This is a genomic window from Lactococcus formosensis (assembly GCF_018403745.1).
GTDB classification, from domain to species: domain Bacteria; phylum Bacillota; class Bacilli; order Lactobacillales; family Streptococcaceae; genus Lactococcus; species Lactococcus formosensis.
The window spans coordinates 288358-346028 of the sequence record NZ_BOVP01000003.1; the positions used below are offsets into that span (position 1 = coordinate 288358).

The 57671-nt window shown below is 38.0% G+C and carries 55 protein-coding genes and 1 pseudogene (2 of these 56 only partly in view); 45 read left to right on the plus strand and 11 right to left on the minus strand.

Annotated elements, in window-relative coordinates; genetic code table 11:
- Window positions 1-232, plus strand: partial view of an LCP family glycopolymer transferase gene (locus KJS37_RS04805; protein ID WP_017369160.1) — the end only. It extends 677 nt beyond the left edge of the window; the window shows 232 of its 909 coding nt (coding positions 678-909); its start codon lies beyond the left edge, outside the window; it ends in the stop codon at window positions 230-232.
- Between the two features lie 132 nt (window positions 233-364).
- Window positions 365-1072 carry a glucosamine-6-phosphate deaminase gene (nagB, locus tag KJS37_RS04810; RefSeq protein ID WP_004256319.1) on the plus strand — a complete coding sequence of 236 codons (708 nt, stop codon included), beginning with the start codon at window positions 365-367 and terminating at the stop codon, window positions 1070-1072.
- A 37-nt stretch (window positions 1073-1109) separates the two neighbouring features.
- On the opposite strand, the gene glpK is transcribed toward nagB, so the two are convergent.
- Both glpK and KJS37_RS04820 read right to left on the minus strand, forming a co-directional pair.
- On the minus strand, window positions 1110-2600 hold the full coding sequence (gene glpK, locus KJS37_RS04815; RefSeq protein WP_213496118.1) for a glycerol kinase GlpK: 1491 nt from the start codon (window positions 2598-2600) through the stop codon (window positions 1110-1112).
- A gap of 101 nt (window positions 2601-2701) precedes the next feature.
- Window positions 2702-3310, minus strand: coding sequence for a TetR/AcrR family transcriptional regulator (locus KJS37_RS04820; protein WP_096368109.1), 609 nt, complete (start codon window positions 3308-3310; stop codon window positions 2702-2704).
- Between the two features lie 253 nt (window positions 3311-3563).
- On the opposite strand from KJS37_RS04820, the gene KJS37_RS04825 reads away from it, so the two are divergent.
- From KJS37_RS04825 to KJS37_RS04845, 5 genes are all read left to right on the plus strand, one after another.
- Window positions 3564-7823, plus strand: a complete 4260-nt coding sequence (locus KJS37_RS04825) for a 2-hydroxyacyl-CoA dehydratase (protein WP_213496119.1) — start codon at window positions 3564-3566, stop codon at window positions 7821-7823.
- A gap of 159 nt (window positions 7824-7982) precedes the next feature.
- The gene (locus tag KJS37_RS04830) at window positions 7983-9032 is read left to right on the plus strand and encodes an oxidoreductase (RefSeq protein ID WP_213496120.1); all 1050 of its coding nucleotides are present in this window, start codon (window positions 7983-7985) and stop codon (window positions 9030-9032) included.
- Between the two features lie 12 nt (window positions 9033-9044).
- Window positions 9045-9899 (plus strand): DUF7916 family protein, encoded by an 855-nt coding sequence (locus tag KJS37_RS04835; RefSeq protein ID WP_213496122.1) that lies wholly within the window; start codon window positions 9045-9047, stop codon window positions 9897-9899.
- Between the two features lie 100 nt (window positions 9900-9999).
- Window positions 10000-10713: a GntR family transcriptional regulator gene (locus tag KJS37_RS04840; protein ID WP_213496124.1), complete on the plus strand. Its 714-nt coding sequence runs from the start codon at window positions 10000-10002 to the stop codon at window positions 10711-10713.
- 124 nt (window positions 10714-10837) lie between these two features.
- Complete coding sequence (locus tag KJS37_RS04845) at window positions 10838-11632, plus strand: SDR family NAD(P)-dependent oxidoreductase (protein ID WP_096368113.1); 795 nt, start codon at window positions 10838-10840, stop codon at window positions 11630-11632.
- A 35-nt stretch (window positions 11633-11667) separates the two neighbouring features.
- Here KJS37_RS04845 and KJS37_RS04850 read toward each other — a convergent pair whose 3' ends face one another.
- Window positions 11668-12819, minus strand: a complete 1152-nt coding sequence (locus KJS37_RS04850) for a hydroxymethylglutaryl-CoA synthase (protein WP_096368114.1) — start codon at window positions 12817-12819, stop codon at window positions 11668-11670.
- A 122-nt stretch (window positions 12820-12941) separates the two neighbouring features.
- Here KJS37_RS04850 and KJS37_RS04855 point away from each other — a divergent pair, with 122 nt between their 5' ends.
- The 7 genes from KJS37_RS04855 (at window position 12942) to KJS37_RS04885 (ending at window position 20010) form a co-directional block, all read left to right on the plus strand.
- Window positions 12942-14084 carry a thiolase family protein gene (locus tag KJS37_RS04855; RefSeq protein ID WP_165711494.1) on the plus strand — a complete coding sequence of 381 codons (1143 nt, stop codon included), beginning with the start codon at window positions 12942-12944 and terminating at the stop codon, window positions 14082-14084.
- A gap of 9 nt (window positions 14085-14093) precedes the next feature.
- Window positions 14094-15335 (plus strand): hydroxymethylglutaryl-CoA reductase, degradative, encoded by a 1242-nt coding sequence (locus tag KJS37_RS04860; protein ID WP_213496126.1) that lies wholly within the window; start codon window positions 14094-14096, stop codon window positions 15333-15335.
- 85 nt (window positions 15336-15420) lie between these two features.
- Window positions 15421-15693 (plus strand): 30S ribosomal protein S16, encoded by a 273-nt coding sequence (gene rpsP, locus KJS37_RS04865; RefSeq protein WP_004256337.1) that lies wholly within the window; start codon window positions 15421-15423, stop codon window positions 15691-15693.
- A gap of 76 nt (window positions 15694-15769) precedes the next feature.
- Window positions 15770-16009, plus strand: a complete 240-nt coding sequence (locus tag KJS37_RS04870; protein WP_004256341.1) for a KH domain-containing protein — start codon at window positions 15770-15772, stop codon at window positions 16007-16009.
- Window positions 16010-16207: 198 nt separating this feature from the next.
- On the plus strand, window positions 16208-16606 hold the full coding sequence (locus tag KJS37_RS04875; protein WP_017370110.1) for a Spx/MgsR family RNA polymerase-binding regulatory protein: 399 nt from the start codon (window positions 16208-16210) through the stop codon (window positions 16604-16606).
- Between the two features lie 420 nt (window positions 16607-17026).
- Complete coding sequence (locus KJS37_RS04880; protein ID WP_213496128.1) at window positions 17027-18331, plus strand: hemolysin family protein; 1305 nt, start codon at window positions 17027-17029, stop codon at window positions 18329-18331.
- Between the two features lie 176 nt (window positions 18332-18507).
- The gene (locus KJS37_RS04885; RefSeq protein WP_096368119.1) at window positions 18508-20010 is read left to right on the plus strand and encodes a flavocytochrome c; all 1503 of its coding nucleotides are present in this window, start codon (window positions 18508-18510) and stop codon (window positions 20008-20010) included.
- A gap of 53 nt (window positions 20011-20063) precedes the next feature.
- On the opposite strand, the gene KJS37_RS04890 is transcribed toward KJS37_RS04885, so the two are convergent.
- The 5 genes from KJS37_RS04890 to KJS37_RS04910 all read right to left on the minus strand — a co-directional run bounded on the left by KJS37_RS04890 (window position 20064) and on the right by KJS37_RS04910 (window position 22736).
- Window positions 20064-21011: a magnesium transporter CorA family protein gene (locus tag KJS37_RS04890; RefSeq protein WP_213496129.1), complete on the minus strand. Its 948-nt coding sequence runs from the start codon at window positions 21009-21011 to the stop codon at window positions 20064-20066.
- 114 nt (window positions 21012-21125) lie between these two features.
- Window positions 21126-21650 carry an Asp23/Gls24 family envelope stress response protein gene (locus KJS37_RS04895; RefSeq protein ID WP_240246768.1) on the minus strand — a complete coding sequence of 175 codons (525 nt, stop codon included), beginning with the start codon at window positions 21648-21650 and terminating at the stop codon, window positions 21126-21128.
- 54 nt (window positions 21651-21704) lie between these two features.
- A complete protein-coding gene (locus tag KJS37_RS04900; RefSeq protein WP_014024981.1) occupies window positions 21705-21893 on the minus strand; it encodes a DUF2273 domain-containing protein in 189 nt (62 codons plus the stop codon).
- A gap of 9 nt (window positions 21894-21902) precedes the next feature.
- The gene (gene amaP, locus KJS37_RS04905) at window positions 21903-22463 is read right to left on the minus strand and encodes an alkaline shock response membrane anchor protein AmaP (protein ID WP_213496130.1); all 561 of its coding nucleotides are present in this window, start codon (window positions 22461-22463) and stop codon (window positions 21903-21905) included.
- Window positions 22464-22496: 33 nt separating this feature from the next.
- A complete protein-coding gene (locus KJS37_RS04910) occupies window positions 22497-22736 on the minus strand; it encodes a GlsB/YeaQ/YmgE family stress response membrane protein (protein WP_017370116.1) in 240 nt (79 codons plus the stop codon).
- Window positions 22737-23013: 277 nt separating this feature from the next.
- On the opposite strand from KJS37_RS04910, the pseudogene KJS37_RS04915 reads away from it, so the two are divergent.
- The 3 genes and pseudogenes from KJS37_RS04915 to KJS37_RS04925 all read left to right on the plus strand — a co-directional run bounded on the left by KJS37_RS04915 (window position 23014) and on the right by KJS37_RS04925 (window position 25210).
- Window positions 23014-23951 (plus strand): annotated as a pseudogene (locus tag KJS37_RS04915) (N(5)-(carboxyethyl)ornithine synthase).
- A 143-nt stretch (window positions 23952-24094) separates the two neighbouring features.
- The gene (locus KJS37_RS04920; RefSeq protein ID WP_213496131.1) at window positions 24095-24334 is read left to right on the plus strand and encodes a GlsB/YeaQ/YmgE family stress response membrane protein; all 240 of its coding nucleotides are present in this window, start codon (window positions 24095-24097) and stop codon (window positions 24332-24334) included.
- A gap of 150 nt (window positions 24335-24484) precedes the next feature.
- Window positions 24485-25210: a methyltransferase domain-containing protein gene (locus tag KJS37_RS04925; protein ID WP_213496132.1), complete on the plus strand. Its 726-nt coding sequence runs from the start codon at window positions 24485-24487 to the stop codon at window positions 25208-25210.
- A 184-nt stretch (window positions 25211-25394) separates the two neighbouring features.
- Here KJS37_RS04925 and KJS37_RS04930 read toward each other — a convergent pair whose 3' ends face one another.
- Window positions 25395-26030, minus strand: coding sequence for a DUF421 domain-containing protein (locus KJS37_RS04930; protein WP_019292382.1), 636 nt, complete (start codon window positions 26028-26030; stop codon window positions 25395-25397).
- Window positions 26031-26045: 15 nt separating this feature from the next.
- Window positions 26046-26492 (minus strand): DUF3290 domain-containing protein, encoded by a 447-nt coding sequence (locus KJS37_RS04935; protein ID WP_096368126.1) that lies wholly within the window; start codon window positions 26490-26492, stop codon window positions 26046-26048.
- Between the two features lie 265 nt (window positions 26493-26757).
- On the opposite strand from KJS37_RS04935, the gene bcaP reads away from it, so the two are divergent.
- The 23 genes from bcaP (at window position 26758) to purH (ending at window position 51714) form a co-directional block, all read left to right on the plus strand.
- Window positions 26758-28155, plus strand: coding sequence for a branched-chain amino acid permease BcaP (gene bcaP / locus KJS37_RS04940; protein WP_213496133.1), 1398 nt, complete (start codon window positions 26758-26760; stop codon window positions 28153-28155).
- A gap of 144 nt (window positions 28156-28299) precedes the next feature.
- On the plus strand, window positions 28300-28815 hold the full coding sequence (gene rimM, locus KJS37_RS04945) for a ribosome maturation factor RimM (RefSeq protein WP_017370130.1): 516 nt from the start codon (window positions 28300-28302) through the stop codon (window positions 28813-28815).
- A 1-nt stretch (window position 28816) separates the two neighbouring features.
- On the plus strand, window positions 28817-29545 hold the full coding sequence (trmD, locus tag KJS37_RS04950; protein ID WP_096368128.1) for a tRNA (guanosine(37)-N1)-methyltransferase TrmD: 729 nt from the start codon (window positions 28817-28819) through the stop codon (window positions 29543-29545).
- Window positions 29545-30129 (plus strand): HAD-IA family hydrolase, encoded by a 585-nt coding sequence (locus KJS37_RS04955; protein WP_213496134.1) that lies wholly within the window; start codon window positions 29545-29547, stop codon window positions 30127-30129. Before trmD ends, KJS37_RS04955 begins: the two co-directional genes overlap by 1 nt.
- On the plus strand, window positions 30126-30524 hold the full coding sequence (locus tag KJS37_RS04960) for a DUF1149 family protein (protein ID WP_051008863.1): 399 nt from the start codon (window positions 30126-30128) through the stop codon (window positions 30522-30524). The genes KJS37_RS04955 and KJS37_RS04960 overlap by 4 nt, the downstream gene beginning before the upstream one ends.
- 23 nt (window positions 30525-30547) lie before the next feature.
- Window positions 30548-31390 (plus strand): DegV family protein, encoded by an 843-nt coding sequence (locus tag KJS37_RS04965; RefSeq protein WP_213496136.1) that lies wholly within the window; start codon window positions 30548-30550, stop codon window positions 31388-31390.
- Window positions 31391-31616: 226 nt separating this feature from the next.
- On the plus strand, window positions 31617-33143 hold the full coding sequence (locus tag KJS37_RS04970; protein WP_213496138.1) for a YfcC family protein: 1527 nt from the start codon (window positions 31617-31619) through the stop codon (window positions 33141-33143).
- A 48-nt stretch (window positions 33144-33191) separates the two neighbouring features.
- Window positions 33192-34535 carry a M20 family metallopeptidase gene (locus KJS37_RS04975; RefSeq protein ID WP_213496140.1) on the plus strand — a complete coding sequence of 448 codons (1344 nt, stop codon included), beginning with the start codon at window positions 33192-33194 and terminating at the stop codon, window positions 34533-34535.
- Between the two features lie 185 nt (window positions 34536-34720).
- Window positions 34721-35917 carry a CCA tRNA nucleotidyltransferase gene (locus KJS37_RS04980; protein ID WP_213496142.1) on the plus strand — a complete coding sequence of 399 codons (1197 nt, stop codon included), beginning with the start codon at window positions 34721-34723 and terminating at the stop codon, window positions 35915-35917.
- Complete coding sequence (locus KJS37_RS04985; RefSeq protein WP_213496144.1) at window positions 35914-37308, plus strand: C69 family dipeptidase; 1395 nt, start codon at window positions 35914-35916, stop codon at window positions 37306-37308. Before KJS37_RS04980 ends, KJS37_RS04985 begins: the two co-directional genes overlap by 4 nt.
- 172 nt (window positions 37309-37480) lie before the next feature.
- Window positions 37481-39325 (plus strand): glycerophosphoryl diester phosphodiesterase membrane domain-containing protein, encoded by a 1845-nt coding sequence (locus tag KJS37_RS04990; RefSeq protein WP_213496146.1) that lies wholly within the window; start codon window positions 37481-37483, stop codon window positions 39323-39325.
- 94 nt (window positions 39326-39419) lie between these two features.
- Window positions 39420-41270, plus strand: a complete 1851-nt coding sequence (locus KJS37_RS04995; RefSeq protein ID WP_213496148.1) for an ABC-F family ATP-binding cassette domain-containing protein — start codon at window positions 39420-39422, stop codon at window positions 41268-41270.
- A gap of 150 nt (window positions 41271-41420) precedes the next feature.
- A complete protein-coding gene (locus KJS37_RS05000) occupies window positions 41421-42260 on the plus strand; it encodes a thymidylate synthase (RefSeq protein WP_213432663.1) in 840 nt (279 codons plus the stop codon).
- 1 nt (window position 42261) lies between these two features.
- Window positions 42262-42723: a GNAT family N-acetyltransferase gene (locus KJS37_RS05005; RefSeq protein WP_213496150.1), complete on the plus strand. Its 462-nt coding sequence runs from the start codon at window positions 42262-42264 to the stop codon at window positions 42721-42723.
- Between the two features lie 16 nt (window positions 42724-42739).
- The gene (locus KJS37_RS05010; RefSeq protein ID WP_017370143.1) at window positions 42740-43165 is read left to right on the plus strand and encodes an ASCH domain-containing protein; all 426 of its coding nucleotides are present in this window, start codon (window positions 42740-42742) and stop codon (window positions 43163-43165) included.
- 104 nt (window positions 43166-43269) lie between these two features.
- Window positions 43270-43986, plus strand: a complete 717-nt coding sequence (gene purC, locus KJS37_RS05015; RefSeq protein ID WP_213496152.1) for a phosphoribosylaminoimidazolesuccinocarboxamide synthase — start codon at window positions 43270-43272, stop codon at window positions 43984-43986.
- A gap of 56 nt (window positions 43987-44042) precedes the next feature.
- Window positions 44043-44285: a phosphoribosylformylglycinamidine synthase subunit PurS gene (purS, locus tag KJS37_RS05020; RefSeq protein WP_096369356.1), complete on the plus strand. Its 243-nt coding sequence runs from the start codon at window positions 44043-44045 to the stop codon at window positions 44283-44285.
- The gene (purQ, locus tag KJS37_RS05025) at window positions 44285-44965 is read left to right on the plus strand and encodes a phosphoribosylformylglycinamidine synthase subunit PurQ (protein WP_213496154.1); all 681 of its coding nucleotides are present in this window, start codon (window positions 44285-44287) and stop codon (window positions 44963-44965) included. Before purS ends, purQ begins: the two co-directional genes overlap by 1 nt.
- A complete protein-coding gene (purL, locus tag KJS37_RS05030) occupies window positions 44962-47178 on the plus strand; it encodes a phosphoribosylformylglycinamidine synthase subunit PurL (RefSeq protein ID WP_213496156.1) in 2217 nt (738 codons plus the stop codon). Before purQ ends, purL begins: the two co-directional genes overlap by 4 nt.
- Window positions 47163-48578, plus strand: coding sequence for an amidophosphoribosyltransferase (gene purF, locus KJS37_RS05035; RefSeq protein ID WP_213496158.1), 1416 nt, complete (start codon window positions 47163-47165; stop codon window positions 48576-48578). The genes purL and purF overlap by 16 nt, the downstream gene beginning before the upstream one ends.
- The gene (purM, locus tag KJS37_RS05040) at window positions 48571-49584 is read left to right on the plus strand and encodes a phosphoribosylformylglycinamidine cyclo-ligase (protein WP_213481947.1); all 1014 of its coding nucleotides are present in this window, start codon (window positions 48571-48573) and stop codon (window positions 49582-49584) included. The genes purF and purM overlap by 8 nt, the downstream gene beginning before the upstream one ends.
- On the plus strand, window positions 49581-50123 hold the full coding sequence (purN, locus tag KJS37_RS05045) for a phosphoribosylglycinamide formyltransferase (RefSeq protein WP_165713876.1): 543 nt from the start codon (window positions 49581-49583) through the stop codon (window positions 50121-50123). Before purM ends, purN begins: the two co-directional genes overlap by 4 nt.
- Window positions 50124-50163: 40 nt before the next feature.
- Window positions 50164-51714, plus strand: a complete 1551-nt coding sequence (gene purH, locus KJS37_RS05050; protein WP_213496160.1) for a bifunctional phosphoribosylaminoimidazolecarboxamide formyltransferase/IMP cyclohydrolase — start codon at window positions 50164-50166, stop codon at window positions 51712-51714.
- Window positions 51715-51748: 34 nt separating this feature from the next.
- On the opposite strand, the gene treR is transcribed toward purH, so the two are convergent.
- Window positions 51749-52465, minus strand: a complete 717-nt coding sequence (gene treR / locus KJS37_RS05055; RefSeq protein ID WP_213496162.1) for a trehalose operon repressor — start codon at window positions 52463-52465, stop codon at window positions 51749-51751.
- A gap of 129 nt (window positions 52466-52594) precedes the next feature.
- Between treR and KJS37_RS05060 the strand changes: the two genes are divergently transcribed.
- The 5 genes from KJS37_RS05060 to purD all read left to right on the plus strand — a co-directional run.
- Window positions 52595-53080, plus strand: coding sequence for a PTS sugar transporter subunit IIA (locus KJS37_RS05060; RefSeq protein ID WP_165714596.1), 486 nt, complete (start codon window positions 52595-52597; stop codon window positions 53078-53080).
- A gap of 12 nt (window positions 53081-53092) precedes the next feature.
- Window positions 53093-54637, plus strand: a complete 1545-nt coding sequence (locus KJS37_RS05065; RefSeq protein ID WP_165711471.1) for a PTS transporter subunit EIIC — start codon at window positions 53093-53095, stop codon at window positions 54635-54637.
- A gap of 19 nt (window positions 54638-54656) precedes the next feature.
- The gene (treC, locus tag KJS37_RS05070) at window positions 54657-56267 is read left to right on the plus strand and encodes an alpha,alpha-phosphotrehalase (protein WP_213496164.1); all 1611 of its coding nucleotides are present in this window, start codon (window positions 54657-54659) and stop codon (window positions 56265-56267) included.
- An 86-nt stretch (window positions 56268-56353) separates the two neighbouring features.
- Window positions 56354-57046: a YjjG family noncanonical pyrimidine nucleotidase gene (locus KJS37_RS05075; protein ID WP_213496166.1), complete on the plus strand. Its 693-nt coding sequence runs from the start codon at window positions 56354-56356 to the stop codon at window positions 57044-57046.
- 103 nt (window positions 57047-57149) lie between these two features.
- A protein-coding gene (gene purD, locus KJS37_RS05080; RefSeq protein ID WP_213496167.1) for a phosphoribosylamine--glycine ligase crosses the window boundary here: on the plus strand, window positions 57150-57671 show its start. The gene runs 711 nt beyond the window's last position; 522 of the gene's 1233 nt are visible here — the first part of the coding sequence; the start codon lies at window positions 57150-57152; the stop codon falls past the right edge of the window.

Below are 57671 nucleotides of genomic sequence, written 5' to 3' on the forward strand. Positions count from 1 at the left end.
ACCTTCTGTTCTTGCGCGACACTCTTTAGCGATTCTGAAAAGCTTCCCTGAGGTTGTCAATACTAACATCAGTTTTCCAGATTTTATGAATATGGTTAAACACTATAATAAGGCGCTTAAGGTAAGTAAAATAAACGTTCATGCGACTAAAATTCCAGGAAATAAGACCCAACTTGTTACTCAAGAAACGCTAGATAAGGTCAAGAATAAATTTGAAAATACTTTAAAATAAAGACGGCATCAAGTCGTTTTTATTTATACTTTCATAAATAAAAAAATTGGTAAAAATTGAACTTTCCTATTGACAAGGAAATAAATTAGAGTTATAATGTGTATATACCAATTTGAAAAAGGAGACTCTCTCATGAAAGTTATCACAGTAAAAAACCAACTTGAAGGCGCAAAAATCGGCTTTGACTTACTCAAAGAAGCAATGGATAATGGAGCAAAAACACTTGGACTTGCTACAGGTTCAACTCCAGTAGAATTCTACAACCAAATCGTTAAATCAGATCTTGATTTTTCAGATATGACTTCAGTAAACTTGGACGAGTATGTTGGACTTGATGGTTCAGATGAACAATCTTACCGTTACTTTATGAGCAAACACCTTTTCAATGAAAAACCGTTCAAAGAAAACTTCTTGCCAAATGGTAAAGCAGCAGATTTGGAAGCAGAAACAAAAGCTTACGACCAAATCATCGCTGAACACCCAATTGATTTCCAAATCCTTGGAATTGGTCAAAATGGACATATCGGTTTCAACGAACCTGGAACTTCATTTGAAGAAACAACACACGTTGTCGATCTCCAAGAAAGCACAATTAAAGCAAATGCACGTTTCTTCGAAAATGAAGAGGATGTACCACGCCAAGCGATCTCTATGGGTATCGCTTCAATCATGGCAGCTAAATCAATCGTATTGATGGCTTATGGCGAATCAAAAGCAGAAGCAATTAAAGGAATGGTTGAAGGTGAAATCACTGAAGATATGCCAGCATCTATCTTGCAAAAACATGCTGATGTTGTTGTTATCGCAGATGAAGCGGCAGCAGCCTTGTTGAGCAAATAACATAAATAAAAAAGGTCCAGAATGCTGGATCTTTTTTTTATTTAAAGACGCGTGTTGCCTCAACAGCTTTTTTCCAGCCTTCATGAAGTGTTTGGCGTCGTTTTTCATCCATGTGGGGTTGAAAACTTTGCCCTTCTGTATAAGAGCTTTTTATTTCCTCTATGTCTTTCCAAAAACCGATAGCTAGACCAGCCAAGAAAGCAGCACCAAGAGCTGTAGTTTCAAGATCCTTGGCTTTTTGAACGGGAATATTAAGGATATCCGATTGGAACTGCATTAAATAGCTATTATTAGCTGCACCTCCGTCAACTTTCAATAATGGAATATCAATTCCGGAATCTTCTTGCATCGCATCAATAATATCCTTGACTTGATAAGCGATACCTTGCAAAGTAGCTTTGATAATATCGTTGTTACTGGTGCCTCGTGTAATACCAAAGATAGCCCCACGAGCATCCTGATCCCAGTACGGGGCTCCTAAACCAACAAAGGCAGGTACAACATAGATTTCGTCATTGTTGGTAGAGGCCAAAGCCGCTGCTTCAGATTCTTTACTGTTATCAATCATTTTCAGACTATCACGGAGCCATTGGACAGAAGAGCCAGCAACAAATACAGAACCTTCAAGGGCATAGGTAACTTGACCATTGATACTATAACCAATAGTGGTTAGAAGATTATTAGACAGTTGCGCTTCTTGGCCTGTATTCATAACTATGAAAGCCCCAGTACCATAAGTGCTTTTAATCATTCCGGGTTCAAAAGCCATTTGGCCAAATAAGGCCGCTTGTTGATCTCCAGCCATCCCTGCAATAGCTATTTCTGAGCCAAAGAAATGATAGGGTTTTGTCATGCCGTAACATTCAGAATTAGAGACGGGCTGGGGAAGCATTACTGATGGAATGTTCAAGAGGTCAAGGATATCTTGATCCCATTGAAGGTTATGTATGTTAAAAAGCATTGTCCTGCTTGCATTAGAATAGTCGGTTACATGTGCTTCACCATCGGTTAACTTCCAAACCAACCAACTATCAATAGTTCCAAAGAGCAGTTCGCCACGTTCAGCACGTTCCTGTGCACCCTCGACTTTATCTAAAATCCAGCGTATTTTAGTGGCTGAAAAGTAAGAGTCGATGACAAGTCCAGTTTTTTGGTGGATAAGTTCAGAATGACCTTCTTTTTTCAAAGCATCGGCTATGGCTGCCGATTGTCTAGACTGCCAGACGATTGCATTATAAATAGGCATACCTGTTTTTTTATCCCATACAACAGTTGTTTCACGCTGATTGGTAATACCAATCGCCCCGACTTCTGCAGGTTTAATCCCTGATTGGATAAGGGCTTCGGAGACAACAGATTGGACGGAATTCCAAATTTCGTTAGCATCATGCTCCACCCAGCCGGCTTGAGGAAAGTGCTGTTGCAACTCTTTTTGTGAACTGCCAACATGTTGTCCTTGCTTGTTAAAGATAATCGCGCGTGAACTTGTTGTCCCTTGGTCAATTGACATAATGTATTTTGCTTGCATGTAGAGCTCCTTGTATACTTCTCATTATCTTAATTATATCAGAAGTAGGAGAAGGGAGAAAGCTATATCTGCACTATAAAGAAAGTACCTACAATCGAATATTATGATTTTATATTTACACCTAAAACTGTCAAGTGACCATTGGAAATTAATTTAACGATAAGATGCGCAAAATCACTTGCTTTCATAGTACTTGGTGAAGAAACCCACCATTTGAGTGTGCCTGCCAAGATAGAAGTAATATAACTGATGACAAAATCACTCGGGACCAATACATCGTGCTCACGAATTTCCAACTTAGCAAAAAGCTCCGTATAACGTTCAGTTAATATCTCGATAAAACGATTGATAATCGTTTGGTCCTGTGATTTATCTATCACAATCTGTGCTACTTCTGGATTTTGACGTACAAAGTCGTAGAAGCGGGCTAACATCTTTTCAATATCATTGACATAAACATCAGTGCCGTCCACAGGATTTTGCTCGTCTAAAATTTTGATGAAATCCATAATAAAAGTGTCAATCAAACTGTCATAGAGATCTTGCTTGTCGGCATAATGGGCATAAAAAGTTGCACGATTAATCATTGCAGCATCAGCAATTTCTTGAATTGAAATTTTTTCAAATTTTTTATTTCTTAATAAAGAAAAGAAGGCTTGCGTAATCATTTTTCGTGTCCTTAAGACACGTAAATCATTTATTTTTGCCATATTAATACATTTCTCCTTTACTTGTAGGTTAAACAACAAAATGGTAGTATCTGTTGTTTATTATAGTCCTTTATGATAAAATCTACCGATTTAAGCTGTGTAAAAGACTTTTGACATAAACGACACACAACTTCTAAATGTTGCTTAAATGACATTATATTGTAACTTGACGGTTGAAAAATGAGGAATAAATGATAAAATAGACAATGAATAAGATAAGCAACAGCCTGTCAAATAGAGAAGGAAAAATAATATGAAAAGTTATAAGGCTGGAATTGATGTTGGTTCTACAACAGTAAAACTCGTTGTTTTTGATGAGGAATATCAGCTCCTCTTTAGTCGGTATGAGCGGCATTTTTCAGATGTAAAAATGGCCACGATAAAAGTATTAAAAGAATTATTGGCAGAACAAGGTGAGTGCACACTTACTCTGGCTATAACGGGTTCAGGCGGGATGGGACTTGCAGATGTTATTGATGTTCCTTTTATACAAGAAGTGATCGCAAGTTCGATTACAATCGAGAAATTTATCCCTGAAACAGATGTTATGATTGAACTTGGTGGTGAAGACGCCAAGATGACCTTTTTTGATGCAGGGACCCAAGAACTTCGCATGAATGGCACTTGTGCTGGTGGAACAGGAGCTTTTATTGACCAGATGGCGGCTTTACTTAAAGTAGATGCTGCGGGTGTCAATACATTAGCTAAAGACTATGAGAAAATATACCCCATTGCTAGCCGTTGTGGAGTTTTTGCCAAAACAGATGTTCAGCCCCTTCTCAATGAAGGAGTACGCAAAGAAGATATAGCCGCATCAATCTTTCAGGCCGTGGTGAATCAAACGATTGCTGGGTTAGCTTCGGGTCGTAAGATCACGGGGAAAATCGCTTTTCTCGGAGGGCCACTCTATTTCATGAGCGAATTGCGTAAGCGATTTATTGAAACATTGGACATATCAGAAGAGGATGTTATTTTTCCCGAAAATCCCCAACTTTTTGTGGCAATGGGTGCTGCTCTAGCTGAAGAAACCAGAACAAGTACGATTCGCACTTTAATAGACAACCTAGAAAATGATAAGAGTGACAGCTTGATTCCGCAGGATACTTTAGATCGTCTTTTTGAAAATGAACAAGAATTAACAGATTTTCGGGCACGTCATGCTAAGGCAAAAGCAAGCTATAAAAAGCTTTCTGAGCATCACGGCGCAGCCTTTTTAGGAATTGACGCAGGATCAACTACCACAAAAATTGTACTGATTGATGGTGAGGGGCATATTCTTTTTGACCACTATGGTTCAAATAATGGCGAACCTTTGGAGTCGGTCATTGCTGTCTTGAAAGAAGTCTATCGTTTACTGCCGGAAGATGTTTATATTGCTAAATCTACAGTGACAGGCTATGGTGAACACCTAATCAAAGCTGCACTCCGAGTTGATTACGGTGAAGTTGAGACGATGGCGCACTATAAGGCAGCGGATTATTTTAATCCTGGTGTCGACTTTATTTTAGATATTGGTGGCCAAGATATGAAAGCCATGCGGATCACTGACGGGGCTTTAAGCTCAATATCTTTAAACGAAGCGTGTTCTTCCGGATGTGGTTCTTTCATTGAGACCTTCGCTCATTCTTTGAAATATGATGTGCGTGATTTTGCCAAAATTGCTTTATTAGCAAAACACCCAGTAAATCTTGGTTCACGTTGTACAGTATTTATGAATTCAAAAGTGAAACAAGTGCAAAAAGAAGGGGCCACTGTAGGTGATATCTCTGCTGGTTTAAGTTATTCTGTAATCAAAAATGCTCTCTATAAAGTCATCAAAGTCAAACGTCCTGAAGAATTAGGAACAAAGATTGTTGTTCAAGGTGGGACTTTCTATAATGAAGCTGTACTTCGTGCTTTTGAAAAAATCTCCGAACGTGAAGTTGTTCGTCCTTCTATAGCAGGACTTATGGGCGCTTATGGCTGTGCTTTGATTTCTCTAGAACAGGAAGAGTTTGGGCAAAAATCAAGAATTCTGAACTTGCACGATTTGGAAGATTTCAGCACACAAAAAGAATTTATGGTTTGTGGCCTTTGCGAAAATCAGTGTAAAATGACGTTGACCGTCTTTAATGACGGCAGTAAGTTTGTTACAGGAAACCGCTGTGAGCGAGGCGCAGAAAAAGCAACACAAGTAAAAGTTGACAAACGTGATAAAAAGGTTAATCTTGTCGACTATAAATACAAGAAACTTTTCAAATACCGGAGCTTAACCAAGAAAAAACAGACCCGTGGAGAAATAGGGATTCCTCGTGTCCTAAACATGTATGAAAATTATCCGCTCTGGCATACCATGTTAACCGACTTAGGTTTCCGAGTAGTATTATCCCCTAAGTCTGATAAAGAACTTTTTGAGAAAGGAATTGAAACAATTCCTTCTGATACGGTTTGTTATCCTGCTAAACTCTCACATGGACACATTATGTCCTTGATTCAAAAGGATGTTCCAGCTATCTTTTATCCTTCTGTGCTTTATGAACAAAAAGAACAAGACCAAGCAGAAAATAATTATAACTGTCCGATTGTTCAGTCCTATCCCGAAGTGATTCGTAACAATATTGATGAAATTCGAGAAGGTAAAGTTAAATACCTTCATCCATTTATTAATCTAGCTAATCAGGAAGGTGTAGCTGTCAATATCCATAAAGCTTTGCTTGGACAGGGTTTCAAAGTGGATTTATCTGAAGTGAAAGCTGCGGTTTTCCACGGTTTTGAAGAGATGGAGAACTTCAAGCAAGATATTCGGGATAAGGCAGAAGAGTTGCTCATGCAGATTAATCTGAACAAGGAAAAAGCTATCGTTCTCTCAGGTCGTCCTTATCATTTAGATCCAGAGATTAATCATGGTATTGCTGATATTATTACGCAAGAAGGTTTTCATGTTTTAACAGAGGACAGTGTGGCGCATCTCGAAGAAGTTGCAGGGCTCCGTGTCGTCAATCAATGGGTTTACCACTCACGCCTATATGCCGCAGCGCAAGTAGTGTGTAAAAATAAAAATTTAGAATTAGTACAATTGAATTCATTTGGGTGTGGTTTGGATGCAGTGACAACGGACCAAGTGGAAGAGATTATGCGTAACCATAATAAACTCTATACAGTCCTTAAGATTGATGAAGGATCAAATATGGGAGCAGTGCGTATTCGTTTACGTTCTCTCAAGGCAGCAGTTGCAGAACGTAGTCGACATAACGTTGAAAAACATACCCCAATTAAAGAAATTGTCGAAACACATCCTGTATTTACAAAAGAGATGGCCAAAAAACATACATTGCTCATGCCAATGTTGTCGCCGATTCATCAAGAAGGATTACTTGAGAATGCTTTTGAAGCTTCAGGTTACAATGTGGTTGTGTTGCCAGAAACCCAAAGCTCAGTGAACAACGGGCTAAAATTTGTGAATAATGATTCTTGCTACCCTGCAATTATAACGATTGGTCAACTTATCGAAGCTCTCCAATCTGGAGAATATGATGTGGACAATACATCTGTTATGATGACACAAACAGGTGGAGGCTGTCGTGCAACCAACTATATTCCTTTACTCCGTAAGGCGCTTATCGATGCAGGTTTCCCACAAGTCCCAGTGGTGAGTTTATCTATGGGCAATCAAGGGACAGAAAAAGGCTTCAAGTTTACTGTGCCACTTTTGACTCGATTCATGATTGCTGTGCTTTATGGTGACTTGTTTGAGCGCGTAGTTTATCGAACACGTCCTTACGAAGCTGAAAAAGGTTCAGTCAATGCACTTCATGCTAAATGGTTAGAAAAAGCACAACATAATGTCAAATCTGCTTCGATTTTTGAATTCAACAAGAACATGAAACAGATAATCAAGGACTTTGATAATATTGAACTCCTTGATATTCAAAAACCTCGTGTGGGCGTTGTCGGTGAAATTCTGGTTAAATACAGCAAAACTGCTAATAATGATATTGTAAGCATTATTGAAGAAGAAGGTGCTGAAGCAGTAGTTCTCGATTTGATTGGCTTTATGAACTATTCTTTATACAACCAAATTTGGAAAACAGATGAGATTGGTTTTGCTAAGAAAAATAAATTGATGGCAAAAACGCTACTTTCTATTATTAATATGTTGGAAAAACCGATGGATAAAGCTTTACGTGCTTCTGACCGATTTGACGGTATTGAGTCCATTTATGAAATTGCGGCCAATACTGAAGGCATCGTTTCAGTGGGTAATCATACAGGTGAAGGGTGGTTCTTGACAGGGGAAATGATTGAGCTCTTGCAAAACGGGGTTCAAAATATCGTCTGCCTCCAACCTTTTGGTTGTCTTCCCAACCATATCGTGGGTAAGGGTATGTTGAAAGAGTTACGTCGCCAATACCCAGGAGCAAATATTAGCCCGATTGATTATGATCCAGGAGTTTCCGCGGTCAACCAGCTTAATCGTATTCGTTTGATGATGGCAACAGCTAAAAAAGCAATGAAAGAAAAAGTATCAGTTTAAAATAAATCTAAAAAAGAGCATCTTTACAAATGCTTTTTTTTGTACTTGATTTTAGTTGGAAATTTATATTCTTGACAATCCTATTTAAAAAAAGTATAATTCAATTTATATAAAAGTATAGTCTTTTATAATACAACATATATAATTAAGGGGAATCTTATGCTTACAATGGGATTTATCGGATTTGGAAAATCAGCTAATCGTTACCACCTTCCTTATGTTATTCTACGCGAAAACATCAAGGTTAAAACAATTTTTGATTTACACATTAATGAGGAACTAGCAGCACCATATATGGAAAAGGGTGTGCATTTCACAACAGATTTAGAAGAAATGCTGAAGGATGACGACATACAGCTTATTACAATTTGTACACCAGCTCACACGCATTATGAGCTTGCTAAAAAAGTAATTGAAGCTGGAAAATCAGTAATCGTAGAAAAACCTTTTGTCGATACATTAGAACACGCCAAAGAATTACTCGCGCTAGGTAAAGAAAAAGGCGTTATGGTGGCGCCATATCAAAATAGACGTTTTGATGGGGACTATTTGGCAGTCAAACAAGTTATTGAGTATGGCTTGCTTGGAGACATTCTTGAAGTGGAGGCTCATATTGATTACTACCGTCCAGGATCAATGACAGAGGGGGGACCAAAAGAAGCAGGTGCGTTTTATGGTTTAGGTATCCACTCTATTGATAGACTCGTGGCACTTTTTGGGCGTCCTGAAGCAGTAACTTATGATATTAGAAACAATGAAGTTGCAGAAGCAGTAGATAATTATTTTGATGTTGATTTGCACTATGGCAACCAATTAAAAGTTAAAGTAAAAACAAATCATCTTGTGGCACAAGATTATCCAAGATTTATTGTTCATGGAACAAAAGGTTCCTTTATTAAATACGGAGAAGACCAGCAGGAAAATGATTTGAAAGCTGGAATTATGCCAGAAGTTCAAGATTTTGGGGAAGATAGTCCTATGAATTATGGTCTCGTTAAATACCAAAATGCAAATGGCGATTGGATTGAAAAACAAATAAAAACTCCTGTTGGCGATTATGGTCGTTATTATGATGCTGCCTATGAAACCATTATTAATGGTGCTGAAAAACTAGTAAAAGATGAGGAAGTCATCACGAATATTGAAATTTTGGAAAACGGTTTTAGTCAATCTTCTCCTTCAGTTTACCGTTTAAACATGTTGAATTAGGAGATAAACATTATGAAGAGAATTTTAGGATATGAAGCTTCTGATTTTACACGAGAGAGTACATCAAAAGAACTTAAAGAAGCTATTTTAAAAGCAGAAGGACGCACACTACTCGTGGATCTAGCTGCAGAAAATGTACCACTCTATCCAGAGGTTACAAATGGTGAAATGGCGGCAGCTTTCGGTGCAGATTTATTACTTTTGAAAGATATTGATGTGCAAAAGATGGATATTCCTGGTTTAGGAGAAATTAAGAATGTTTCAGAGTTACGGAAGTTAACAGGAACAGCTGTTGGTGTTAATTTAATTATCAAAGATACCGGACCTGAATATAAGAGAGTGACAGAAACATCGATAAAGGAAGTTCTTCGCAAAGGAATAAATTTCTTATCGTTAACAGCATATGTTACGCCTGAAGCAAGCCCAGAGCGTATCGTAGCGGATATTAAGCTGGTACGTCGTTTCTATAATGGTTTCTTAATGCTGAATCCCGTTGTCTCACATGGCTTAGATTTGGTTTGGGAAAACTTAAAAGCCTATATTGATGCTGGAATTGATATGATTGATTTACCTGCTCCTGGGGCTGTACCAGGTACCACAGAAGAACAGATCGCACGATTAGCCTTTGCGATTAGAAAAACAGGAACTTTGGTGGACTGTGTGGTTGGAACTTCACAAGAAGGCGCGGATAAAAATACGATTCAAAGTTTAGCTTTGGCGGCTAAACGTGTGGGTGCAGATGTCTTTGAACTGGGAGATGCTGGTGTAGCTGGGATACCTGCTCCCGAAAACATTTTTCACGCTTCTATGAGTATTCGAGGAAAACGTCACACTTATGTGAGGATGGCGCGCTCAGCCAATCGCTGATAAAGTAAAAATCATAAGTGACTGTCACTTATGATTTTTACTTTATTTTCCTAAGATATTGTGTAATAATAATGAGAATGTCAGTTTATGAGGTCGGTATATGAAAAAGAAACAGCCAAAATATTTAGTAATTTATGAAGACGTTAAGGAAAAGATTTTGTCTGGTCACTATCCTATCAATTCTAGGATTGCGGATGGTAATACCTTAGTGCAAGAATATGACGCAAGTTTAATGACCGTGAAAAAGGCACTCGATATCCTTGTGTCGGAGGGCTTTTTGATTCGTCGTCGAGGTTATGGCACGATCGTCAAAGATTGGACCAAGGGCAAAAAAGCACACCTCTATGCAGTTGAAGGCTCTTCTAAACGTCATTCGGGTCAGATGGAATCAAAAGTTTTAACTTTTGAAGTCGAGCATCCAGATGTAGATATCGCTAATAAATTATCCATAGATGTGGACGATTTCATATATCGTATCGAGCGGATAAGGTATATCAAAAAGGTACCAACGATTATTGAATACACTTATATGCCAATTTCTATTATTCCGCAATTAAAATATTCCCATCTTACGGGTTCCATTTATAAATATATTTTGGAAGAACTTGGTCTTGTTATACAGAGTTCCTTTCTTAATGTTAAAGGTGTACGTCCTAATGCTTTAGAAAAACAGACTATGCATCTTACTGATACAGATTTCTTGATGCAAGTCGAGCAAGTGGCTAATCTCGAGGATGGGCGTATTTTTGAATATTCGATTGCTCGTCATTTGCCTGAGTCATTTAACTTTGAGACAGTGATTTTTAACAACTAAATACAGGACAAAACTTACTTTTAGGTTCCTATATTACTCAAAAGTAGGTACTATACAAATAGGAAAATCTCCTATATAATGAAGGTAGTACAGATGTGAAGCTAATGAAGGAGAGATTAATCAGATGGATTTAAAATTAACAAATAAACTCGCTTTAGTAACTGGCTCGACCAAAGGCATTGGACGAGCGATTGCTGAAAGTCTTGCGGCAGAAGGTACGGATGTTATTATTAATGGTAGATCTTTAGACGTTGTAGAAAAAGTAATTGAAGAACTTGGCCAAAAATACCCGAATAGAAGGTTTTATCCAGCAGCTCATGATTTATCAATGGAAAATGAACGCCAAGCTCTTTTTCAAGCTTTTCCAGAAGTTGATATTTTAGTCAATAATATGGCGATATTTAATGATGCGAAATTTGAAGATATCGAATTAGACGAATGGCGTCGTTACTTTGAGGTTAATTCAATCTCAGGGATTGCTTTAGCTCAATTTTACCTTCCTCAAATGAAGACAAAAAATGCTAATGGGCGTGTCATTTTTATCGCATCAGAAGCAGCAATTATGCCAAGTCCAGAAATGCCGCATTATTCTATGACCAAAACGATGAATCTGTCTTTGGCAAAATCCTTAAGTCGCGAAACAGCAGGTACTACAGTAACGATAAATACAGTAATGCCAGGATCAACATTAACTGAAGGTGTTGAGAGTTTATTGGCTTCACTTTACCCAGAGATAGAGTCTGTTGAAGAGAGAAGTCGCGCCTTTATGTTGAACAATCGTCCAACATCAACGATTCAACGTTTGATTCATCCTGAAGAAATTGGTAATTTTGTCGCTTATGTGGCAAGTCCTCTTGCAGGCGCTTTTTCTGGCGAAGCCCTTCGAATGGACGGTGGACTTGTTCCGACGATTTTTTAAACAAAGAAAAAACATTGGCCTTGACCAATGTTTTTTTATTTACGATAAAGTCGTGTTGAATTTTTTAATTCTGCCAGACTATAACGCATAGGGTCAGAGAAAGTTTGATCAATATGTGCGTCAAGACTTTTTGAGAACATTTCTTCATATTCTGGAATAGTGAGTTTTTTGCGCTTATCTAAAAGGGCTTGATGCTCTGACTTGCGGAGATGTTGCTCAAAGCCTTCAACCAACTGGCCAGAGAAAAATTCGGCAACCGTTCCAGAGCCATAGCTGAAGAGCCCAATCTTATCATCTGCTTTTAAATTTTCAGCATTTTCTAGTAAGGAAATTAAACTGAGATAAAGCGAACCTGTATAAAGATTTCCTACACGACGATTATATGTGATTCCTTTCTCATATTGCGCGAGAAGATGTTCCTGAACTTCAGAACTTTCACCTTCAAGTTGAGGAAGAAGTGCTTTTTTCCCCATCTTGGTATAAGGGGTATGGAAAGCCAGGGCAGAAAAATCAGAGAAACCTAGTCCAGTACGACGTGCATACTCTTGCCAAACTTTAGCAAAGGCCTCAATATAAGTGGCATTTGAAAACTGTCCATCAACAGTTGGATAAATATCACCAAAAGGACGCCAGAAGTCATAAATATCTTGCGTCAAGCTGACAGAGTCATCATTGAGTGCTAAAATCTTAGGGTCAGCTGTGATTAACATGGCTACGGCACCAGCACCTTGTGTGGGTTCACCACCTGTATTTAAGCCATATTTAGCTATATCAGTCGCAATAACGAGAACTTTACGGTCTGGATGACGATAAACATGGTCTTTTGCCATTTGCAAGCCAGCAGTTGTCGCATAGCAGGCTTCTTTAAGTTCGATAGAACGCGCAAAAGGCTGAATATCAAGTAAACCGTGAACAACAACAGCAGAGGCTTTTGACTCATCAACGGAAGACTCTGTTCCCACAATGACCATATCAATTGCTTGCTTGTCTTCTTCAGTCAGAATTTCAGCAGCTGCATTGGTCGCAAAGGTGATGAGATCTTGGCTGATCGGATTGACGGCCATTTGGTCTTGTCCAATACCGATATGAAATTTAGCAGGATCGATATCACGCGCAAGCGCTAAATCAGTCATATCTACATAAGTTTCAGGAACAAAAAAGGCAAGTTTGTCAATACCAATATTCATATATATCCTCCAGTTTATATGCTTTATAAATTTGTATGTTTAAGCTCCAATTTTAACATAAAAGATTAAAAATTGGAAAAAACTTTTGACTATTTGGACGAGAAATGTGCTATACTTGGCTTATGAAAGAAATAGTAATTATCGATGCGCTTCGTACGCCTGTCGGAAAATATGATGGTGCTCTGTCAGATAAGACAGCTGCAGAACTGGGTGTTCATGTAGTTAAAAATCTACTTGAACGTCACGAAGATATTAAAGATGACGTTAAACAAGTGATTTTTGGCAATGTACTTCAGGCTGGTACAGGGCAAAATATTGCACGTCAAATCTCAATCAATAGTGGTCTATCTCACCATGTCCCAGCTTCAACTGTGAATGAAGTCTGTGGTTCTGGTATGAAGGCAGTGATTCTCGCTAAACAACTTTTACAACTTGAGGAAGCAGATGTCGTGATCGCTGGGGGAACAGAATCAATGTCTCAATCTCCAATCATCCGCCACCGTAAATCTGGTGAAGAAATTCTTACGATGATGTCTGAAGGTTTGACAGATGCCTTTAACGGTGAATCTATGGGCTTGATTGGTGAAACAATCGCCGAGCAATTTGAAGTTAGTCGTGAAGAACAAGATCGTTTTGCTCAACGTTCACAAGAAAAAGCCTTAGCTGCACGTACAGCAGGCGCATTTGAAAAAGAAATAGTGCCGTTTTCAGACTTAGCAGAAGATGAGACGATTCGTGCGAACTCATCACTAGAAAAACTATCTTCTCTTCGTACTGCCTTCAGCGAGAATGGTAGTGTAACTGCAGGTAATTCATCACCAGTAAATGATGGTGCGTCCGCTTTAATTTTAGCAAGCAATGATTATGCTGAAGATAAAGAGCTTCCAGTTTTGGCAAAATTATTGGCCAGTGAAGAAGTGGGAATTGATCCTGAAATTATGGGAGTTTCACCGATTAAAGCTATTCGTCAGTTGCTTGAACGTACAAAGTTGGATATTGAGGATATTGATGTATTTGAAATCAATGAAGCCTTTGCCGCTTCTAGTGTAGCTGTAAATCAAGAGCTTAATATTCCAGAAGAAAAAGTGAATATTTACGGGGGCGCTATTGCTCTAGGACATGCCATTGGTTCATCAGGAGCCCGTATTTTGACAACTTTAGCTTATGCGCTTCAACGTGAAAATAAGCGTTATGGTATTGCTAGCCTTTGTATCGGTGGTGGCCTTGGTTTAGCTGTCCTCTTGGAAAACCCTAATTTAGTTTAATCAATGAATATGAAGAAAAAATTTTACCAAATGAGTCCAGCAGAGCGTCTGGATTTTCTTGACTTAAAATCAGAAACACAACAAATTTTAGAAGAAACAGTGCTTGATGCGAACTTAGCAGACAACCTTATTGAAAACCAAATCAGTGAATTTGAGTTACCAATGGGTTTAGCACAAAATTTTGTCATTAATGGCAAAAGGTATCTTGTCCCAATGGTTACCGAAGAACCTTCTGTGATTGCAGCTGCAAGTAATGGTGCAAAGATAGCTGGAGAATTTCAAACAGTACTTGCAGAGCGGTTAATGCGGGGGCAGATTGTTTTTTATGATGTCGAGCAGGCAGACCAATTAATGCAGACTATTGAAGAAAATCAAGCGGGGATTTTTCATGCTGCAAAAGAAGCTTATCCCTCCATTGTTAAACGGGGCGGTGGTTTACGACACGTGAGCAGCAGGGCTTTCGAAGCAGAAGGTTTTGTATCCGTTGATTTTAAAGTGGATGTGAAAGATGCAATGGGAGCAAACATTGTTAATGCTATTTTGGAAGGTGTTGCTAACCTTTTTCGCACATGGTTTCCAGAGCAAAAAATCTTGTTCAGTATCTTGAGCAATTATGCTACAGAGTCCTTGGTTAAAGTCAGTTGTGAAATTCCCGTTAAGCGACTGAGTAAGGGAGATAATGGACAAGAAGTTGCTGAAAAAATTCAGGCAGCTTCACGTTTTTCTAAAATAGACCCTTATCGTGCAGCCACACATAATAAAGGAATTATGAATGGAATCAATGCAGTTGTTCTCGCCACAGGAAATGACACACGCGCTGTAGCCTCAGGAATTCACGCTTATGCAAGTAAGGAGGGGAGCTACCAAGGTCTGGCGGAGTGGTATGCAAAAGATGGGATACTATTTGGAAGTCTTGAGCTACCATTGCCAGTGGCCACAGTTGGTGGCGCAGTAAAAGTTTTACCCAAGGCTCAAGCAGCTTTAGAACTCTTAGAAATTACAGAGGCAAAAGACTTAGCACAGGTCATTGCTGCAGTGGGCTTATCGCAAAACTTGGCGGCCTTACGTGCCTTAGTTTCTGAAGGGATACAGCAAGGACATATGAGTTTACAAGTCCGTGCTTTAGCAATGACAGTGGGTGCTAAAGACGAAGAAATCACTATTTTAAGTGAAAAACTCCGCCAAGAAAAGGTAATGAATCAAGCGATAGCCGAAAAACTTTTGCTGAAAATCCGTCAAAATAATAAATAACAGTGCTGTCAAGTTTTTTTCTTGACAGGATGGAATTTTATGCTATAATAGTGAAGTAATAAAAAATAGAAATAGGAAATATAACATGTCTGTAAAAATTCGTTTAACTCGCATGGGTTCAAAGAAAAAACCTTACTACCGTATCAACGTTGCTGATTCACGTTCACCACGTGATGGTCGTTTCATCGAAACAGTTGGAACTTACAACCCACTTGTAGCTGAAAACCAAGTAACTTTGAAAGAAGAACGCGTTATGGAATGGCTTAACAATGGTGCACAACCATCTGATACAGTTCGTAACATCCTTTCAAAAGCTGGCGTTATGAAAAAATTCCACGAACAAAAATTCAGCAAATAATATTAAAAGCGGCTTAAGCCGCTTTTTGTCAATTTCACAATAATTTGGACGATTTTAGTCAGAGTAGAGGTAAGAAATGCAAAAAGATGTGAAAGAACTTGTAATGACAATTGTAAAACCTTTGGTCACAGAACCCGATGCTGTTTCATTGGAAATTATCGAAGGTGAAGAATTTATGGAGTACCATTTGGAAGTAGCGGAAGCTGATATTGGTCGTATCATTGGCCGTCAAGGACGTATCATTCAAGCAATTCGCACAGTCGTTTACTTTGTACCCGTTGAGGGTAAAAAAGTTCGCCTTTTGGTGGATCAATAAGATATTAAATAAAAGAGCGCAGGTCATAAATCTGTGCTTTTTTATTTAATATCTTGGATTTTTGGAAAAAAACTAGACAATTTTAAATTTGGTTTAAGGAACAGTTAACTCACAAATAAGAAAAGAATAGTATATTAAAGATACAACTTTGAAAAATTGCTAAAAGGTTCTGAAAATGGGAATAAGAGGGATAACACTATGATTAAGCTATATACCGCGGCGGCCAACTCATCATCACAAAAGGTAAGAAAATGGCTTATGGATCATCACCTAGAGTTCCAAGAAATCAATCTCACTAAAGATACACTTACAAAGGAGGAAGTTCTTGCAATCTTTTCCTTAACAGAGGAAGGCTCTGATGATGTGATCACCCGTCGAGGTAAAGCCATTCAAAATTTAAAAGAAGACTTCTATTCTTTGACGATTCAAGAACTGATTCAAGCAATCGTTGATAATCCCCTTCTACTTCGTCAGCCATTAATCATAGACAATAGCCATTTGCAAGTCGGCTACCACGAAGAAGATATCCGCAAATTTTTGCCTCGAGAAGTACGGAAAGTTATGATTGAAGACTTTGCTAAAAAAAGAAAATTATAAATAAATCAGTTATATTCTTCTGATTTTTTTGAGACGTTCCCTTTCACAGGAGTGGCTTAACGAAGAATTTTGAAAGCAAAGCGGATGAAGATTGTAAGCAAATATAGACAGCAAGTTTGCCCCCTCTTAAGGAAAATTCCTAGGTGTTAAATAGGAAATAGGAATATGTAAGATAAAATTTACAGCTTACTTGGCTCTAAAAAATTAAAAGAAGTTAAAATAAGTGAGAGTGTCCAGGAAAAGTGTTGCAAAGTATAGTAAATAAAAGCATCTAGATTTCTAGTGCTTTTTTCGTTAAAAATAAGTGCTAAAGCTTGTTAGCTTAAAGAAGAAGTGGAGTAGGTAGGACCAGTAAATTTTTTGCTATAATAGACAATAGAGAATTTTTAAGAAAGATTAAAATATAAAGGGGACAATCTATTGACGGTAAATCTTATAATAATAGTATTAATGATTGCTTTTACAGCTTTCTTTGTTGCATCTGAATTTTCTTTAGTCAAAATACGTAAAAGTCGTTTAGAAACATTGGCAGCTGAAGGAAACAAACAAGCAAAACTAGCTATTGTTGTTGTAGAGCATTTGGACTCTTACCTGAGTGCCTGTCAGCTTGGGATTACACTGACTTCTTTGGCTATTGGTTGGGTTGGTGAAAGCACGATTCATGCCTTGCTTGCGCCTGTGATTCTCTATCTACCACTGCCTAATACGATTGCAGAAAGCTTTTCAATTGTTCTAGCTTTCTTACTGATTACTTTTGTTCACGTCGTAATTGGTGAATTGATTCCGAAATCACTTAGTATTTCTAAGACAGAATCTGTCGTTTTAGCAGTTGTAAGACCTTTGCACTATTTCTACAAGGTGACATATCCCTTTGTTTGGCTGCTGAATGTTTCCGCAAGTTCTATTGGGAAACTCTTTAATCTTAGCCTAGCTTCAGAAGGAGAAGAAACACATTCGGAAGAAGAACTTCTTTTGATAGCTAACCAGAGTTTTGCTAAAGGTGAAATTAACGAAAAAGAATATGAGTATCTCAATAAAGTTTTTGAATTTGATGATTTATTAGCCAAAGAGATCATGGTCCCTCGTCTCGACATGGAAACAATTGCTTCTAGCACAACGATTAAAGAAGCACTTGAGTTTGCTATCGAAAAGGGACATACGCGTTTCCCAGTAATTGGAAAATCTAAGGACAATATCTTAGGTTATGTGACTCTTCAAGCTCTTATTAAAGAGTATCTTGTGTCACCAATGCAGAAAGTGCATATGATAGCTCAAGAACCGATTGTCTTTATTGATACTATTCCAGTAAAAGTTTTACTCTCACAAATGCAAAGTGAACACAAACATTTCGCAATTTTGTCTGATGAATATGGTGGAACCAGCGGTTTAGTAACGATTGAAGATATTCTGGAAGAACTCGTCGGTGATATTCAAGACGAGCAGGACCATGAAGAAGAAAATATTGTCGAAGTTGAATCCGGAATTTATCATGTCAAAGGCAAGACACCTTTATCTGAAATTGAAGATAAGTTTGATATAGATTTTGATAATCCTTCGTCAAGCAATACTATCAGTGGTTATATCATTAATGCTTATCTGGAAAATAGAGAGGAGCTTAACGTGGGGAGTATTAAAGTTTTGAATGCTCTTCAAATAAAGATTCTTGAAATGGATAGAGTGACTCCAAGTGAGTTAGAAATAACCAAAGTAGACAAACTCACCTAGATTTTGATGAATTGAAAGATAATAAAGAGCTCACATCAAAAATGTGAGTTTTTTTGATAAAAACTTAAAAAAGGGTGTTTATTATATTTTGTGTACTTTTTAATATTTTCTTGACAAAATATATGAGACGTGATAGAATTTTATTGTTCATGTGAAAACAAACACAAGGAGAGATTATGAAAATTTGGACAAAATTAGGATTGTTAGCCATTCTTGGCCTTTCATTGACGGCATGTGGGGGAAATGCTCAAAATAAAAGTACTTCTTCAAGTTCATCAGAAAAAGCTGATACTAAGGCGGGTGCCAGCAAAACTATGACTTATGCAGAGCCATCAAGCTTGAAAAAAAGCTATGATGTCATCATCGTTGGTTCTGGTGGTGCAGGGATGACTGCAGCTATCGAGGCGAAGGATGCAGGGATGAATCCTGTCATTCTTGAGAAAATGCCCATAGCTGGAGGGAATACTTCTAAAGCCTCTGCTGGATTGAACGCTTCAGAAACATCTGTTGAAAAAGCACAAGGTGTTACAGACTCAAATGATAAATTTTATGAAGAAACGCTTAAAGGTGGTGGAGGAACAAATGATAAAGAACTCCTTCGTTACTTTGTCGATCATTCTGCAGCAGCAGTAGATTGGTTAGCACAGAATGATATAGTCCTTGATAATTTAACGACTACCGGTGGGATGAGTGTTTCTAGAACGCACCGTCCACATGATGGTTCAGCTGTCGGAGCTTATCTTGTTAAAGGATTAGAAGAAAATATATCTAAACGTGATATTCCAGTTTTTGTTAATAGTGATGTGACAAAAATAAATGAAAAAGACGGAAAAGTCTCAGGTGTCGAAGTTAAAATCGAAGGTGAAACAAAACAAGTTGACTCAAAAGCTGTCGTTGTAACAACAGGTGGATTTGGTGCCAATCAGAAAATGATTGCTAAATACCGTCCTGACTTGAAAGATTATGTCACAACTAATGCCGCTGGCTCTACTGGAGATGGGATTGAGATGATTTCCGCTCTTGGAGGTGCTTTGGTTGATATGGATAAAATTCAGATTCACCCTACTGTTTTCCAAAAAACAGGATATCTTGTATCTGAATCAATTCGTGGTGAGGGAGCGATTCTTGTAAACAAAGAAGGTAAACGTTTCTACAATGAAATGGATACACGTGATAAAGTTTCAGCAGCTGAACTTAAACAAGATGGCAAGTATGCTTATGCTGTTTTTGGCGAAGGAACCAAGGATAAGGTTAAGGCGGTAGATCAATATATCTCTAAAGATATGGTTGTTGAGGCAGATAATGTTGAGGAACTTGCGAAAAAACTTGAGATAAAACCAGAAGAGCTCAATGCAACAGTGACCAAATGGAACAAAGCAGTGGCCGATAAAAAGGATTCAGAATTTGGGCGTACAACAGGGATGACTAATGATATTTCTGGCAAAGTTTATGCGATTAAAGTTGCACCAGGAATTCATCACACTATGGCTGGCGTAAAAATTAATACACAAACACAAGTTCTAAAAGAAGATGGTCAACCAATAAAAGGTTTATATGCCGCTGGAGAAGTTACAGGTGGCTTGCACGGAGGTAATCGTATCGGAGGAAATGCAGTAGCCGATATCATTATCTTTGGACGTCAAGCTGGCCAAGAATCTGCAAAATATGCAAAAGCTTAACATATATTTTCACTTGAAATAAAAAACATCCTAAAAGTTGGATGTTTTTCTTTTTATAAAAGCTTTATTTTTCTCAACCAATACCAGACACCACCACTAAGGGCGAGCGAAATCGCCAAAACTAATAGGAAACCAAAGGAAAATTCTTCAAAGGGAAGTTTAAGATTTATACCCCAAAAGCCATAAATCATGGTTGGTATAGTCAAAACGATAGAAATTTCGGTGAGAGTTTTCATTATGGTATTGAGACGGAAGGAACTTAGATTGTTGACCATTGTATCTAAGCTAGCAAGATATTTATTATAGGCTTGAGTAAGCTTTTTTAAACTGTCTAAATTTTCCTCAAGTTTTATAATGCCGCTATGTTCATTTTCGTCTAAATTCAAAGTATTTTTTTCACGCTTAAAAAATTCTATTATTTTGTCATCACTATCATAGGTTAGAGATAAACTGATTAAATATTTTTTGAGTTGAAGTAATTGACTGAAGAGTGAACGTGTAGGACCATTCTCATTAATTGAGGTTTCTAATTTTACAATTTTATCCCTAATTTTTTGCGCATCTTCTGTCATTTTAGCAAGAGCTGCGTTAATCAAGCTAATCAAAATTTCTTCGGTTTTTAATTCCTTCTGGCAGTCTTTAAGGAATTCTAAGATGAAGTCTTCTTTCTCTTCAGTAATGATTATTACTGAATGTTCACGCTTTAAAATAAGTAGAGAGTCAACCATATGCTCAAATTCAGCCTCCTTCCTCTCTCTTGGATAGAGAAGAAGTAAAGTGATGTATCCATTTCCATTTTCTCCCTTATTAAAGAAATAGTTAGCCTCCTTTTTATCATAAAACAAAGAAGAGAGATCCTGATGATATTGATTATTTAGATGTTTGAAAAATTGACGGTCAGATTGATAAAAGTAAAATAAGGTATTATCCTCTTCACTTTCAAGGGGAGCTATTTTAGAAGCATCAACTTCTAAAGCTTTAAGGATTTTATATTTAAACATTGACTTTCCTCCAAAAAGAGTCACTTCCAAAAGTAAAACAAGATATGATAACCAAAAGGCCCCTATCATAGAGGCCAACTTAGAAGTTAGATTTTAAGAAAGATGCGGAAATGCTTACTCTACTCTCCCATTTTCAGGCGTCATGTCGTCAACTTTATCTTTTACTTTATCGACTTGTTTTGAGGTAAATTTTCCTGTCGTTTGCGCGGCATCAACCACACGATCTTGGACGGTTACTTCGTCATCTTTTTGTTGCTCTTTTGTCTTAATGTCTGTAACTGTTACATTAACTTCTACAACATCTAGGTCCGTCATGTTTGCAACTTCTTTACGGATAACATCCTTAATTTGGTTATAAATTTCTGGAACATTTTTACGGTATTCTGTGATAACTTTCAAATCTACTGCAACTTGTGTTTTGCCCACTTCAACATCAACTCCAGAAGTTACGTCATCCGTATTTACAAGTTTTCCAGTTAAGTTAGAGAAGAAACCACCTTCGACAGCCAGTAAGCCATCCACGGTTTCTAAAGCTAATCCTACAATTTTTTGGACCACTTTGTCTTCGTAAGTTAATTCTCCTTTGATATCCTGAGTATTTTCGTGGTTATTAGAAGCAGTATGCTCAGTTTCGGCCATTGTTCCAAAGGGTTTCATGTTTTCTTGTACCATTTAATTCTCCTTATTTATAAGTTATTTCCGATTTTTTAAGTGTTCAATGATTCCGGTCTTTTGTAGAAATAAGCCCGCTATTACACCAAAGCCAATTAATATCAAAAGTAGAACCATTTTCCAAAAACCAATAGTGAAGATGGCAATGGCAGCTATACCACCGATAATGCCACCAATAATTGGATATCGATATCTTTCCAGATAATCCATTGACACCTCCTATACAACGCGAGAGCGTTTATTGTTTGTTTCTTTATTTAATGCATTTACTTCAACTTTTATTTTTACAGGTTGATCTACACCAAAGAAAAGTTTTAAACTATCAATAATCTCTTGTTCGAGCAAACGTGATTTTTCAGCAATTTCGACCCGAGGAATGATTTCCCCCTTCACATCAATGTTTATTTTCTTTTTATAGAGTGTAACATTAATGCGTGGAGATTTGAGAAAGTCATTTTCGAGGACTTTCTCACGGACAAGTCCTTCGATAGCTGAACGTTTTAAAGTGAGTTTTCCACCATGAGTAGGTAGTTCAATATCAATATAGGTACGAGGATAAAATGCGATGATGAGCAAAGCAATTATTAAAATAACAGCCAAGATAGCATTTCCCCAGAATAGATAGACAGGTATGTATTCACCGATATAGACGAGTTGACTTGAAGCGCTTGTCATATCGCCATACTCCACTAAATTGTAGTAATCCCAAGCTGAAGGAACTACAAGAGAAAGTAGGAGGAGATCAAATACGATGAGAATAAATTTCTTTCCAGATGACACAAGGCCTCCTTTCTAAATGCTTTAACGAAAAAATTAATGACTCATTTTTGATAAAACAAAGGATACAACGGCTACGACAATGACGGCACCGATGATTGAGGGAATCAAAGCCATGCCGGCCAATGAAGGGCCCCAGCTTCCGAGAAGGGCTTGACCCACAGCAGAACCGACTAAACCGGCTAAGATGTTGGCAATCCAGCCCATGGAGCCTCCTTTAGTGATGACTCCTGCAAGTAAACCAATGATGGCTCCAACAATAAGTGACCAAATCATAAAATACCTCTTTTCTAGTATGTGCTGACATACATTTCTATTCTTAAACTAACACATATGGAAAGCGGATTCAAATGATTGGTTTATTATTTTTTCATTATTCCCAAAAAATAAATGCTCGAATTACCGATGTATCTAACTTTCAAGGTAATATTCCGAAAATTCAGAAAGATATTGATAGGATTTGAAAAATAAAAGTGATAGAATAATGAAAGGGGATACAATATCAGTAAATAATACAAATGGTATCTCAAAAAATAGAATGAAGGAGAACATTATGATTTTAGGTTTTATTAAGGCAAATTTCCCAGGTGAACGTCGTGTTCCGCTATTACCACAAGACATTACAGACTTTGATAATCAATTGCTGATTGAAACTGGATTTGGAGAGTTTTTAGATATTGAAGATGTTGAATATGAAAAAGCCGGGTGTAAAATCCTTTCAAGAGAAGAAGTGTTCAAACAGTCTGAAGCGATCTTTTCATTGAAACTTATCCAGCCAAGTGACTATGACCATATTAAAAAGGGACAAATCATCATCGGTTGGACCCATCCTTATGGCTCTGGTAAGTCTTTCATGAAAGAACAAGCCATTCCCAAAGAACTTATTGTTGTTGACCTAGATAATAATTTCCCTGCTATTTATTATAAGGATAAAGTCATCGAAACAAAGATACCAACAGGTATTATGGAACGTAATAGTTTTTTTGCTGGTTATGCTGGTACATTAGATGCTCTGCTGAAGTTTGGAATTTTACCAGATGAAAGCACTAAAATTGCAGTTCTTGGCTCAGGAAATGTCTCGCAAGGTGCATTTCATGCAGTTTCAAAATTTTCTTCAAATGTAAAAATGTTCTACCGCCGGACACTTCCGGTTTTTAAGGAAACTTTTAGCACTTACGATATTATCGTCAATGGTATCGAAGTTGGAGCGGGTAATAACCCATTTTATCCTTAGAAGATCAAAAACAACTGCGGAGAGGAAGTTTCATCATAGATACGGCAGCTGATGCGGGGAATACGATTGAAGGGAACCATTTCACAACAATGATGGACTCAATCTATAAAGAAAAAGGCATTTATTACTATTGTGTCCCTAATACACCATCTATGGCTTATCGTAATGTTAGTCCAATGCTAAGTAAACAATTGAGTAAATACATTTTTAAAGAAAATGTTGAAATCTTTAAAGAAGCACTGAAACAGAGTAAATAATTAGTGACATGATATAACAATGTAACCTCTAGCTTAAACTTACCTAAAAATAATAAACAAGTTGTTTGCTTGAATATTATGATTTTGTTAGAATGAAACTGTTATGAAATTATAATATTATTTTAAAGGAAAGAGGTATTTTTATGATTTGGTCACTTATTGTTGGTGCAATTATTGGGGTGATAGCAGGAGTCATCACTAAAGGAGGCTCCATGGGCTGGATTGCCAACATCTTAGCCGGTTTAGTCGGTTCTGCTGTGGGTCAAGCCCTCCTCGGAAGCTGGGGTCCTTCATTGGCCGGTATGGCTTTGATTCCCTCAATCATCGGTGCCGTTATTGTCGTAGCCGTTGTATCATTCTTCTTGGGTAAAACAAAAGATTAATACAATTCTTATAAAAAATCACTCTTTGGGTGGTTTTTTTGTATGGTTAAGCAAGCAGATATAGTACAATAAGTTTAAAATATTTTAGAATTAATAAAGAATATCAAGAACAACTTGTATAAGCGAGAAATATCAGGAGGAAGAAGGAAATTGACTGAAGAAGAACAAAATCTCGTCTATTTTTGGGATGGTTTTGCTGAAGAATATGAAGAAATACAACAGGAATCGCCTTTCCCGATTGCTCAAGAGCTAGTGAAGTTCCTTGTACAAGAGAAAATTTTACCTTGTCCAACACTTTTAGATATTGCAGGAGGAAGTGGTCGCTATTTGTCTGTATTTCAGGACCATGTGAAGAGATATACTTTAGCGGATATCTCACCAAAGATGCTAGAACTGGCAAGAGAGAAAAGAAAATCAGAGCATGTTGATTTCCTTAGGATTAGTCAAGAGGCGCTGATTCAAACAAATAAAAAATTTCAAGTTGTTTTTTCCGCAATGAATCCTGCTTTGAACCATCCTGAAAAGATAAAAGAATTGTGCCAACTCAGTCAAAAGTGGTGCCTTATCTTCCGATTGGTTAAGGATGAGGACAGCTTATTTTCTCCTTATGATCAGGAAGTGAACCCAGAGTTAAAATGGATGGAAGACTACAAAAACTTTCTTCAAAAAGAGAAGCAAGAATTTTTTGTGCAACAATTTACTTTTGAAAAAACAGAAATGATTTCAAAAGGCTTTTTCCACGCGTATTTTGAGGACGAATGCAGTAAACGGGAGTTGGAACGCCGTATAAACGAGCATTTTGGAGTGCAAGAATCATGCAAAAATTACCAGAAAGCTGTCTACGAACTGATTTACATTCCATGTAACAAAAAGTGACGAGAAAAGTAGAATGCTTTGTACTATATTTATGATTTATACCAGAGTCGAAAGAAAAACTACAAGAGCTTCAAAAAACATAAGTAAAAACCCAAGAAAATTATAATTTTCTTGGGTTTTTGTTTTATATTATTGGAAAGGAAAAATAAACTAATTCAGTATCCTTTTTTAATATGAGTGGAGTTTAATCATGATAGCCGTAGAGTTTTAATTCGCCCGAAATATATTCTCCTAGATAGACTTCAGTAATTTTATGAAAGCCGTTTTCAACGATTTTAGTTTCGAGCCACTCTTCGTTTTTATTTATAATGTCTAAAACATCATAGTTGGCTTGTCCGTCTACAATGATCGGGTATTTAATGTTTTCTCCTCCAAATTCGATAATTGTTAATTGACCATTTTGCTCTAAAATTGCGCGCTTTACATTTTGAACTTCATAAATTCCATTGGATCGTAGCTTAAACATAAGTTCATTTGCCGATATCCCATTTTTCAAACATTCCGTAACTTTTATTTTTCCATCTTGAATTAAAGTAAGTGGCTTTCCGTCTACAATCACTTTAATATAACGATTATGTTCTTTAGCAAATTTCAGAAGGAGGACAAGAAGAGTCCAAATGATTAGGACAAGGACAAATTGTAAGACCGTTATCGAATCATTATAAATGACACCTCCAATTATTCCGCCTAATACATAATTTTGAACTTGATCCATTGCTGATGAAGGTGCAAGATTACCTTTTCCCATGATGTTGATTTGGATAATTAAACAAACAATTCCGAGGGCAAATTTGATTATTATTGGACTATATAATTGCATAGCTAACCTTTCTTATTATTTAGAAATAATGTTGATTTTATTATTGAGCAGATGGGTTTCGGTGATAGTATAGGATTGCTGATCGGCATTGAGATTGACCGTGTAAAAATCATCTTTTACTTTTACAATGATTCCATCAGTAAGTTGAGTTGAACTTACCAGGATGTCTTTTTGCTCAACCTTCATATTATCTGCAAATTGCTCGACAAAATTGACCATTTGAGAGGATTGAGAATGCCGTGACTGATTAACCTGATAATTTGAATACTGTATCCCAAGAGAAAGGATGAGGAACAAGAAAAAAATGAGACTAAGATCTCGATATTTCGTCTTGATTCGATGTTTTAAATATAACGAAAAAACAACGATAAGTAGTATGAGTGAACCAAAAATGAAAATATACCATAGGTAATCTGTTAGTCCAGCTTGTGTTTTCAAGAAACTAATATCATAAAAATTCATAAAACCTCCAATAAATTAACTGTAATTTTTTCTTAATAACCGATATATTATTAAAAAATTCCACAATTATATACTATCATAAACAAACTAATATATATAAAGAATATTTTTCATTCATCTGCTTAAAATAAAAAATACAATAATTGTTTGTATAATTTTAAATAAAATGGTACAATTTTGTCTACTTGAAATTTTAATATTTTAAATCATAGTTTGTCTTCGATTGAAGTATGAGCTATAAGTAGAAGAAAGGAAAAGAAAAAATTTGGGATTTTCAACAAAAGCAAAATTTGACACCTACAGTAAAAAGGACAGTAGATTAGAAAAAACATTGGGGGTTAAAGACTTTTTGGCTTTGGGAGTGGGAACGATTATTTCTACTTCAATCTTTACTCTACCAGGAATTGTTGCTGCGCAATTTGCAGGACCAGCTGTTGTATTTTCTTTTTTGATTGCTGCAGTTGTTGCTGGAATGGTCGCATTAGCCTATGCTGAAATGGCCAGTGTTATGCCCTTTGCCGGCTCAGCCTACTCATGGATTTCGGTCCTGTTTGGAGAGGGATTTGGCTGGATTGCGGGTTGGGCCTTACTTGCAGAATATTTTATTGCCGTAGCCTTTGTGGGCTCAGGTTTCTCGGCTACATTTCAGCATATTCTAGCAACCTCAAATATACATTTACCGGCAGCTTTGGCTAATCCACTTGGAACTAATGGTGGTATCGTTGATATTATTTCTTTAATTGTTATTTTAATTGCCGCCCTTCTTGTATGGCGAGGCTCGAATGATGCTGGAATAATTGCGCAAATCTTAGTTGTGTTAAAAATTATTGCGATTATCACATTTATTGTTGTAGGTTTAACAGTGATTAAACCTCAAAACTATACACCATTTATACCTAAACACAATCCTACGACAGGTTTTGGGGGGATATCGGGGATTTTATCAGGCGTCTCGATGATTTTTCTGGCTTATATTGGCTTTGATTCGATTGCGGCAAATTCAGCTGAAGCTAAAAACCCAAAACGTACAATGCCTTTAGGAATTGTAGGCTCGCTCGTCATTGCCGTAGTTCTGTTTTCAGCAGTAACGCTAGTTCTTGTCGGCATGCATCCTTATACTGAGTATGCAAATAATGCAGCTCCTGTATCATGGGCTTTGTCAGAAGCAGGATTTCCTTTGGTTTCACAAGTAATTTCAATAGTTGCTGATGCTGGGATGTTTATTGCTTTACTGGGCATGATTTTAGCGGGTTCTCGACTGATCTATGCTTTTGGTCGTGACGGAATGCTTCCTAAAATTTTAGGAGAAGTAGACAAGCGTGAAAATCCAACCAATGCTTTAATTGTTTTAACTACAGTTGCAATAATTATTGGGGCATTTTTCCCATTTACCTTCCTGGCACAATTGATTTCCGCAGGTACATTGATTGCTTTTGTCTTTGTTTCAATCGGGATGTTTGCTTTACGTCCCCGTGAGGGCAAAGATTTACCACAAGCAAGTTACAAAATGCCATTTTACCCGATTTTACCGGCTCTAGGCGCGATAGGATCAATTATTGTATTTGAAAATCTTGATTCACTTGCGAAATTATACTGTTTCATCTGGATTTTGTTAGGTATTGTGATTTATTCATTGTATGGGGCGAAGCGCGAAAAAAATTAAAAATTTTATACCGATTTGAGGATTTATCAAATCGGTTTTTACTTTAATTAAAAGTTAATTACCTCAAAACTAACTTTTTTAAAGAAAAAAACACTTACAGAAGCATATAGGGAAATAATACGTGAATTATGGTAAAATATCTGTATGACAAAATTTTACAATGTAGGAACAATAGTGAACACACAAGGGCTTCAAGGAGAAGTTCGTGTGATTTCAGTTACCGATTTTGCTGAAGAACGTTTTGCAAAAAACACAATTTTGGCTCTTTTTGACAAAAAAGGAAATTATGTCCAAGATTTGAAAGTTAAATCATCAAGAAAACAAAAGAATTTTTATATCGTCAAATTTGATGGATTCTATCATATTAATGATGTTGAAGGCTTTAAGGAATTCACTTTAAAAATAGCTGAAGACAAGTTGAAGGATTTGGACGAAGGCGAATTTTATTATCATGAAATTATTGGTTTAGATGTATATGAAAATGATCAATTAATTGGACAGGTTAGCGAAATTCTTCAACCAGGAGCAAATGATGTGTGGGTCGTCAAACGTAAAGGTAAGCGTGACTTGCTTCTTCCTTATATTCCTCCTGTTGTATTGAATGTTGATCTTCAAGCTAAAAGAGTGGATGTGGAAATTATGGAAGGCTTGGACGATTAGGATGAAAGTTGATATTTTAACAATTTTTCCAAACATGTTTGACTCGCTCAACCAATCGATAGTTGGGAAAGCACAAGAAAAGGGACTGCTTGAACTTCATACCCATGATTTTCGCGAAAATGCGAGCAACAAGCAAAGACATGTGGATGATATGCCTTATGGCGGTGGTCAAGGCATGTTGCTGATGCCGCAACCTATCTATGATACAATGGATAAGATTCCGCATGAAAAGGCGCGTGTGATTCTCCTTGATCCTGCAGGCAAACGCTACAATCAAAAAATGGCTGAAGAGCTTGCCCAAGAAGAACATCTAATTTTTATTTGTGGACATTATGAAGGTTATGATGAACGAATTAAAGATCTAGTGACGGATGAGATTTCACTTGGCGACTTTGTCTTAACAGGCGGAGAAGTAGCAGCTACTGTTATTGTTGATTCTGTAGTACGCTTGCTGCCTGGAGCTTTAGGTAAAGCAGCCAGTCATGAGGATGATTCTTTTTCTTCAGGATTACTGGAGTATCCACAATATACACGCCCGGAAGAGTTTCGTGGGAAGAAGGTCCCAAGCGTTCTGATGTCCGGTCATCACGAAAATATTCGTAAATGGCGCTTGACGGAGAGTTTGAAAAAAACTTTAGCACGACGTCCGGATTTGTTGGAGCAGTACGAAACAAATGCAGAAGAAGAAGAAATTTTGAAACAGCTAAAGATAGAAAGTGAAAAATCTTGATGGCTTGGAAAAATTATATTTGGGATTTTGACGGAACACTCTTCAATACCTATCCTGTAATGTTAGAGGCCTTGCGTGAAGCAATGAAGCAATCCTCAGTAGAATTTCCGGGTGATATAGAAGCTTATATCAAACGTTTCTCTATTCGTAAATTCGCTTTTGAGTTTGCAGACGATGACTTTCTTGACTTGTATCATAAAATAGAAGCAGAGATGCAAGTCAATCCTCAGGTTTACCCTGAGATCCCACAAATTTTGTCAGAAATTGTAGAAAATGGTGGACAGAATTTTGTCCTCAGTCATCGTGATGATGCCACCTTTGAATATCTGGGTGAACTTAAGAAATACTTCACAGAAGTCATTACCAGTCAGCAAAATTTTGCACGGAAACCAAGTCCAGAAGCTTTGGAATATTTGATTCACAAATATAAGTTGGTACCAGAAGAAACAGTCATGATTGGTGATCGTCCTCTTGATATTGAAGCAGGTATAAACGCAGGTGTAGCCACTTTGCTTTTAGATGAGAAAGCATATTTTGGAGACATCGCCGACAAGAAAATAAAAAATTGGAGTGAATGGAAATGACATTAACATTAGAACGTGATAAAGAATTTGTAAATCAATTTCATTATGACGCACGTAATTACGAATGGGAAAAAGAAAACGGAACACCTGAAACAAATATCAATGTACAATTTCAGTTAGTTCCCCATGATCAAGTACCTGACGGAAAAGTTGCTGCAGAAGATACAGCAATTTATGCTATCTTGACATATATGATTCCTTTGGAGAATATTGTCTTATCAGGTATGCTCAGCCAACTTAACTACGTGCGTGGTCGCCAAGTGAAAGAGCAATCTGAATTAGAGCAAGAAGAAATGGCACAAATTGCGGATCCACTTTTTGATCTTTTGAAACGCTTGGTGTATGAAACAACAGAGGTTGCCCTTGACCAACCGGGCATCAACCTTCAATTTTAAGGATTTTTTCAAGTTTATTTATTATGAAATTAGCTATTATTACAGATACTTCGGCAGATTTTGCCGAACAATATAAAAATCGAGACGATTTATTTGTCTTGGAAATTCCCATATCTATTGAGGGAAAAGAATATAAACCAAGTGAAATGACACATCAAGAGTGGTATAAGTTGATGGCTGCAACTTCAGAGGCACCTAAAACATCACAACCAAGTATTCTTGAATTAGAAGAATTACTGCGAACACTAAGACAAGAGGGCTATACTCATGTTTTAGGTGCTTTTTTGAGTTCAGGAATTTCAGGTTTTTATCAAAATGCATTTTATCTACAAAGTGAATTTGAAGATATGGTGGTTAAGTTTCCTGAAACCTTTATTACTTCTAGCCCACTCGGCTATATGATTGAGACAGTGTTGGATGCGGCGGATGCTGGGAAGTCATTTGACGAGATTGTTGCGCGGTTTGAATATCAAAGAGAAAATGACAATGCCTTTATGCTTGTGGATGATCTTCACTGGTTGGCTAAAGGCGGGCGCCTTTCAAGAGGAGGAGAACTTTTAGGGACACTCCTCAATATAAAACCTATTTTACAGTTTTCAGAAGATGGTAAGGTTGTCGTATATGACAAGGTGCGTACAAGCAAGAAAGCTGTGTCAGAGCTGAAGAAACTTATGCTTGCGAACAGTGATCCAAAGTCGCATAAGGTGTATGTCCTCCATGCTGATGCGGAAGATCGCGCAAAAGACCTTTATGATTTTGCCAAGACTCATGGCTATGACGATGTCGAAATTGTAACATTTGGACCTGTTATTGCTACCCACCTTGGTTTAGGTGCTATTGCTTACGGATTTTCACCTAAGAAATAATTTATTGTATAAAAATTAATTTTGAAAAGAGAAGGAAATATTTTAGTCATTTCTTCTCTTTTTTTGTATTTTATTAAATTGTTATTTTTAAAGAAGTGTAAACGCAACCATATAAACGTTGAGAAGTAATTGTCCAATTTTTTTCAAGTTTTGTTTGACTTTAAGTTAAAAAAATATTAAACTAAAGTTGTAATTATACGCATAAATATACATTAGGAGGTATATAATGGAAGCAAAAACTGAAAAGAAAAAATTCCAAATGCCATCGGCATACACGATTCTTTTCATCATCATTGTTCTTATTGCAATCTTGACATGGTTTATTCCAGCAGGGCATTACAAAGTAGATGATGCAGGTAACATTATTGCTGGTTCATTTACGCAAGTAGCATCAAACCCTCAAGGCATTTGGGACATGCTTATGGCTCCCGTCAATGGGATGTTAGGTATTGAAGCAAATGGAAATGTACCTGCTACGCCAGCAGCAATTCCCATCTCATTCTTTATTTTAATGGTAGGTGGCTTTTTAGGTGTAGTGAATAAAACTGGTGCACTTGAAGCAGGTATTGCTTCGATCGTTAAGCGTTTCAAGGGCAAGGAGAAGATGCTGATTCCAGTCTTAATGATTCTCTTTGCACTGGGTGGATCAACCTATGGGATGGCGGAAGAAACATTGGCTTTCTATGCTTTGATCATTCCTGTCATGATTGCGGTTGGTTTCGATACGGTCGTGGCTGTTGCTATCGTTTTAGTGGGCTCACAAGTCGGCTGTTTGGCATCTACAGTGAATCCATTTGCTACAGGTGTAGCTTCTCAAGCAGTTGGTATTTCCATGGGACAAGGTATGGGACTTCGTTTCTTCATGCTAGTTGTACTCACAGGTATTTCAATTCTCTATGTTTATCGTTATGCTTCAAAGATTGAAAAAGATCCCACAAAGTCTTTGGTATATAAAAATCGAGAAGCTGATATCCAACATTTCGACATTGCTTCTATTGAAAAACAGGAAAATATTACGCAACGTCAAAAATGGGTGAATGTTGTCTTCTTCGGAAGTTTTGTCATTATGATTATGTCACTTGTTCCATGGGACATGTTGAACGAACATTTTACTTTCTTTAACGACTTTACCACTTGGTTAACTTCAATCCCAGGTCTCGGAGTTGTTCTTGGTAAGAGTATGGTACCTTTTGGTGCATGGTACTTCCCAGAAATTACAATGCTCTTCATCGTCATGGCCGTTGTGGTTGCTTTCGTTTACCGTATGAAAGAGTCAGAATTTATCTCTGCATTCCTTGAGGGGGCATCAGACATGATCGGTGTTGCTATCGTCGTAGCTGTAGCACGTGGGATTCAGGTTGTGATGAACAACGGAATGATTACAGACACAATCTTGCATTGGGGTGAACAAGGACTTCAAGGTCTTTCCTCAAGTCTATTTATTATCTTAACGTTTATCTTTTATCTGCCAATGAGTTTCTTAATTCCATCAACATCAGGTTTAGCTGCCGCTACGATGGGAATTATGGGCCCAATGGGCGAATTTGCCAATGTTTCAAAAGATTTGGTCATTACAGCTTATCAATCTGCATCAGGTATTTTGAACCTGATTACACCAACATCTGCCGTTGTTATGGGTGCACTTGCTATTGCACGTTTCAACATTGGGACATGGTGGAAATTTATGGCGAAGTTGATCGTGATTCAGTTGGTTGTGATTATGGTTATTCTTGGTGTTGCCGCAGTATTATAAAAAATGAATAAAAAGCTTTCCATCGGGGGAGCTTTTGTTGGAGGTCATATGAAAACTTTTATTACAGACAAATATCAAACAGCAGCTGTGCAATCAATTGGACGTTTAGTCAAACATGCATCTGTATTAGACGAGAGTGATTCTGGGGTAGGTCATCCTTTTGGTAAAAAAGTTTTAGCTGCCTTAGAAGAGGTCTTAGAACTTTGTCAAGAATTAGGTTTTAAAACCTTCCAAGATCCTGAAGGTTATTATGGCTATGCTGAGATTGGCGAAGGCGAAAAACTTTTTGGCTTACTTTGTCACATGGACGTCGTACCTGCAGTAGATCAAGCAGGTTGGGAAACTGATCCTTTTGAAATGGTCGAACGTGATGGCCTTTTAATTGGTCGGGGAACACAAGATGATAAAGGTCCAAGTATGGCTGCACTATATGCAGTAAAAGCTTTGATAGATGCAGGTGTAACATTTGACGGACGAATTCGTTTTATCTTTGGAACAGATGAAGAAACACTTTGGCGTTGTTTGGATAAATATAATGAAAAAGAGGAAGCAATCACTATGGGCTTTGCTCCTGATTCTCATTTCCCACTTAACTATGCCGAAAAAGGCTTACTTCAAGCTTATCTTACTGGACCTGGAACAAATGATTTCGAATTGCATGCGCCTGGCGCATTGAATGTTGTACCCGACCGTGCGTCTTGCACTTCGGACAAAATAACAGAAGTAAAAGCTGCCCTGACAGCACATGGTTTTGATTATGAAGAAACAGAAAAAGGGATTTCGGTAAAGGGAAAAAGCGTACACGCGATGGCTGCACCAGAAGGAGCAAACGCAATCCTACGGTTGTCCATTGCCTTGTCTGAAGTATTTGACTTCAAACCCCTTGATTTCTTGGGTAAACTTGTTCAGGAAAATGCCACAGGTGAAAATGTTGTGGGTAAAGTTATGGACGAGCAGTCCGGCGAATTAACCATGAATTTCACAGATGTTGAAATCACTCCTGAACATACAAAAATCGGTGTGGATATGCGTATCCCTGTAACTGTTGATAAAGATGAACTGGCTGGAAAACTTGCTGCTCAAGCAGCGAATTATCAACTTGAATATAAGCAATATGATTGGTTAAATCCTCTCTATGTGCCGGTAGAAAGTGAACTTATCCAAACGCTTCTTGCTACTTATCGTGAAATTACAGGAGATATGACGGAGCCGATGGTTTCTGGAGGAGCAACCTTCGCTCGGACGATGCAAAATTGTGTGGCCTTCGGAGCTATGTTCCCTGATACGCCAGATTATATGCACCAAGCAAATGAACAATGGGCAATTACGGACTTGCGTAAAACGATGGAGATATATGCTGAAGCTATCTACCGCTTATGTGGAGTGAAGTAATCAACTTTCATAAGAAAAAATGATTCACGAAAGAATCATTTTTTTTACAAGAAGAGCTTGAATAAGCAAATGCTTTTTAGTTTTTAAGCTTTGCATTTTCATTGCTAAGCTGCACTAAATTTTTTTATCTTTAAAAAAATCTACTCAGCGACTCTTTTTTATCCGAAAAGTGCTAAAATAGAAGTATGAAACTAGAGAATTTGCCGTCAGAATTTGTAAAAGCTTTGCCGGTTTTGGAAAAAATACAGGCACATGGTTTTGAGGCTTATTTTGTAGGAGGAAGCGTTCGTGATGCGCTTTTGCAAAGGTCAATCCATGATGTGGATATTGCAACCAGTGCTTATCCAGCTGAAACCAAAGCCATATTCCCGCATACTATTGATGTGGGAATTGATCACGGTACTGTGTTGGTCTTAGCTGGTCAATCTGAAGCTGAACATTATGAAATTACAACTTTCCGTACAGAGAGCACCTATACAGATTATCGCCGTCCAGATTCTGTAGATTTTGTCCGAGAACTTTCGGAAGATTTAAAACGGCGAGACTTTACGATTAATGCCTTTGCTATGGATACTGAAGGAGAGATTATAGATTTATTTGATGGCCTTTCCGATTTAGCTGGGTCACGCTTACGGGCTGTTGGAATTGCAACGGAACGCTTCAATGAAGATGCGCTTCGGATTATGCGTGCAATGCGTTTTGCTGCAACTTTAAATTTTAATGTTGAAGAAGAAACATTTAAAGCCATGCAGGCACGAGCCCATCTTCTAAGCAAAATTTCTATTGAACGTATCTTCATTGAACTCGACAAGTTGCTTCTGGCTAAAGATTGGAAAAAAGGCTTGGAAATATTGCTTGAATCGGAAGCTTATACTTTCTTGCCTGATTTGCAAGAAAAAGCAATCCACGCTTTGATTCAAACCCTAAATCCGGACTTTACTTTTGCAACTTCAGCTCAGGCTTGGGCTGCGCTCTTAGTCCATAGTGATCAAATAAATGTTAAAACTTTCTTGAAAAAATGGAAGGTGTCTAATGACTTTATCAAATATGTGCATGATTTGACAGAAGCCTATAAGCTTGAAAGTTGGAGTTTAGAGAGCATTTATCGCTATGGGTTAGAAAAAGCCCTGCTGGTTGATCAGCTAAAAGTTGCCGCAGGGCAAGATGTTGATTGTGAGCAGGCTTATATCTATGATGCTAAGCTCCAGATACATAGCAAGTCAGAGCTCGCAGTAACTGGTAATGACATTATTCAAACATTTAATATCAAGCCAGGTCCGATTTTAGGGAAGCTGCTACATCAGATTGAAGAACAAGTCGTTAACAACCAATTAAAAAATGATAGAAACAAAATTTTAATATATATTAAGGAGATTCTATGATTACTCGTAAACAAGGTTCATGTACTACTATTTTGGTGGGGAAAAAAGCCTCAATTGATGGCTCAACCCTTATTGCTCGTAATGACGACGGACATGAAGCACTAGATCCACAACGCTTTGTTGTTGTTCAACCAGACGAACAACCGCGTCATTATAAAGCTGTATTAAGTGCTTTGGAGTTGGACCTTCCAGAAAATCCAATGCGTTATACAGCAACACCAAATGCTGTTTTAACAAGCGGGACTTGGGCTGCTGCAGGGATTAATGCTGCAAATGTTGCAATGTCAGCAACAGAAACAATTACAACCAACCCACGTATCTTAGGACTTGACCCTTACAATGAAGAAAGTGGTATGGGGGAAGAAGACTATGTTACTCTAGTCTTACCATATATCCACAGTGCGCGTGAAGGTGTTGAGCGTTTAGGTGCTCTCCTTGATCAATACGGAACATATGAACCTAACGGTATTGCTTTTGCTGACAAAGAAGAAGTGTGGTGGTTGGAAACGATTGGTGGTCATCATTGGGCAGCAGTCCGTATTCCAGATGATTCATACGTGGTTGCACCTAATCGTATGAACATTGATCATTTTGATTTTGAAAGTGAAGATACACTTTGTTCAAAAGATTTGAAAGCATTGATTGATGAGAACCATCTTAATCCAGATTTTGAAGGATACAATTTACGCCATATCTTTGGCTCTAGCACAGTAAAAGATAGTGTATATAATAACCCACGTACTTGGTATGGTCAAAATGCTTTGGGAACTCCAAGTGATGATCCTCAAAATCCAGAATTACCATTCATCTGTAAAGCTACACGTAAAATTTCAGTAGAAGACATGAAATTTGTACTTTCAAGCCACTTTGAAAATACTGAATTTGATACTTACGGTACAACAAATACACCAGAGCAAGCACAACTTTTCCGCCCCATTGGAATCAACCGTAATCACAGTGTTCACATTTTACAAATCCGTAATCATGTTGATGAAAAAATTGCGGGTATTCAATGGTTGGCATTTGGGGCAAATACCTTCAACCACGTCGTACCTTTCTACACAAATGTTGAGGATACACCAGCTTGCTATCGTGATGCAACAGCGACATTTGACTTGAATAATATGTACTGGCTCAGTTGTACAGCAGCACTTCTTGGTGATACAGATTACAGTAAGTACGTTGATTTACGTGATACCTATGAATTGGCAACTGTAGGTAAATTCCGTGAAATCCAAAATAAAACGGATAAAGCGGGAGCTGCAGCAGACCTACAAGCAGCAAATGAAGAATTAGCAGCGTTTGCATTAAAATCAATGACGGAAATGCTGGGACGTATGGTAATTTCAGGTTCAAATCGCATGAAACTACGTTATGATTTCAACGATTAATTCTGATAAAAAGCACTTATGTGCTTTTTTTTATGCTCTATACAAAATACTAAAAACTGTCTATCCCACAAACGAGCGTAAAGTAGGTGCTTAGTTTTCAAAACATATTGTGCTAAAATAAAAAGAAGAAATTTATCTTACATTTTAATTTATTAAAAAGAAAGCAAGGAAAATGCGTAAAACATTCCAATCAACAAAAGACTTTTTTAAAAATACGTTTCATTATTTTGGTCCCGTCATCTTTTTTCACCTCTTACTTTTACTCGTTGTAGTTCCGACATTAACAGCGACCACTAATTTTTTACTTCATCGTAAGGAGATTGATTATCTGGCTTATGATAATGTGCTCTCGATTTTCAGTCAACATCCACTCACAGCGTTTGCTCTGATTGGAATTTTAGTACTGATTGTAGTTTCGGTATTCTTAGAATTCACTTTTCTAACGATACTGGTTCACTTTGTGAAGCAAAAAGAAAAAGTTACAATTCCTGAGTTACTTTATGCAACATTTTCACGGTTGCGACATCTCAGACCTTCTCTTATCTTATTTTTCTTGTTTTATTTTATGTTAGTTTTGCCTTTAAGTGGTTTTGCCAGCGGTATAGACATTATTTCCGCTATTCAAGTGCCTAACTTCATCTTGGAGTTTATTGCAACTAACAATTGGTGGCTGTTGACAGCCTACATTTTACTGACTTTATTATCCATGTTTATTGGATACCGTCTAATTTTTGTTCTGCCGCTCATGATTTTGCAGCAGAAAAAACTTAGGACCTCATTGAGTGTCAGCTGGCAGATGAGCAAAGGAAAATTTAAAGTTTTCTTTTTCCGCTTTATAGCAATTTTCATCAGTTTACTGGCTTCTTTCTGGGTAATCAGTCAACTCTTGATTCTGTTACAATCTACAATAGATCATCACATGCCCCAATTGGCTCTAGCATCAGCGACAGTGATTATGTTTATAATCCAAGTTTCGGCTTTATTACACATGCTTTTGTCACTGATTTTGATTTTCTATGTGGTTATTAATTTGTTAGAGGAATTAACACCAGAAGAAATCTATGTAGAGCTAAAAGCTTTTCAACTATTGCCTAAAGGTTGGCGTTGGGTGAGCCGAAGTTTATTGGGGTTTTTCACAGTCCTATTTATTGCGCTTATTGGTGTTTTTAACGTTTATTACCTCAGCCAGGATACCTTGTCAAACCCACTTATTATTTCACATCGTGGTGTGTCAGAGAAAAATGGTGTCCAAAATACAATCCCCGCCTTGATTGAAACTAGCCAAACCTATCATCCAGATTATGTTGAGATGGATGTACGTGAAACAAAGGACAAGCAATTTGTTGTCATGCATGATGAAAATTTACGTCATTTAGCTGGAGTGAACAAGAAAGTAAATGAATTGACTTTAGCTGAACTCACCAAACTCACTGTCCGAGAAAACGGTAAATCTGCCCCTTTACCAAGCTTTGATGAATACTTGAAAGAAGCAGATAGGCTTGGTCAAAAATTACTGATTGAAATTAAAATCCCGCTTAAGGAAGATGTCAATGCAGTAAGTGAAAATTTCTTGCAACGTTATAAAAAGGATATCGAAGCAAAAAATCATCAGGTGCAATCTTTAAGCTTTGATTTGTCACGGAGCTTAAAAAGACATGATTCATCTACTTTTGTCTCTTACATTATGACCTACAACCTTATCGGAGTACCGAAAAGTAACGTCGACGCTTTTTCTGTTGAAATATCAACATTGGATTCGGAATTTGTAGAAAAAGCACATGATTATGGGAAAAAAGTATACGCTTGGGATGTCAATGATGCCAATACCGTACAGCGTATGCGTCTGTATGATGTCGACGGCTTAATCACGGATGATATACCGGTAGTCAAGAAAACTATCGAAAATACGCAAAGCGGTATGAGCTTTGCACAGAAAATTCGCATTTACTTATTAGACTTAGGAAATGCAGATTTAACAGATTTAAGTTCAGATAGTTTTTCTAGTTTTAATGTTTGATAAGAAAGGCAAAGGGCTAAGGCTCTTTGCCTTTCTTAACTTGTGCTATAATAAATAAGAGTATTCAGAGAAAAAGATAGGATTTAGATAAAACATGGCAGATTTTTTAGTATCAGAATTAACAAAAAGCGTGGGAGATAAAACACTTTTTGATAAAATTTCATTTATTATACATAACCTCGATCGCATAGGGCTATTGGGCACAAATGGTACCGGTAAAACAACCTTGCTTAATACGATTGCGGGCGTTCAAGGTTTTGATGGAGATGTTTCTCCATTTACTCACCCTCAAGATTATAAAATTACCTATTTGACTCAAGAGCCAGATTTTGATGATGAAGCAAGTATCATGGATACTGTTCTGGATGATTCACTCCCCCAAATGAAGGCCATAAAAAGATATGAAGCTGCACTTTTAAATATTGAAGATTTAAGCAAATTTGAACGTGCCCAATCTGACATGGATGCTTTAAATGCTTGGCAAGTAGAAGCAGATGTGAAAACAGTTTTAACAAAACTCAAATTGCCAGATTTTTCTTCAAAGATAGGATCGCTTTCAGGAGGACAAAAGCGCCGTGTGCAATTAGCCCAAGCTCTTGTGAATCCATCTGATTTACTTTTGCTGGATGAACCGACCAACCACCTTGATGTGGATACTATTGCTTGGTTGCAAAACTATCTCAAAAATAGTAAGAGAACAGTGCTTTTTGTGACACATGATCGTTATTTTTTGGACAATGTGGCGACGCGTATATTTGAGCTAGACAAGTCAAAACTCAAAGAATATCAAGGGAATTATCAAGATTATTTGGCGCAACGTGCTGAAGCAGAGGAACGTGAAGCTGCAAGCTTGCATAAAAACCAACAGCTTTACAAATCAGAATTAGCTTGGATACGTAAGTCTCCGCAAGCACGAGCAACTAAACAACAGGCACGTATTGACCGTTTTGAAAGCTTAAAAGAAGATGTACGTACAGACAAAGACTTGGGTGATGTAGACATCAGCTTGGCGACGACACGTTTGGGAAAAAAAGTCATAAACTTTGAAAATGCAGCATTTGCATTTCCTGATCGTCCCATCTTTTCTGACTTGAACTGGATTGTACAGAATAAAAGTCGTGTTGGTATCGTAGGTGATAATGGTGTAGGTAAATCAACCTTGCTCAATATTATCGCCGGAGAACTTGAGTTGACGTCAGGAACGATGGATATCGGTGAGACTGTTAAAATTGGATACTTCAGTCAAGAAATACGCGGACTTGAAGAGGATAAACGCATCATTAATTTCTTGGAAGAAGTAGCTTCAGCTAGCCAAAATACAAGCGGTGAGACAATTTCGATTGTTAATCTTTTGGAACAATTCCTCTTTCCAAGAAGCACACACGGGACTTTGATTCGTAAACTTTCTGGTGGTGAGAAGAAGCGCCTTTACCTCTTGAAAATATTATTAACACAACCTAATGTTCTGCTCTTGGACGAGCCAACCAATGATTTGGATATTGCAACTTTGACAGTTTTAGAAGATTTTCTTGCAAAATTCCCTGGCGCTGTAATAACTGTAAGTCACGACCGTTATTTCCAAGACAAGGTTTCCAATGAGCTTTTGGCTTTTGAGGATGGAAATATTAACCATCTATTTGGTGCTTACAGTGATTACTTAGCGACAAAGGTAGCTGCTCCTGTGGAAGTGGCAACACCGAAAGCTGATACACGTGTACGTGAAGATGCGAAACCAAAGATGACTTGGGCCGAGAAGCAAGAATGGGCAACGATCGAAGATGACATTGCAAAATTAGAAGAACGAATAGAAGAAATCGACACTGAGATGAATGAAAATGGTTCAGATGCTGGGATGCTTTCTACTCTTCAAAAAGAATTAGATCAAGTAACGACAGAACTTGAGACGAAATACGAGCGCTGGGAAATGCTCAGCGAAAAAGTATAAAAGTAAGCGAAAAGCTTGCTTTTTTTGTTACTTTATCTTTCTTTTTTTAGTGATAAAATTTCTTGAAGAGGGCGGAACTAACCTTTAAAAGTTTGTTTATTAATATGGTATAATGTTAGTCATAATAAAGTGAAATTAAGAGAGGGAAATATGACCTACGCAGACCAAATCTTCAAAGAAAATATCAGTAATATCCTCGAAAATGGTGTGTTCTCAGAAAACGCACGTCCAAAATATAAAAATGGCCAAACAGCCAATAGTAAATATATCACAGGATCTTTCGTCACTTATGATCTTGAAAAAGGCCAATTTCCTATTACAACTCTTCGTCGTATTCCTATCAAGACAGCAATTAAAGAACTCATGTGGATTTACCAAGATCAGACAAGTGCACTTGATGTTCTAGAAGAAAAATATGGTGTAAAATATTGGGCTGAATGGGGTATCGGTGACGGTACCATTGGACAACGTTATGGTGCAACAGTCAAAAAATATAACATTATCGGTAAGCTCATTGAGGGCTTAGAAAAAAATCCATGGAATCGCCGTAATATTATTAATCTTTGGCAATATGAAGATTTTGAAGAAACGGAAGGACTTTTGCCTTGTGCATTTCAAACGATGTTTGACGTAAGACGTGAAGCAGATGGACAGATTTATCTTGATGCAACCTTAATTCAACGTTCAAATGATATGCTTGTGGCTCATCATATTAACGCAATGCAATATGTGGCTTTGCAAATGATGTTGGCTAAACACTTCAGCTGGAAAGTTGGCAAGTTTTTCTACTTTGTCAACAACTTACATATTTACGATAATCAATTTGAACAAGCGAATGAGTTAATGTCACGTACGGGTTCAGAAAAAGAACCACGCTTGATTTTAAATGTACCAGATGGGACGAATTTCTTTGATATTAAACCAGAAGATTTTGAACTGGTGGATTATGAACCTGTTACTCCACAACTCAAATTTGATTTGGCGATTTAAGATGAACTGTCGACATTATCACTCAAAAGATTACGCTGAGATTGTTGATTTGTTTTATACGACAGTACATACAATCAATGTTGCTGATTATTCTAGAGAAGAGTTAGAAGCGTGGGCGCCATCGGATAAGTCTGATTTTTGTATGGAAAAACAGCTGGCAGAGAGTTATTGTTTAGTTGTCGAAGAAAGCGGAAAAATTTTAGGCTTTGCCAATGCAACAAGCAGAGACACATTCGATTGTCTGTATGTTGATAAGGATTATCAGAAACGGGGTGTCGGACATCTCCTTGCCAATAAGATTGAACAGTATTGTAAGGAGCAGGGGGCAGAAATAATAAATGTTGATGTTTCCTTAACTGCTCTATCTTTCTTTGAACAACGTGGTTATGTGATTTTAAACCAACAAGTCGTTGTACGACGTAACCAATATTTAAACAATTATAAAATGCAATTAAAGTTATAAAAGACTGGAAGGAAAAATGTACGAAAAATTTATCGCAGAGGCTAATCTAAATCCCGACAACTTCGGTGGTGCCTGGGCTTTTGGGAATAATCCTCAAATGGCTGATGAGTTATTAGAACTTGTGCTTGAAGGGAAAAAACGAGCAACAGCAAGTGCATTGTCTCAGTATGGGCCAGATGATTTTTTACCTGCTGTTGACGGAAGGTATGAGATTTTACTCGATGGTAAAGGGAATCCACGTGCCGCGATCCAAACAAGCAAGGTCTACATCACTAAGTTTAATAAGGTAACGGTAGATCATGCTTTTAATGAAGGAGAGGGAGATAGAAGCTTATCTTATTGGCGGCAAGTACATGAATCCTTTTTCCGAGAGTTGGATTGCTTCGCACCAGATATGGATATTGTCTGTGAGGAATTTGAAGTCTTATATAAAAGTTCGTAAAAGGCGAACGATATTCAAAAAAGATATTACTTTCACAAGTAATATCTTTTTTTGTACTCTAAATAAGGTTAGAATTAAATTATAAAATAAAGAGGAGGCATATTGTGAGAAAGGGACGCTTACTTTATGAAGGCAAAGCAAAGAAGCTTTATGAAACAGACGATGAACAGCTGGTTTGGGTGGAGTATTGTGATAACGCAACAGCTTTGAATGGTAAAAGAAAAGAAGAAATTAAAGGCAAAGGGGCATTGAACAATCAAATCACATCCTTAATTTTTCAAAAATTAAACTCCGAACAAATTCAAACATCTTTCATTGAACAATTGTCTAAAACCGAACAATTGAATCGAAAAGTGGAGATTATACCTCTGGAAGTGGTCTTGAGAAATCGTGTTGCTGGCTCTTTTGCGAAACGATTTGGATTGGAAGAAGGTGACATTCTTCCTCAACCCATTATTGAATTTTATTACAAGTCTGACGCATTGGACGATCCATTTATCAATGATGCACATGTCTATTTTCTTGAACTTGCTCGCCCAGAAGAAGTGGAATTCATCAAATCAGAGACACTGAAAATCAATGCACTACTCCAAAAGCTCTGGGCAAAAATCGGCTTGAGTTTGGTTGATTTCAAACTCGAATTTGGTCGTACAGCAGAGGGAGAAATTATCTTGGCGGATGAAATTTCACCAGATACCTGCCGTCTTTGGGATGCGGAGGGGAATCATTTAGATAAAGATGTTTTCCGACGTAATATTGGTGATTTGATCGAAGTATATAGCCGCGTACTCACAGCCCTTCAAGAAGGAAAAGAGCTTTAAGATTAAGTAGTGAAATCGTAGAGAAGAAATAAAAGAAAGTGAATGAAAAAGAGAAAATGAGTAAAGTAGAAGTTTATGTAACCTATAAAAAATCAATTTTGGACCCTCAAGGACAAGCCATCACAGCAGCAACACAAAAGCTAGGTTATGATGAGATAAAGGACATTCGTGTAGGAAAATATTTTGAGATTGAAGTCGATGCAACAGCTGAGGCAGCGGCCTCTAAAGTTGAGGAAATCGCAGAAAAACTTCTTGCTAACCCAAACATGGAAACTTACAAGGTTGAGGTGGTAGATTGATGAAATTTGCAGTTATTCAATTTCCAGGATCAAATTGTGATTTTGACCTCCTTTGGGCCATTCGTGATGTGATGCAAGCTGAAGCCGAATTTGTCTGGCATGAGGAAAATTCTCTTTCAGGCTTTGATGGTGTGTTGATTCCTGGAGGTTTCAGTTACGGGGATTACTTACGTTGCGGATCCATTGCTTCTTTTTCTAACATTATGCCAGAGATTAAGCGTTTAGCAGCAGAGGGAAAACCTGTCTTTGGCACCTGCAATGGATTTCAAATCCTTGTTGAGGCGGGACTTTTACCTGGAGCATTGATTCAAAATGACAGCTTAAAGTTTGTTTCAAAGTGGCAAAACTTAAAAGTAAATAACAATTCAAAATTTACAACTGTCTTTTCTGAAAATGAAGTGATTAGCTTGCCTATTGCTCATGGTGAAGGCAAGTATATTGCTGATGAACAAACTTTGTCAGATTTAAAAGAAAACGGCCAAATCGTTTTCACCTATGTAAATGGAAATCCTAATGGTTCAGCTTTAGATATTGCTGGAATCTGTAATAAAGAGGGCAATGTTTTAGGAATGATGCCGCATCCAGAACGCGCTGTAGAATCCCTATTGGGTGGAAATGATGGTCAAAAAATGTTTGCCAGTATCTTGAAAAATTTTGTAGAAAAAGGAGCGCTACAATGAGCGTTGAAATGAGTCCAGAACAAATCCAAACGTCAAAAATTTATCGTGAATGGGGCTTGACTGATGAAGAATACTCTAAAATTAAAAATGAGATTCTTGGTGGTCGCTTGCCTAACTTTACAGAAACAGGCATGTATGCCGTGATGTGGTCAGAGCATTGCTGCTATAAAAATTCAAAACCTGTCTTGAAAAAATTTCCAACAGAAGGCCCACACGTACTTATGGGACCAGGTGAAGGTGCAGGAGTCGTTGATATTGGTGATGATTGGGCTGTTGTTTTCAAAGCGGAATCGCACAATCACCCAAGCTATGTTGAACCCTATGAAGGAGCGGCAACAGGTTCTGGCGGGATTATTCGTGATATCTTTTCGATGGGTGCACGTCCAGTTGCTCTTTTAGATAGCCTTCGCTTTGGTCAGATTGACAATGCTAAAACACGTCACATTGTTGACCGCGTGACAGCTGGAATAGCAGGATATGGTAACTGTATCGGTATCCCTACGGTAGGTGGAGAAGTAGCTTTTGATGAATCTTATGCGGGAAATCCTTTAGTGAACGTGATGTGTGTGGGCTTGATTGAGCATAAGCACATCCAAAAAGGACAAGCCAAAGGTGTGGGCAACACAATCATGTATGTCGGTGCGAAAACAGGACGTGACGGCATTCATGGTGCTTCCTTTGCCTCTCAGGAGTTTGGTTCAGGTTCTGAAACACAACGTTCTGCCGTTCAAGTGGGCGATCCTTTTATGGAAAAACTTTTGTTAGAGGCTTGTCTCGAAGTGATTCATAATCATTCCGATATTCTTGTCGGCATTCAAGATATGGGTGCTGCTGGATTAGTTTCTTCAACTTCGGAAATGGCTTCGAAAGCTGGATCGGGTCTGAAACTTAATTTAGACTTAGTACCACAGCGTGAGACGAACATGACACCTTACGAAATGATGCTTTCAGAGTCGCAAGAGCGGATGGTACTTTGCATTAAAAAAGGACATGAAGATGAAATCGTTGAGCTCTTTAAAAAGTACGAACTTGATGCGGTAAATATCGGTGAAGTCACTGATGATGGGATGTACACATTGTTCCATCAAGGTGAAAAGGTTGCCGAAATTCCAGTAGACTCTTTAGCTGAGGATGCACCGGTTTATTATCGTGAAATGAAACAACCCGCACGTATTGCTGCATTTGAAAAAGCCGAAAAATTTATCCCGGAAATCGCAAACGCAACAGAGGTTCTCAAAGAACTCCTTAGTCAACCAACGATTGCGAGCAAGCGCAGTATTTATGAAACCTACGATAGCCGTGTAATGACCAATACAGTTGTTGCACCTGGATCTGATGCGGCAGTTATCCGCCTCCGTCATTCCAATAAAGCTTTAGCAATGACAACAGACTGTAATGCGCGCTATCTCTACCTTGACCCTGAGGTTGGTGGACAAATAGCAGTCGCAGAAGCAGCGCGTAACATCATCGCCTCAGGTGGGAAACCTTTAGCTATTACGGACTGCCTTAATTTTGGAAATCCAGAAAAACCAGAACAATTTTATGAGTTAAGCAAGGCATGCGATGGTATTTCGGAATCTTGTCGTGTGCTATCTACTCCAGTTATCTCGGGTAATGTTTCCCTTTATAACGAAACGAATGGTCAAGCAATTTTACCGACACCAATGATTGGGATGGTTGGATTGATTGAAGATGTGGCACAGATTACGACACAAGATTTTAAAGAAACAGGTGACTTAATTTATCTTATCGGTGATACTGGCGATGATTTCTCCGGTTCTGAAATTCAAAAAATGATGACAGGAGAGATTTCAGGTACGCTGAACTTTGATCTGCAAGCTGAAAAAGAAAATCAGGAACGCGTACTAAAAGCAATCCAAGCCGGTCTGATTCAGTCCGCGCATGATTTATCTGAAGGTGGCTTAGCTGTAGCTCTTGTCGAGTCGGCTTTTGCGAATAATAAAGGAATTTCGGTTCATTTTGATGGCAAAGTATCACAACTTTTCTCTGAAAGTCAAGGTCGCTTTATTCTCTCAGTTCGCCCAGAAGATGAAAAGAATTTTGAAGAACTGATGGCAGGGAAAGCAAGCAAGTTAGGGCATGTTACAGACAAGTCAGAAATTAAAATTTCAGCAAAAGATGGTGAAATTTCCCTATCTACTGAAGAAGCGAAAGCGATTTATGAAGGAGCGATTCCATGCCTTATGAAGTAAAGTCCTTGAACGAAGAATGTGGCGTTTTTGGCATCTGGGGACATCCTGAAGCTGCACAACTGACTTATTTTGGACTTCATGCCTTGCAACACAGAGGACAAGAAGGTGCCGGTATTCTGTCAAATAATGATGGGCAACTTCAGCGGCATCGTGATTTAGGCTTGGTAACAGAAGTTTTTCGTCACGAAAAAGATTTACAAAAATTATCAGGGAAGGCAGCCATGGGCCATGTACGCTACGCCACAGCAGGTTCAGCAGAATTAAACAATATTCAGCCTTTTCATTTTAAATTTCAAGACACACAGCTTGGTCTAGCCCATAACGGTAACTTGACCAATGCCGTATCGCTACGACGTGAGTTAGAAGCACAAGGTGCTATCTTTTCTTCAAGTTCAGACACCGAAATTTTGGCGCATCTGATTCGCCGCAGCCATCATCCTGAATTTATGGGAAAAGTAAAGGAAGCCTTGAATACTGTTAAAGGTGGCTTTGCTTATCTCTTGATGACAGAAGATTCGATGATTGCAGCTCTTGATTCTAATGGCTTCCGTCCTTTATCTATTGGGAAAATGGCGAACGGTGCGCTCGTTGTAGCCAGTGAAACCTGTGCTTTTGATGTTATTGGTGCAGAGTTTGTCCAGGAAGTCAAACCCGGTCAGATTATCCAAATTAATGATCAAGGCTTGCATGTTGAGCAGTTTACAGATAAGACCAATACACAAATTTGTTCAATGGAGTATATTTACTTTGCACGTCCGGACAGTGTTATTGCAGGTGTCAATGTTCATACCGCACGTAAACAATCAGGGCGTATCTTAGCACGTGAGGCACAGGTAGATGCAGATATTGTTATTGGTGTGCCAAATTCGTCACTCTCAGCAGCATCCGGATATGCAGAAGAATCTGGATTACCTTACGAAATGGGCTTGATTAAAAATCAATATGTGGCGCGTACATTTATTCAGCCTACGCAAGAATTAAGAGAACAAGGTGTACGGATGAAGCTCTCGGCTGTTTCCAGTGTAGTCGAAGGTAAAAAGGTTATCATGGTGGACGATTCTATTGTACGTGGAACGACAAGCAGACGAATTGTGCGTTTACTTAAAGATGCCGGCGCTGCTGAAGTTCACGTTGTAATTGCGAGCCCACCGCTTGCTTATCCATGCTTTTATGGTATCGATATTCAAAAGCGAGAAGAATTGATTGCAGCGGAACACTCAGTCGATGAAATTTGCCAAATCATTGGAGCAGATAGTCTTACTTTTTTAAGCCAAGAAGGATTAGTTGAGGCTATCGGACATGATAATCTGTGTCTGTCTTACTTTGACGGTATATATCCGACGCCACTTTACGATTACGAAGAAAATTACCTGAAATCTTTAGGAGGAAAAAATGTCTAAAAATGCTTATGCAAAGGCAGGAGTTGATGTTGAAGCGGGTTACCAAGTGGTTGATCGCATAAAAAAACACGCCGAAAAAACGAAAAGGCTGGGAGTTCTTGGAGGACTTGGAGGATTTGGAGCGGCATTTGATCTTTCGAAACTTGATGTTAAGGAACCAGTGCTTATTTCTGGAACAGACGGAGTGGGTACAAAGCTGATGCTGGCTATTGAAGCAGACAAACATGACACGATTGGAATTGATTGTGTGGCCATGTGTGTTAATGATATCGTTGCAGCTGGAGCAGAACCACTCTACTTTCTTGACTATATCGCTACCGGGAGAAACCTTCCGGAAAAGCTCGAAAAAGTGGTTGCAGGTGTTGTCCAAGGATGTTTGCAGTCAGGTGCAGCCTTGATTGGCGGTGAAACAGCAGAAATGCCAGATATGTATGGTACAGATGATTATGACCTTGCAGGTTTTGCTGTCGGTATTGCCGAAAAGTCAGCCCTAATCGATGGCTCCAAGAATGTTGAGGCAGGTGATATCTTATTAGGGCTTCCTTCCTCCGGCATTCATTCGAACGGTTACTCGCTCGTCCGGAAAATCTTTAAAGATTTTGATAAACAAGAAATTCTTCCTGAGCTGGAACGCCCCCTTGGAGAAGAGTTACTTGAACCCACTCATATCTACGTCCAAGAGCTCTTACCGCTCATAAAGGACAATATGATTAAAGGAATATCGCACATTACAGGAGGCGGTTTTTATGAAAATCTTCCGCGAATGTTTAGTGATCAATTAACTGCTGAAATTATAGAAGATAGCTGGGAGATTTTGCCTATTTTCAAAGCTTTGGAGAAATACGGTCAAGTTCCTCATGACGAAATGTTCCAGATTTTCAATATGGGAATTGGCATGGTCCTCGCTGTTGCTCCAGAACAGGCTGAAGAAGTGAAGCAAAGAGTAAAATGCTACGAAATTGGAAAAATTACGCCTCGTGTGAAACAAGCGGTAATTATAAAATGAGGATTGCCGTTTTTGCCTCAGGATCAGGATCCAACTTTGAAGCTCTTGCTCAAGCTTTTCCCGCTGAAGTTCAGCTCTTATTCTCGGATAAGATTGAGGCTTATGCTCTACAAAGAGCACAGCAGCTCAAGATAGCTGCTGTCAGCTTTACCTTAAAATCTTTTGCTGATAAGCAAAGTTATGAAGAAGCCTTAGTTGCTTTGCTCCGTGAACATCAGATTGATTTGATTTGTCTTGCAGGTTATATGAAAATTGTTGGTCCTACTCTTTTGCAAGCTTATGAAGGTCGGATCATTAATATTCATCCATCATATCTGCCAGCTTTTGCGGGTTCAGCTCATGCTTTAGACGAATCCTGGCAAGCTCAAGAAGGCTTGGGAATCACAGTGCATTGGGTGGATTCTGGAGTCGATACAGGAGAAATTTTAGCCCAGCAGCAGCTTGATTATTACCCAGAACTCGCCGAATATGAAAAAAAGCTCCATCAAATAGAGCATGAATTGTATATAAAAGTAGTAGAAGAGCTTATCAAAAAATAGTAAAAGCTATTATAAACTTAAAAATAGAAAAGGAATAAAAATGACTAAACGTGCGCTTATCAGTGTGTCGGATAAAAATGGAATTGTTGAATTGGCTGAGTCTTTAAGTAAACTCGGTTTTGAAATTATCTCAACTGGCGGAACTAAAAAAGCTTTGGATGAAGCAGGAATTGCAACCTTAGCGATTGAAGAAGTGACGCAGTTTCCGGAAATGATGGATGGACGTGTGAAAACATTACATCCAATGATTCATGGTGGACTTTTGGCACGACGTGATTTGGACAGCCATCTAGCTGCCTTAGAAGAGCACAATATTACACCCATTGACTTGGTTGTTGTCAATCTTTATCCTTTCAAAGAGACACTCTTGTCAGGAGCTGATCATCAAACAATTGTCGAGAATATTGATATTGGTGGTCCTTCAATGTTACGTTCTGCAGCAAAAAATCATGCAGACGTTACTGTTCTTGTTGATCCAAGTGACTATGCTATGGTTCTCGAAGAATTCGAAAAAGCTGGTGAAACAAGCTTAGGACTTCGTCAACGTTTGGCTGCCAAAGTTTTTCGACATACTGCTGCTTATGATGCGCTCATTGCACAATATTTAACAGAAAAATTTTCTGCTCCGGAGGAGAAACCTGAAAAGCTGACATTGACCTATGATTTAAAACAAGGGATGCGTTATGGTGAAAATCCACAACAAGATGCAGATTTTTATGAAAATGCCCTTCCAACTGCTTATTCGATTGGGCAAAGTGTGCAATTACACGGTAAAGAATTATCTTACAACAATGTGCGTGATGCAGATGCAGCCTTGCAAATTGCGCGTGATTTTACGGAGCAACCAACTGTTGTGGCGCTTAAGCACATGAATCCTTGCGGCATTGGTCAAGGGGGGACGATTGGGCAAGCTTGGGATTACGCTTATGAAGCAGATCCTGTTTCAATCTTCGGAGGTATTGTCGTTTTAAATCGTCCAGTTGACCCAAAAACAGCTGAGAAAATGAGCAAAATCTTTTTAGAAATCATTATTGCACCGGCATTTTCTGATGAAGCACTAACAATTTTAACGAAAAAGAAAAATATTCGTTTGCTTACGCTTGATTTTGAACAAATTGGTGCATCAGAAAAAGAAGCGATGATTACAGGTGTGCTTGGAGGTGTCTTAGTACAGGAGCAAGATGTTGTTGCAGAACAAGAAGAAAGTTGGACAGTAGCAACGCAAGCTCAACCAGATACAAAACAATGGGAAGCGCTAAAATTTGCATGGAAAGCGGTCAAATATGTGAAGTCTAACGGTATCATTGTCACAAATGAACATCAAACACTTGGGGTTGGGCCAGGTCAAACCAACCGTGTAGCTTCAGTGAAAATAGCAATTGAAGCAGCGCAGGAAAAAGATCTAGATAATGCTGTGCTTGCCTCTGATGCTTTCTTCCCCTTTGCAGATAATATTGATGAGATTGCCAAATCTGGCATCAAAGCGATTGTCCAACCAGGTGGTTCCGTTCGCGATCAAGAAGTCATTGAAGCCTGTGACAAGTATGGCATCACAATGGTCTTTACAGACGTGAGACATTTCCGTCACTAATAAAAAAAGCTAGACGAGAGTTTAGCTTTTTTTATTAGTGTTTCTGCCGTCTAGAAAATTCCGTAAAGCGAAACTTATCAACTTGATGTCGGCTTTCGGTGTACTGGAAAACATTATTATTGGCGAGATAAACATGACTGCGCACACTCACGACATGGCGGTCTTTTGGGTTTAAATCCAAGTAAGTTTTGTCTTCATCGTTGGCGAAGTCAATCGTGATTTCTTTTTGAGCATATGAAATGTCGAGGTTAACTTGGTCTTCAAGGTAGGAATAAAGAGAAGACTTTACTTTTTCTCTTGTCATATTGGGTGCTGTAGAAGCTAAGATGTAGTCACGATCTAGGATAACAAACTGCTCATCAATATTTCGTCGACGGAGGATGTGAAAGGCCTGAGTACCTTCTTCAAAAAAAGAAAGTTCTGAGAGTTCTTTATCTACAGTTATTTTTTCAAAAATTAATATTTCGGTAGTTGAGCTGAAGTTTAAAGAGTCTTTGAGCTCTTTGAAAGAAGTTAAACCTGAAATGGGGAACATCAATCTCTCCCTTGGAATAACAATGGAGCCAAAGCCATGACGGCGTTGAATAATCCCGTTTTCTTCCAAGATTTTTAGTGCTTGTCGTACCGTTGCGCGGCTAGTTTGATAGAGCACTGTAAGCTGGTTTTCACTGGGCAGGAGCTCATTTTCGGGATATCTTCCATCATGGATTTTTTTTTCCAAATCCCGAAGAATAATTTCGTACTTTTTCATAATCTAAGTGTAACAAAAAAGCACTTTAAGTTAAAGTAAAAATATAACCGCTTGCAAAACCGCTTTCATTTTGCTATTATAAACTTGTACGTACAAGTTGTGATTTATTTTTATTAAAGGAGAATAAAAGTGTTTGGTTTTGGAAAGAAAAAAATTGTGAGTGAAGATAAAAATCTTTATGCACCTTTAGCAGGTACAGTTATTGGCTTGGAAAAGGTTTCCGACCCTGTATTTGCCAAAAAAGTTATGGGGGATGGTTATGCTATTGAACCTACAAGTACTGAAATTGTCAGTCCAGTAGCAGGAGAAGTCAGTCTAGTACAAGGACATGCTATCGGCTTCAAGCGTGTAGATGGCTTAGAAGTATTGCTTCATTTAGGGATTGATACAGTAAGTTTAAATGGACAACCTTTTCAGATTAAGGTTAAGGTAGGCGATATAGTCGACGGCGGTGATGCTCTGGGACAGGTCAATTGGAAAGAAGTGGAAGCAGCGGGTCTACCACTTACGAGTATGATTTTAATTACAAATACAAATGAAATGCTCAATAGTCTTACCGTTAAAAAAGGAAGTGCTCAAGCAGGTGATATGTTGGGTCAAGCAACTGCAAAATAAAAAGGAGAAAACATGGCAGATTACAAAAAATTAGCAACAGAAATCATTGCTGCTGTTGGCGGTGAAGAAAATATCACAAAGGTAATTCACTGTATTACACGCTTACGTTTTTATTTAGTCGACAAAGAAAAAGCAGATAATGAAAAGCTTGAAGCAATGGATGGTGTTGCCGGTGTTGTCTACAATGCAAATCTGGGGCAGTACCAAGTAGTTATCGGTCAAGCCGTTGAGGATGTCTATGACGAAATTGTTGCCCAGTTGGGGAGTCGTGTAGTGGATGGTGAAAGTAGTGAAAATGTCGAGGAAACAAAAGTTTCTAAAAATCCAATCATTCGTGCTTTTCAAGTTGTAGTTGGAACAATTACGGGGTCAATGATGCCGATTATTGGTTTATTAGCTGCTGGTGGTATGATTAATGGGATTCTTAACATGTTTGTTAAAGGAAACCATATTTTTGAACTTATTAGTCCGACAGATCCAACCTATATTATTATTTCAACAATGGCGATGGCACCATTCTACTTTCTTCCTGTCTTGGTCGGCTATGCTGCTGCTAAACAGTTAGGTTCAGACCCATTTGTCGTGGCTGCAGTTGGTGGATTTATGATTCACCCTGCTTTACAAGGCTTAGTTGCAGCACCTAATGTTATTGAGAAAGGAGAGATTGTAGCTGGAAAAGCACCAGTCGTCATGGAATTATTTGGCGTAACTTTTAATACAAGTTATTTTAATATTCCTGTTAGCTTGCCAAATTATGCTTATACTATTTTCCCGATTATTGTAGCAGCTTGGATGGCTAAACCAATCGGTGCTTGGCTTAAGAAACACATGCCTTTAGCGCTTCGTTCGATTTTTGTACCGATGATTACTTTCTTTGTTGTGGCTTCATTAGTACTCTTGTTGGTAGGACCCGTAATTAGTATTGTTTCCTCTGCGCTTGCTTCAGTCATTACAGGATTGATTAATCTTAATCTCACAATAGCAGGAGCAATTATTGGTGGACTTTACCAAGTTCTAGTTATCTTTGGTCTCCATTGGTTGGTTATTCCTATCTTGACGCAACAAATCGTAACAACAGGAGAATCAAACATTAATATGATTGTTTCCTTTACAATGTTGGCACAAGGTGCAGGTGCTCTAGCTGTCTTTCTTAAAACACGCCAACAAAGTCTTAAAGGGTTAGCTTTACCAGCAGCGATTTCGGCTTTTTGTGGGGTAACTGAGCCAGCCATGTATGGGATTAACTTGAAATATATTCGTGTTTTCATTATGAGTTCGATTGGTGCAGCTGCAGGCGCTGCGGTTGCTGGCTTATTTGATCTGCATATGTATGGCTTCTCAGGCTCACTTATTGGTTTCCCTAACTTTGCTGCAACAACAAATCCTTTGACTCATGCTGCAGGTAACCCTAACAACTTTATCTACTTTTGGATTGCGACAGCTGTTTGTATTGTTGTATCCATGACATTGGTATGGTTCTTTGGTTTCAAAGATTCAGATACAATGGGAACAGGACTTGAAAAGAAAAACGTCTTTAAATCAGCCGTAAATAAATAAGAAACAAAAGGAAAAAACTATGACATTGAGCGAAAAAGTCATCTATCAAATTTACCCTAAATCATTCTTCGACACTACGGGAAATGGTATTGGGGACCTCAGAGGAGTAACGGAAAAATTACCTTATTTGGCGGAATTAGGAATCGATATGATTTGGCTTAATCCTTTTTATCCCAGCCCGCAAAGAGATAATGGTTATGATATTTCTGACTATACTAATATAGATCCAGTATTTGGTGATTTTAAAGATTTTGATCAAATGGTAGCGCGTGGTAAAGAGTTAGGTATTGAATTTATGCTGGATATGGTTTTGAATCATGTTTCAACAGAACATGAATGGTTTAAAAAAGCACTTGCCGGTGATAAATATTACCAAGATTTCTTCATTATTAGAGATGAGCCTACGGATTGGATGTCAAAATTTGGCGGCAATGCTTGGGCACCATTTGGCGACACTGGTAAATATTATCTTCATCTTTATGATATTTCTCAAGCCGACTTAAATTGGCGTAATCCCAATGTACGCAAAGAACTGTTTGAAGTTGTCAATTTTTGGCGCGATAAAGGTATATCAGGCTTTCGTTTCGACGTGATTAACGTTATTGGAAAAGATGAAATACTTAAAAATAATCCAGAATTTGATGGGAAATTTGAGTATACTGATAAACCAATCACTCATGAATATCTGAAAATGCTCAATGCGGCTACTTTTGGCCAAGACGAATATGCTATAACTGTGGGAGAAATGAGCTCAACGTCAATCGAAAACAGTATTCTCTATACACAACCAGAGCGAAGAGAACTTAGTATGGTTTTTAATTTCCACCATCTAAAAACAGATTACAAAGATGGTGATAAATGGACCAAAGTTCCCTTTGATTTTCAAGCGCTCAAAGAGCTTTTCCATGAATGGGGCGAAAAAATGTCACAAGGTGGCGGCTGGAATGCTACATTTTGGAATAATCATGATCAACCTCGAGCGCTCAATCGTTTTGTGGATGTGAAAAATTTCCGTATAAAAGGAGCGACGATGTTGGCTGCTGCGATTCATCTCAGCCGTGGTACACCTTTTATTTATATGGGTGAAGAAATTGGTATGATTGATCCTGATTATGATTCTGTCACCGATTACCAAGATTTAGAAGCTCTGAATGCTTACGAAAGACTTTTGAAACAAGGAAAAACAGAATCCGAAGCATTTGAAATAATCAGCAGTAAATCACGTGATAATTCAAGAACACCGATGCAATGGGACGATAGTACAAATGCGGGCTTTAGTAAAGGAGAGCCGTGGCTGAAGCTGGGCAAACATACCGACGTTAACCTGAAAAGAGATAAAAACGGAGAAATCTATAATTTCTATAAAGAAATGATTCGTTTACGAAAAACGGAAAAAATTATTTCTGAGGGAGATTATAAAGCTGCACTTAAAGATTCAGAGCACATTTATGCTTTTGTGCGTGAATACGAAGGTCAACGTTTACTTGTGTTGAATAACTTTGCCAATCACAGTGTGAACTTTAGCTTACCACAAGGGTTTGAAGATGTCGAAGTCTTTGTAAATAACTATGACTCATACAAGTCTGAAACACTGGCGCCTTATCAGTCAGTTGCTTTATTAGCCAAATAGTGCTAGCCATAAAAGTCTCTTTTGTTGAAAAAAAACGATGAAATCGTTAAACTAGAGCTATCATAAATTTTTAGAAAGAGATGAAAATGACTGTATTACTTTTTGACATAGACAACACACTTCTTGATTTTGATAAGGCAGAGTACACGGCTTTAGGTAAAATTTTTGAGCAATACGATATTGAAGATACAAAAGAAAACAGAGCTATCTACTCGCGTGAAAATAAGGCACTTTGGCGAAGTCACGAGGCAGGAGAAATCAGTCGTGAAGAACTTCTTTCTACACGTTTTGCTAATGCTTTTAGAGCTTTGGGAGTTAAAGAAGTTTACGATGCTTCGGCTGTTGATGCAGCGTACCAACTTCACTTGGCTCAAGGTCATGAATTGATGGACCATGCTATGGAACTTTTGGATCGCTTAGCGCAAGAAGCTACAGAAATGTACATTGTTAGTAATGGTACATCAAAAGTTTCTCGTCCACGAATTTTAGAGTCTGGTATTGCCGGATATTTCAAAGAAATATTTATCAGTGAAGAAATTGGAAAACACAAGCCATCAAAAGAATTCTTTGATTATGTATTTGAACATATCGATCATGCTGCGGATAAAGATTTTGCGATTGTTGGTGATACCTTGGCTACGGATATCCTAGGCGGAAAAAATGCAGGTATTAAAACAATTTGGTATAATCCTAAACACTTAGAGGCGAAAAAAGATTTAACACCAGATTGTGTTATCGAAGATTTATTAGAAATACCTTCTCTACCTGTCCTCGCTTGATAATTCCGAACAATGGAATAAGAATATATTTAGAAAAGCCCCCTGGGGCTTTTTCTTTTTCTCTAAATATCTTAAGATAGAAGTGAGAAGAAAGTGAGGAAATATGAGGGTTTTAGTTGTTGGCTCAGGTGGGCGTGAACATGCACTTGCACGAAAATTTGCAAAAAGTGAAAAAGTAGAGAAAGTTTTTATTTGCCCAGGAAATGTGGGTATGGCGGAGGAAAAGCTGGAAAATGTAGCTATTTCCGAACTTGAAAATCATCTATTGGTAGACTTTGCGAAGAAGAAAAAAGTAGACTTGACTTTTGTTGGTCCAGAAACAGCATTGATGAACGGCATTGTGGATGCTTTCTTAGACGAAGGGTTGCTTATATTTGGACCGAGAGTTGAAGCTGCTCAAATCGAAGGCAGTAAAACTTTTGCTAAGTCAATAATGAAAAAATACGGCGTACCCACAGCAGACTACGAGAGTTTTACGGATCTCGGAAAGGCTCTAAATTACGTTGAGACAAAAGGTGCACCTATTGTTATCAAGGCAGATGGCTTAGCTGCAGGAAAAGGCGTCACAGTTGCCATGGATTTAGAAGCAGCAAAAGCTGCTTTAGAAGATATTTTCCAGACAAAA

Coding starts and splice junctions, on each gene's coding strand:
- nagB (WP_004256319.1), top strand. CDS start 365: ATGAAAGTTATCACAGTAAAAAACCAACTTGAAGGCGCAAAAATCGGC.
- glpK (WP_213496118.1), bottom strand. CDS start 2,600: ATGCAAGCAAAATACATTATGTCAATTGACCAAGGGACAACAAGTTCA.
- KJS37_RS04820 (WP_096368109.1), bottom strand. CDS start 3,310: ATGGCAAAAATAAATGATTTACGTGTCTTAAGGACACGAAAAATGATT.
- KJS37_RS04825 (WP_213496119.1), top strand. CDS start 3,564: ATGAAAAGTTATAAGGCTGGAATTGATGTTGGTTCTACAACAGTAAAA.
- KJS37_RS04830 (WP_213496120.1), top strand. CDS start 7,983: ATGCTTACAATGGGATTTATCGGATTTGGAAAATCAGCTAATCGTTAC.
- KJS37_RS04835 (WP_213496122.1), top strand. CDS start 9,045: ATGAAGAGAATTTTAGGATATGAAGCTTCTGATTTTACACGAGAGAGT.
- KJS37_RS04840 (WP_213496124.1), top strand. CDS start 10,000: ATGAAAAAGAAACAGCCAAAATATTTAGTAATTTATGAAGACGTTAAG.
- KJS37_RS04845 (WP_096368113.1), top strand. CDS start 10,838: ATGGATTTAAAATTAACAAATAAACTCGCTTTAGTAACTGGCTCGACC.
- KJS37_RS04850 (WP_096368114.1), bottom strand. CDS start 12,819: ATGAATATTGGTATTGACAAACTTGCCTTTTTTGTTCCTGAAACTTAT.
- KJS37_RS04855 (WP_165711494.1), top strand. CDS start 12,942: ATGAAAGAAATAGTAATTATCGATGCGCTTCGTACGCCTGTCGGAAAA.
- KJS37_RS04860 (WP_213496126.1), top strand. CDS start 14,094: ATGAAGAAAAAATTTTACCAAATGAGTCCAGCAGAGCGTCTGGATTTT.
- rpsP (WP_004256337.1), top strand. CDS start 15,421: ATGTCTGTAAAAATTCGTTTAACTCGCATGGGTTCAAAGAAAAAACCT.
- KJS37_RS04870 (WP_004256341.1), top strand. CDS start 15,770: ATGCAAAAAGATGTGAAAGAACTTGTAATGACAATTGTAAAACCTTTG.
- KJS37_RS04875 (WP_017370110.1), top strand. CDS start 16,208: ATGATTAAGCTATATACCGCGGCGGCCAACTCATCATCACAAAAGGTA.
- KJS37_RS04885 (WP_096368119.1), top strand. CDS start 18,508: ATGAAAATTTGGACAAAATTAGGATTGTTAGCCATTCTTGGCCTTTCA.
- KJS37_RS04890 (WP_213496129.1), bottom strand. CDS start 21,011: ATGTTTAAATATAAAATCCTTAAAGCTTTAGAAGTTGATGCTTCTAAA.
- KJS37_RS04895 (WP_240246768.1), bottom strand. CDS start 21,650: ATGGCCGAAACTGAGCATACTGCTTCTAATAACCACGAAAATACTCAG.
- KJS37_RS04900 (WP_014024981.1), bottom strand. CDS start 21,893: ATGGATTATCTGGAAAGATATCGATATCCAATTATTGGTGGCATTATC.
- KJS37_RS04910 (WP_017370116.1), bottom strand. CDS start 22,736: ATGATTTGGTCACTTATTGTTGGAGCCATCATTGGTTTACTTGCAGGA.
- KJS37_RS04920 (WP_213496131.1), top strand. CDS start 24,095: ATGATTTGGTCACTTATTGTTGGTGCAATTATTGGGGTGATAGCAGGA.
- KJS37_RS04930 (WP_019292382.1), bottom strand. CDS start 26,030: ATGCAATTATATAGTCCAATAATAATCAAATTTGCCCTCGGAATTGTT.
- KJS37_RS04935 (WP_096368126.1), bottom strand. CDS start 26,492: ATGAATTTTTATGATATTAGTTTCTTGAAAACACAAGCTGGACTAACA.
- rimM (WP_017370130.1), top strand. CDS start 28,300: ATGACAAAATTTTACAATGTAGGAACAATAGTGAACACACAAGGGCTT.
- trmD (WP_096368128.1), top strand. CDS start 28,817: ATGAAAGTTGATATTTTAACAATTTTTCCAAACATGTTTGACTCGCTC.
- KJS37_RS04955 (WP_213496134.1), top strand. CDS start 29,545: ATGGCTTGGAAAAATTATATTTGGGATTTTGACGGAACACTCTTCAAT.
- KJS37_RS04960 (WP_051008863.1), top strand. CDS start 30,126: ATGACATTAACATTAGAACGTGATAAAGAATTTGTAAATCAATTTCAT.
- KJS37_RS04965 (WP_213496136.1), top strand. CDS start 30,548: ATGAAATTAGCTATTATTACAGATACTTCGGCAGATTTTGCCGAACAA.
- KJS37_RS04970 (WP_213496138.1), top strand. CDS start 31,617: ATGGAAGCAAAAACTGAAAAGAAAAAATTCCAAATGCCATCGGCATAC.
- KJS37_RS04975 (WP_213496140.1), top strand. CDS start 33,192: ATGAAAACTTTTATTACAGACAAATATCAAACAGCAGCTGTGCAATCA.
- KJS37_RS04980 (WP_213496142.1), top strand. CDS start 34,721: ATGAAACTAGAGAATTTGCCGTCAGAATTTGTAAAAGCTTTGCCGGTT.
- KJS37_RS04985 (WP_213496144.1), top strand. CDS start 35,914: ATGATTACTCGTAAACAAGGTTCATGTACTACTATTTTGGTGGGGAAA.
- KJS37_RS04990 (WP_213496146.1), top strand. CDS start 37,481: ATGCGTAAAACATTCCAATCAACAAAAGACTTTTTTAAAAATACGTTT.
- KJS37_RS04995 (WP_213496148.1), top strand. CDS start 39,420: ATGGCAGATTTTTTAGTATCAGAATTAACAAAAAGCGTGGGAGATAAA.
- KJS37_RS05000 (WP_213432663.1), top strand. CDS start 41,421: ATGACCTACGCAGACCAAATCTTCAAAGAAAATATCAGTAATATCCTC.
- KJS37_RS05005 (WP_213496150.1), top strand. CDS start 42,262: ATGAACTGTCGACATTATCACTCAAAAGATTACGCTGAGATTGTTGAT.
- KJS37_RS05010 (WP_017370143.1), top strand. CDS start 42,740: ATGTACGAAAAATTTATCGCAGAGGCTAATCTAAATCCCGACAACTTC.
- purS (WP_096369356.1), top strand. CDS start 44,043: ATGAGTAAAGTAGAAGTTTATGTAACCTATAAAAAATCAATTTTGGAC.
- purQ (WP_213496154.1), top strand. CDS start 44,285: ATGAAATTTGCAGTTATTCAATTTCCAGGATCAAATTGTGATTTTGAC.
- purL (WP_213496156.1), top strand. CDS start 44,962: ATGAGCGTTGAAATGAGTCCAGAACAAATCCAAACGTCAAAAATTTAT.
- purF (WP_213496158.1), top strand. CDS start 47,163: ATGCCTTATGAAGTAAAGTCCTTGAACGAAGAATGTGGCGTTTTTGGC.
- purM (WP_213481947.1), top strand. CDS start 48,571: ATGTCTAAAAATGCTTATGCAAAGGCAGGAGTTGATGTTGAAGCGGGT.
- purN (WP_165713876.1), top strand. CDS start 49,581: ATGAGGATTGCCGTTTTTGCCTCAGGATCAGGATCCAACTTTGAAGCT.
- purH (WP_213496160.1), top strand. CDS start 50,164: ATGACTAAACGTGCGCTTATCAGTGTGTCGGATAAAAATGGAATTGTT.
- treR (WP_213496162.1), bottom strand. CDS start 52,465: ATGAAAAAGTACGAAATTATTCTTCGGGATTTGGAAAAAAAAATCCAT.
- KJS37_RS05065 (WP_165711471.1), top strand. CDS start 53,093: ATGGCAGATTACAAAAAATTAGCAACAGAAATCATTGCTGCTGTTGGC.
- treC (WP_213496164.1), top strand. CDS start 54,657: ATGACATTGAGCGAAAAAGTCATCTATCAAATTTACCCTAAATCATTC.
- KJS37_RS05075 (WP_213496166.1), top strand. CDS start 56,354: ATGACTGTATTACTTTTTGACATAGACAACACACTTCTTGATTTTGAT.